53 protein-coding genes, 5 pseudogenes and 2 other annotated features (1 of these 60 cut by a window edge) are annotated in these 57,671 nt (G+C 38.7%); of the genes and pseudogenes, 49 read left to right on the top strand and 9 right to left on the bottom strand.

Annotated elements, in window-relative coordinates; translation table 11 throughout:
* Nucleotides 1-532: 532 nt before the first annotated feature.
* The 14 genes and pseudogenes from CYK55_RS10170 to nhaC all read left to right on the top strand — a co-directional run bounded on the left by CYK55_RS10170 (nucleotide 533) and on the right by nhaC (nucleotide 18,622).
* Nucleotides 533-5,375 (top strand): annotated as a pseudogene (locus CYK55_RS10170) (beta strand repeat-containing protein).
* Nucleotides 5,376-5,406: 31 nt separating this feature from the next.
* Nucleotides 5,407-5,790 carry an LPXTG cell wall anchor domain-containing protein gene (locus CYK55_RS10165; protein WP_034686737.1) on the top strand — a complete coding sequence of 128 codons (384 nt, stop codon included), beginning with the start codon at nucleotides 5,407-5,409 and terminating at the stop codon, nucleotides 5,788-5,790.
* A complete protein-coding gene (locus CYK55_RS10160) occupies nucleotides 5,787-6,512 on the top strand; it encodes a WxL domain-containing protein (protein WP_034686735.1) in 726 nt (241 codons plus the stop codon). Before CYK55_RS10165 ends, CYK55_RS10160 begins: the two co-directional genes overlap by 4 nt.
* A 38-nt stretch (nucleotides 6,513-6,550) precedes the next feature.
* Nucleotides 6,551-7,339, top strand: a complete 789-nt coding sequence (locus tag CYK55_RS10155) for a WxL domain-containing protein (protein ID WP_034686733.1) — start codon at nucleotides 6,551-6,553, stop codon at nucleotides 7,337-7,339.
* 17 nt (nucleotides 7,340-7,356) lie between these two features.
* Nucleotides 7,357-8,094: a WxL domain-containing protein gene (locus CYK55_RS10150; protein WP_034687207.1), complete on the top strand. Its 738-nt coding sequence runs from the start codon at nucleotides 7,357-7,359 to the stop codon at nucleotides 8,092-8,094.
* A gap of 155 nt (nucleotides 8,095-8,249) precedes the next feature.
* Nucleotides 8,250-9,341 carry a DUF916 and DUF3324 domain-containing protein gene (locus tag CYK55_RS10145; protein ID WP_034686731.1) on the top strand — a complete coding sequence of 364 codons (1,092 nt, stop codon included), beginning with the start codon at nucleotides 8,250-8,252 and terminating at the stop codon, nucleotides 9,339-9,341.
* A gap of 121 nt (nucleotides 9,342-9,462) precedes the next feature.
* Nucleotides 9,463-10,026, top strand: coding sequence for a hypothetical protein (locus CYK55_RS10140; protein WP_034686728.1), 564 nt, complete (start codon nucleotides 9,463-9,465; stop codon nucleotides 10,024-10,026).
* Nucleotides 10,004-11,476 (top strand): helix-turn-helix domain-containing protein, encoded by a 1,473-nt coding sequence (locus tag CYK55_RS10135; RefSeq protein WP_126134261.1) that lies wholly within the window; start codon nucleotides 10,004-10,006, stop codon nucleotides 11,474-11,476. Before CYK55_RS10140 ends, CYK55_RS10135 begins: the two co-directional genes overlap by 23 nt.
* Nucleotides 11,477-11,589: 113 nt before the next feature.
* Entirely contained in the window at nucleotides 11,590-12,264 is a 675-nt protein-coding gene (locus tag CYK55_RS10130; protein WP_126134260.1) for an HAD family hydrolase, read from the top strand.
* A gap of 123 nt (nucleotides 12,265-12,387) precedes the next feature.
* Nucleotides 12,388-12,622: a binding site (T-box leader), on the top strand.
* A 37-nt stretch (nucleotides 12,623-12,659) separates the two neighbouring features.
* Nucleotides 12,660-12,899: a binding site (T-box leader), on the top strand.
* 62 nt (nucleotides 12,900-12,961) lie between these two features.
* Nucleotides 12,962-14,035, top strand: a complete 1,074-nt coding sequence (locus tag CYK55_RS10120) for a methionine ABC transporter ATP-binding protein (RefSeq protein WP_034686722.1) — start codon at nucleotides 12,962-12,964, stop codon at nucleotides 14,033-14,035.
* Between the two features lies 1 nt (nucleotide 14,036).
* Nucleotides 14,037-14,717: a methionine ABC transporter permease gene (locus tag CYK55_RS10115; RefSeq protein WP_034686720.1), complete on the top strand. Its 681-nt coding sequence runs from the start codon at nucleotides 14,037-14,039 to the stop codon at nucleotides 14,715-14,717.
* Nucleotides 14,718-14,732: 15 nt separating this feature from the next.
* Nucleotides 14,733-15,572: a MetQ/NlpA family ABC transporter substrate-binding protein gene (locus tag CYK55_RS10110; protein ID WP_034686718.1), complete on the top strand. Its 840-nt coding sequence runs from the start codon at nucleotides 14,733-14,735 to the stop codon at nucleotides 15,570-15,572.
* A 23-nt stretch (nucleotides 15,573-15,595) separates the two neighbouring features.
* On the top strand, nucleotides 15,596-16,801 hold the full coding sequence (locus CYK55_RS10105; protein WP_034686716.1) for a M20 family metallopeptidase: 1,206 nt from the start codon (nucleotides 15,596-15,598) through the stop codon (nucleotides 16,799-16,801).
* Between the two features lie 407 nt (nucleotides 16,802-17,208).
* Nucleotides 17,209-18,622, top strand: a pseudogene (gene nhaC, locus CYK55_RS10100) (Na+/H+ antiporter NhaC).
* Nucleotides 18,623-18,693: 71 nt separating this feature from the next.
* Here the strand turns inward: nhaC and CYK55_RS10095 are convergent.
* Nucleotides 18,694-19,137 (bottom strand): DUF305 domain-containing protein, encoded by a 444-nt coding sequence (locus CYK55_RS10095; protein WP_034686711.1) that lies wholly within the window; start codon nucleotides 19,135-19,137, stop codon nucleotides 18,694-18,696.
* 200 nt (nucleotides 19,138-19,337) lie between these two features.
* Nucleotides 19,338-20,702 carry an amino acid permease gene (locus tag CYK55_RS10090; RefSeq protein ID WP_034686709.1) on the bottom strand — a complete coding sequence of 455 codons (1,365 nt, stop codon included), beginning with the start codon at nucleotides 20,700-20,702 and terminating at the stop codon, nucleotides 19,338-19,340.
* Nucleotides 20,703-20,997: 295 nt separating this feature from the next.
* On the opposite strand from CYK55_RS10090, the gene CYK55_RS10085 reads away from it, so the two are divergent.
* From CYK55_RS10085 to CYK55_RS10030, 12 genes and pseudogenes are all read left to right on the top strand, one after another.
* Complete coding sequence (locus CYK55_RS10085) at nucleotides 20,998-21,888, top strand: hypothetical protein (RefSeq protein WP_034686707.1); 891 nt, start codon at nucleotides 20,998-21,000, stop codon at nucleotides 21,886-21,888.
* 59 nt (nucleotides 21,889-21,947) lie between these two features.
* Nucleotides 21,948-23,048 (top strand): glycerate kinase, encoded by a 1,101-nt coding sequence (locus CYK55_RS10080; RefSeq protein ID WP_034686705.1) that lies wholly within the window; start codon nucleotides 21,948-21,950, stop codon nucleotides 23,046-23,048.
* Nucleotides 23,049-23,299: 251 nt separating this feature from the next.
* Nucleotides 23,300-24,814, top strand: coding sequence for an Lsa family ABC-F type ribosomal protection protein (locus tag CYK55_RS10075; RefSeq protein WP_034686703.1), 1,515 nt, complete (start codon nucleotides 23,300-23,302; stop codon nucleotides 24,812-24,814).
* Nucleotides 24,815-24,918: 104 nt separating this feature from the next.
* A complete protein-coding gene (locus tag CYK55_RS10070) occupies nucleotides 24,919-25,446 on the top strand; it encodes a histidine phosphatase family protein (protein WP_034686702.1) in 528 nt (175 codons plus the stop codon).
* Between the two features lie 157 nt (nucleotides 25,447-25,603).
* Entirely contained in the window at nucleotides 25,604-26,185 is a 582-nt protein-coding gene (locus tag CYK55_RS10065; RefSeq protein WP_019723609.1) for a polymer-forming cytoskeletal protein, read from the top strand.
* A 171-nt stretch (nucleotides 26,186-26,356) separates the two neighbouring features.
* Complete coding sequence (locus tag CYK55_RS10060) at nucleotides 26,357-26,920, top strand: hypothetical protein (RefSeq protein WP_080693127.1); 564 nt, start codon at nucleotides 26,357-26,359, stop codon at nucleotides 26,918-26,920.
* A gap of 29 nt (nucleotides 26,921-26,949) precedes the next feature.
* Nucleotides 26,950-28,275 (top strand): annotated as a pseudogene (locus CYK55_RS10055) (lipase family protein).
* Nucleotides 28,276-28,291: 16 nt separating this feature from the next.
* Nucleotides 28,292-28,480 (top strand): hypothetical protein, encoded by a 189-nt coding sequence (locus tag CYK55_RS10050; protein WP_034686697.1) that lies wholly within the window; start codon nucleotides 28,292-28,294, stop codon nucleotides 28,478-28,480.
* 135 nt (nucleotides 28,481-28,615) lie between these two features.
* Complete coding sequence (locus CYK55_RS10045) at nucleotides 28,616-28,888, top strand: hypothetical protein (protein WP_034686695.1); 273 nt, start codon at nucleotides 28,616-28,618, stop codon at nucleotides 28,886-28,888.
* A 269-nt stretch (nucleotides 28,889-29,157) separates the two neighbouring features.
* On the top strand, nucleotides 29,158-30,225 hold the full coding sequence (locus CYK55_RS10040) for a DUF871 domain-containing protein (protein WP_034686693.1): 1,068 nt from the start codon (nucleotides 29,158-29,160) through the stop codon (nucleotides 30,223-30,225).
* Nucleotides 30,222-31,115, top strand: coding sequence for an N-acetylmuramic acid 6-phosphate etherase (gene murQ, locus CYK55_RS10035; protein WP_126134259.1), 894 nt, complete (start codon nucleotides 30,222-30,224; stop codon nucleotides 31,113-31,115). The genes CYK55_RS10040 and murQ overlap by 4 nt, the downstream gene beginning before the upstream one ends.
* 13 nt (nucleotides 31,116-31,128) lie before the next feature.
* On the top strand, nucleotides 31,129-33,102 hold the full coding sequence (locus CYK55_RS10030; protein WP_126134258.1) for a glucose PTS transporter subunit IIA: 1,974 nt from the start codon (nucleotides 31,129-31,131) through the stop codon (nucleotides 33,100-33,102).
* A 36-nt stretch (nucleotides 33,103-33,138) separates the two neighbouring features.
* Here CYK55_RS10030 and nrdI read toward each other — a convergent pair whose 3' ends face one another.
* Nucleotides 33,139-33,588: a class Ib ribonucleoside-diphosphate reductase assembly flavoprotein NrdI gene (nrdI, locus tag CYK55_RS10025; RefSeq protein WP_034690749.1), complete on the bottom strand. Its 450-nt coding sequence runs from the start codon at nucleotides 33,586-33,588 to the stop codon at nucleotides 33,139-33,141.
* Nucleotides 33,589-33,796: 208 nt separating this feature from the next.
* Between nrdI and CYK55_RS10020 the strand changes: the two genes are divergently transcribed.
* From CYK55_RS10020 to CYK55_RS09995, 7 genes are all read left to right on the top strand, one after another.
* On the top strand, nucleotides 33,797-35,221 hold the full coding sequence (locus CYK55_RS10020; protein WP_034690746.1) for a basic amino acid/polyamine antiporter: 1,425 nt from the start codon (nucleotides 33,797-33,799) through the stop codon (nucleotides 35,219-35,221).
* Nucleotides 35,222-35,564: 343 nt separating this feature from the next.
* A complete protein-coding gene (locus CYK55_RS10015) occupies nucleotides 35,565-36,335 on the top strand; it encodes a TraX family protein (protein ID WP_126134257.1) in 771 nt (256 codons plus the stop codon).
* 408 nt (nucleotides 36,336-36,743) lie between these two features.
* Entirely contained in the window at nucleotides 36,744-37,430 is a 687-nt protein-coding gene (locus CYK55_RS10010; RefSeq protein ID WP_023520114.1) for a DUF969 domain-containing protein, read from the top strand.
* A 10-nt stretch (nucleotides 37,431-37,440) separates the two neighbouring features.
* Nucleotides 37,441-38,385 (top strand): DUF979 domain-containing protein, encoded by a 945-nt coding sequence (locus CYK55_RS10005; protein ID WP_034690753.1) that lies wholly within the window; start codon nucleotides 37,441-37,443, stop codon nucleotides 38,383-38,385.
* A 249-nt stretch (nucleotides 38,386-38,634) separates the two neighbouring features.
* Nucleotides 38,635-39,279 carry a pyroglutamyl-peptidase I gene (pcp, locus tag CYK55_RS10000; protein ID WP_010734749.1) on the top strand — a complete coding sequence of 215 codons (645 nt, stop codon included), beginning with the start codon at nucleotides 38,635-38,637 and terminating at the stop codon, nucleotides 39,277-39,279.
* A gap of 28 nt (nucleotides 39,280-39,307) precedes the next feature.
* Nucleotides 39,308-39,448, top strand: a complete 141-nt coding sequence (locus CYK55_RS13515) for a hypothetical protein (RefSeq protein WP_161633747.1) — start codon at nucleotides 39,308-39,310, stop codon at nucleotides 39,446-39,448.
* Nucleotides 39,449-39,529: 81 nt separating this feature from the next.
* Nucleotides 39,530-40,795 carry a hypothetical protein gene (locus tag CYK55_RS09995; RefSeq protein ID WP_034690739.1) on the top strand — a complete coding sequence of 422 codons (1,266 nt, stop codon included), beginning with the start codon at nucleotides 39,530-39,532 and terminating at the stop codon, nucleotides 40,793-40,795.
* Between the two features lie 147 nt (nucleotides 40,796-40,942).
* On the opposite strand, the gene pnuC is transcribed toward CYK55_RS09995, so the two are convergent.
* Nucleotides 40,943-41,689, bottom strand: coding sequence for a nicotinamide riboside transporter PnuC (gene pnuC, locus CYK55_RS09990; protein WP_010734751.1), 747 nt, complete (start codon nucleotides 41,687-41,689; stop codon nucleotides 40,943-40,945).
* Nucleotides 41,690-41,967: 278 nt separating this feature from the next.
* Between pnuC and CYK55_RS09985 the strand changes: the two genes are divergently transcribed.
* The 8 genes from CYK55_RS09985 to CYK55_RS13585 all read left to right on the top strand — a co-directional run bounded on the left by CYK55_RS09985 (nucleotide 41,968) and on the right by CYK55_RS13585 (nucleotide 45,894).
* Nucleotides 41,968-42,348, top strand: coding sequence for an SMU1112c/YaeR family gloxylase I-like metalloprotein (locus CYK55_RS09985; RefSeq protein WP_034690737.1), 381 nt, complete (start codon nucleotides 41,968-41,970; stop codon nucleotides 42,346-42,348).
* 91 nt (nucleotides 42,349-42,439) lie between these two features.
* Nucleotides 42,440-42,949, top strand: coding sequence for a hypothetical protein (locus CYK55_RS09980; protein WP_034690735.1), 510 nt, complete (start codon nucleotides 42,440-42,442; stop codon nucleotides 42,947-42,949).
* Nucleotides 42,950-43,028: 79 nt separating this feature from the next.
* Nucleotides 43,029-43,208, top strand: a complete 180-nt coding sequence (locus tag CYK55_RS09975; RefSeq protein ID WP_034690733.1) for a hypothetical protein — start codon at nucleotides 43,029-43,031, stop codon at nucleotides 43,206-43,208.
* 53 nt (nucleotides 43,209-43,261) lie between these two features.
* Nucleotides 43,262-43,828 (top strand): GNAT family N-acetyltransferase, encoded by a 567-nt coding sequence (locus CYK55_RS09970; RefSeq protein ID WP_034690731.1) that lies wholly within the window; start codon nucleotides 43,262-43,264, stop codon nucleotides 43,826-43,828.
* Nucleotides 43,829-44,112: 284 nt separating this feature from the next.
* A complete protein-coding gene (locus tag CYK55_RS09965; protein ID WP_206437481.1) occupies nucleotides 44,113-45,300 on the top strand; it encodes a hypothetical protein in 1,188 nt (395 codons plus the stop codon).
* Nucleotides 45,297-45,458 (top strand): hypothetical protein, encoded by a 162-nt coding sequence (locus CYK55_RS13595; protein ID WP_206437468.1) that lies wholly within the window; start codon nucleotides 45,297-45,299, stop codon nucleotides 45,456-45,458. Before CYK55_RS09965 ends, CYK55_RS13595 begins: the two co-directional genes overlap by 4 nt.
* Nucleotides 45,455-45,685 carry a hypothetical protein gene (locus CYK55_RS13590; RefSeq protein ID WP_206437467.1) on the top strand — a complete coding sequence of 77 codons (231 nt, stop codon included), beginning with the start codon at nucleotides 45,455-45,457 and terminating at the stop codon, nucleotides 45,683-45,685. The genes CYK55_RS13595 and CYK55_RS13590 overlap by 4 nt, the downstream gene beginning before the upstream one ends.
* A 5-nt stretch (nucleotides 45,686-45,690) precedes the next feature.
* A complete protein-coding gene (locus CYK55_RS13585) occupies nucleotides 45,691-45,894 on the top strand; it encodes an LPXTG cell wall anchor domain-containing protein (RefSeq protein ID WP_206437466.1) in 204 nt (67 codons plus the stop codon).
* Nucleotides 45,895-45,935: 41 nt separating this feature from the next.
* Here CYK55_RS13585 and CYK55_RS09960 read toward each other — a convergent pair whose 3' ends face one another.
* Both CYK55_RS09960 and CYK55_RS09955 read right to left on the bottom strand, forming a co-directional pair.
* Nucleotides 45,936-46,451 (bottom strand): LURP-one-related/scramblase family protein, encoded by a 516-nt coding sequence (locus tag CYK55_RS09960; RefSeq protein WP_034690260.1) that lies wholly within the window; start codon nucleotides 46,449-46,451, stop codon nucleotides 45,936-45,938.
* Nucleotides 46,452-46,477: 26 nt separating this feature from the next.
* Entirely contained in the window at nucleotides 46,478-47,347 is an 870-nt protein-coding gene (locus tag CYK55_RS09955; protein WP_034690263.1) for a Cof-type HAD-IIB family hydrolase, read from the bottom strand.
* Nucleotides 47,348-47,470: 123 nt separating this feature from the next.
* Between CYK55_RS09955 and CYK55_RS09950 the strand changes: the two genes are divergently transcribed.
* The 4 genes and pseudogenes from CYK55_RS09950 to CYK55_RS09935 form a co-directional block, all read left to right on the top strand.
* Nucleotides 47,471-48,151, top strand: a complete 681-nt coding sequence (locus CYK55_RS09950; protein WP_034690265.1) for a uracil-DNA glycosylase — start codon at nucleotides 47,471-47,473, stop codon at nucleotides 48,149-48,151.
* A 155-nt stretch (nucleotides 48,152-48,306) separates the two neighbouring features.
* Nucleotides 48,307-49,287: a phosphate acetyltransferase gene (pta, locus tag CYK55_RS09945; RefSeq protein ID WP_010734762.1), complete on the top strand. Its 981-nt coding sequence runs from the start codon at nucleotides 48,307-48,309 to the stop codon at nucleotides 49,285-49,287.
* 114 nt (nucleotides 49,288-49,401) lie between these two features.
* Nucleotides 49,402-49,875 (top strand): tRNA (adenosine(37)-N6)-threonylcarbamoyltransferase complex ATPase subunit type 1 TsaE, encoded by a 474-nt coding sequence (gene tsaE, locus CYK55_RS09940; RefSeq protein ID WP_034690267.1) that lies wholly within the window; start codon nucleotides 49,402-49,404, stop codon nucleotides 49,873-49,875.
* Nucleotides 49,876-49,987: 112 nt separating this feature from the next.
* A pseudogene (locus CYK55_RS09935) lies at nucleotides 49,988-50,395 on the top strand (GNAT family N-acetyltransferase); the annotation flags it as partial.
* 131 nt (nucleotides 50,396-50,526) lie between these two features.
* On the opposite strand, the gene CYK55_RS09930 reads toward CYK55_RS09935, so the two are convergent.
* Nucleotides 50,527-51,060 carry a 3'-5' exonuclease gene (locus tag CYK55_RS09930; RefSeq protein ID WP_034690269.1) on the bottom strand — a complete coding sequence of 178 codons (534 nt, stop codon included), beginning with the start codon at nucleotides 51,058-51,060 and terminating at the stop codon, nucleotides 50,527-50,529.
* Nucleotides 51,061-51,213: 153 nt separating this feature from the next.
* Complete coding sequence (locus CYK55_RS09925) at nucleotides 51,214-51,966, bottom strand: exodeoxyribonuclease III (protein WP_034690270.1); 753 nt, start codon at nucleotides 51,964-51,966, stop codon at nucleotides 51,214-51,216.
* Between the two features lie 105 nt (nucleotides 51,967-52,071).
* Here CYK55_RS09925 and CYK55_RS09920 point away from each other — a divergent pair, with 105 nt between their 5' ends.
* The 3 genes from CYK55_RS09920 (at nucleotide 52,072) to CYK55_RS09910 (ending at nucleotide 54,562) form a co-directional block, all read left to right on the top strand.
* Nucleotides 52,072-52,992, top strand: coding sequence for a Gfo/Idh/MocA family protein (locus CYK55_RS09920; RefSeq protein WP_034690271.1), 921 nt, complete (start codon nucleotides 52,072-52,074; stop codon nucleotides 52,990-52,992).
* A 70-nt stretch (nucleotides 52,993-53,062) separates the two neighbouring features.
* Nucleotides 53,063-53,968, top strand: a complete 906-nt coding sequence (gene murB / locus CYK55_RS09915) for a UDP-N-acetylmuramate dehydrogenase (protein WP_034690272.1) — start codon at nucleotides 53,063-53,065, stop codon at nucleotides 53,966-53,968.
* Between the two features lie 18 nt (nucleotides 53,969-53,986).
* Nucleotides 53,987-54,562, top strand: a complete 576-nt coding sequence (locus tag CYK55_RS09910; RefSeq protein ID WP_034690273.1) for a GNAT family N-acetyltransferase — start codon at nucleotides 53,987-53,989, stop codon at nucleotides 54,560-54,562.
* 821 nt (nucleotides 54,563-55,383) lie between these two features.
* Here CYK55_RS09910 and CYK55_RS09905 read toward each other — a convergent pair.
* Nucleotides 55,384-56,240: pseudogene (locus tag CYK55_RS09905) on the bottom strand (hypothetical protein).
* Nucleotides 56,241-56,520: 280 nt separating this feature from the next.
* Here CYK55_RS09905 and CYK55_RS09900 point away from each other — a divergent pair.
* Nucleotides 56,521-57,671 carry the 5' portion of a flavocytochrome c gene (locus tag CYK55_RS09900; protein WP_034690277.1) on the top strand. The gene runs 361 nt beyond the window's last position, so the window shows 1,151 of its 1,512 coding nt (coding positions 1-1,151); its start codon is at nucleotides 56,521-56,523; its stop codon lies beyond the right edge, outside the window.

Here is a 57,671-nt window from a genome sequence, read left to right as displayed (position 1 = left end):
TCATGAAAAATTGTATTTTACAAATTTTTATGAATGATGGTTTATTTATGATAAATGGTGTTTGGAAATAGGATGTATTCATTTTTGAAGGGATTACGCATGATCATTCGATGAGTATAAACAAAAAATAAGATTATAATGCAAAACTCGAAATAAAAAAACAACAAAACGCACTCGAAAAAATAGCCGTTAAAAAAAATGACAGGTTCTTTACTATATTATAATTCATGAAAATTTCATTTTTTTTCATGTTAGAAAATTAAATAAGCAGAAAATAGTCGATAAAGCGAATTAGTAACACATAATTAACGTTGATATACCAGCTCTTTTTTACTTTCAATTGAATTTTAAGAAATCACTTGTTATTTTTAAAAGTCAAATAATATGCTCTAATAAAAATTAAACGTTTTTCAGTAATAAAGAAATTTTTTTTAAAAATAACTGGATTTAACATTATACAATACAAAAAGAATCAAGCAATAATAATTATCAATAAGTTAATTTTGTTGTATGAAGCAGAAGGGAAGATAAGATGAAAAAAAAATTTGTTATGTGTGTTGTCGCAATGCTTCTTTTTTCAGGAATAACTTCTCCGTTGTCAACCGTCGTACAGGCAGTGGATACTGAAAATGACTCAGTCACTCAATCACCTACAACTCAAACAGAAGAGTCGAATGATCCATCCATGCAAAGTAAAGAGACAGTCACACAGACAACAGAATCAGTAAAAGAGGAGGTGAAACAGTCAGAGGCGCAGACACAAGAATCGACGACTGAAGAAAAACACTTTACTTTAACTTTTATGACAGATAGCACTCATTTATTCGAATCAGGAGCAGAAGTTAAAGAACTGAAAGTTAAAGAAAACGAAAAATTAGCAAGTAGTGATATCCCGAGTTTTGTGAACGAGCAATCATTGAACGGTTGGGAAGTTGAAGGCAAACTCTATACGAATGAAGAAATCAGCCAATTAACAGTGACGAAGGATCTACAACTAAAAGCAGTATTTAAACAACAGGCATTCCGCTCTTTGAGAAGTATAGATGCTTCGATCAAAGATACGATTGCTACAGCGGATAAGACGAAAGTACTTGTTGTACCAAATCCCACAGATAGCACGCAAGCTTACCAAACATATGCTGCATCAGATGCCGGAGTAAAAGCGGCATTAAATGATTTGTATCATACGGGCAATATGCAAGATTACGTCATGTATATTGGATCAAACGTCACATTAACAGCTGCAACAGTCGCTAACAATATTCCAAGTACGGTCGATGCAACTAACGCTACGTTTGCCTCATTAAAAGATAAAGTAAATAAACTAGTGATCACCGGCCATTCAGATGATCCAATCACACAAGATTTAACGGTACCATCTGGTGCAAAAACACTTGCTTTTACAGCGAATGCTTACTTTGGTTCAACGATTACTTTACGAAATATTAGCTATACCGGCTCTTATTTCTATATGAATGGGCACAGCTTGAATTTGAATGGGGGAGCAAACGGTAACGGTATTTCAATTTATGGTGGAACAAATTCAGGAGATGTCGTAGGGAATCCGGTAATCACCATCAATACGACAGGTTCTTATACATGGAATATCTTTGGTGGTAATCAAAATGGTGGCACGCTGAAAGGGAATACGAGTATCGTTATCAACAATACGAATAATGGGGGAATCAATACATTAGCAGGAGGAGCTAATATTGGTACCGTTGATGGAAACGTCTCTACGATTATCAATAATACGGGTGGACGAATCACGAATTTGTACGGTGGTGGAAATGGAACCAGTCCGACAAATACAGCAAATGTTACGGGAACTGTATCTACAACTATCGGGGTTACAAATAGTGCAACAGGGTTTCAATTAAGTACCTTTTATGGTGGTGTCATCTACGGGAATATTGGTGGAAAAGTAACCAATAATATTTCAGGTTATGGTCGGTGGTATGGCAATGGCGAACGATTTATCGGGGGTCATCTCGAGGAAATATCGGAACCAATCGTTCAACTGACGGAATCGAAACCAATTTGGATAGTAGTTTATACACTGCTGGACGGGCAGAATTTGAAGGCGGAAATCGTTATACTGGTACGGTTACTGGGAATATCACGAATACGATCAAAGCTGGAACCCAATCTGCTGGTGGAATCAATGATTTCAATGGCGGAGCTGGCAATAACGTTGTTAAATTCAATAAAAGTGGGATTGGGGCATCAAATGAAACAACCTATGATGCGTATACACCACAACAAAGAGCTGACTTAGCTAAAGCTGCGGCAGAGTTCAAAGTCTTCGGCAATATCACCTCAAGATTAGTCAGTGGTTCGTTTAATAATTCTTCTAACTATTCAACAGCAGCAGGTCGCGGTGGCTACATCGAAGGCAACACAACGATTGAAGTTGGAACGGCTAATGCAGATGGTTCAATCGGCGGAGCTGGCTTTGCCTATTCCGGATCAATGCCAACCGATTTAGCCTATTCGACCACGAAGAAGAATCGTGGGGAAGCTTCTGGTTGGGACGTTGTAGGTGGAGGTGGTTATCCTGCTTCAAATGATACATGGGATATCTACATTAAAGGAGATACCAAAACAGTTTTGAATAATACGATTGCACGTTGGACGTATGGTGGTTCTTATTCAGGGTTATTGAAGGAAATAGTTCTAACACGCTGAATGGCGGGATCGCAGATACATTGGAAGGTACTGGCTATAATGGAGCACGCGTATATGGCAACGGACAAACGACTGTCTATAATGGGCAAGTAGACTGGTTTTTATCTGGTGGCGGTTGGAATGATGCTAAAGATGTAGGCAATGTTGGCGTCACAGTCCATGAAGGAGTCATCAATGCTTCTATGGGTGCATCCTATGGCGCAAGTGCTGGACATACTGTCACTGGAAATTCAGATAATCGCATCTATGGTGGGAACTTCTCTGGGACTCCACGAACTGGTTCTAATGGCTTTTCTGGTGGTATCACAAACTATGGGTCACTACTTGGAAATGCTAGTTTACTCATTGATTTGCGAAACTATGACGGTGAATTCAAGTTACCAGGTAACACGTATATCACAGGTGGACGACCGTATGGACAAAATACGAATTTGGGCACATCTACAGACAATACGATTACGTTGAATATCTTTACCAAACCAGGTGTGGATTCATTAAATGGTGCGAGCATTTATGGGGATGGTGGTAGTAATGCTGCGTACACCAAAAATGGCTCGATCCAGATGAATATCCAAGCGGAGGGTTCTAGTATTGGTAATCTGTATGCTACACAGTATTCCAATATCAGCAGTGGGAAAATTTTGCGTAATGTTACTGCTAATGTTCAAGGAGCTGTCAGCATCAACGGTTTATCCGGTGGTGCAGCCAGTGATAACTTTACGAATGCGATTGCTAATGCCAGTATCAACAAAGTCGTGTTCAATTTTGGTGAAAATGTCGATGGCACGAACAAGTATCAAACAGATCCACTCAACCTTACTGGCTTAGGAATCGTCAATTTTACTGAATTAAATGTCACGAACGGATTAAAGTTGATGGCAAATGGCGGAAATATCAAAAATGGTTTATCTGCGACTGCTGCCAATCATGCAACAACCTATCATTCATTTGGGAGCATCCATCTGTCAAAAAATGCTGGGATCGGCGTTTCAACTTCTAGTAACTTAATTTCAGCAGCGAAGTTAACTATTGAGGATGAAGCCACTTTAGAAACGCTTCCTGGAACAGGAAAAGTCAATATTTCAGATGTCGAGTTTCCTGATCCTGCAAAAGATGAATTAGTCTGGATCAAGTCAACTACTGGAGATTCAGCAACGCAAGTAGACAGTACCGGTACATGGTTCGGTGCAAATAAAGCCTATCAAGTTTTAACAATCAATCCAACGATTGCCAATGCAACAAAGCTAACACCTTTGAATTTCAGAGGAACTGAAAAATCAACTGGTAAAAGCTTCATCGGGGATAACGATGTCTCAAAATCCGGTAGTGGTTATGGTATCGCCATACCTGGTTCAGTTATCGATTATGAAGTAGAAAATCCTGGGATCGCTCAAGGCGAAGGAAGTATTTTTCATAACGTCAGTGAAGTGAAAGAAGGAAATGCACCATTAGTATTGAATGCTTGGGGAACAGAAACTGCAGGTACAAAAGTTCAAAAAGGACGCTTGGTAATTCCATCAGGAAAAGGTATCACACCAAAATTGAGCTTTGAGCCCGAAACACAAGCAACTGGTTCATGGTTGTACCAAGCAGAAATCATCAGTTCTAAAAAAGGAGATACTCCGATAACAATTGCTGAACAAAAGGATTCTTCAACGATCAATTGGCAATCACCAGATAGCGAATACAGTTATGAAGTCAAAGTAAAGTATTCGAATGCAGCTGAGCTTTCTGCTAAAAATGTGATCATTTCTGAAAAAGAAGCACAAGATTTACTAGATAAACAAGCGATTTTATCATTGATGGAGGCGAAGGGACGTCCATTCTTTACGGATTCGATCACCGCTGATGTGATGGACGGGATCAAGCAACCACTAGCAGCAGATGAAGTTTCCAGAAAACATGTCATTGATTACAAAGTCGGTACGACTGGGAATGAAAAGGAACAACAAGTAAACTTGATTGTTGTAAAAAATGAAGCAACGATTTCGACGGATCGCAGTTTTGCAGTCTATGCAAAAGATGTTCGGATGAGTTTAGCTGATGCCAATGCGTTGACGTCTCAACGAGAGTTGAATCAACGAACACTGGCACAAGTGATCTTAGCCGATGGCAGTGCGAATCAAGAACCAACGTTGGCAGACGCAACGTTTTCAGCAATCAAGGATACGACAGAAGCGGAAGTTTTAAAAAATGTTTCAACAACGTATAGCTATCAACTAAATGGAGTAACAACTGAAAAAACAATCAATGTAGCAATTACAGGTACATTAGAGCTTAAAGAAGTACCAAATGCGATGAATTTCGAGACGCAAAAAGTTAAGACAACGACTCAAACGTATTGGCCATTGATCGAAGGTAATTTGATCGTGAAAGATACAAGAGGTTCCGAACGAAATAGCTGGCAATTGACAGTCACTGAAAGACAACCTTTGACTTCGGGGACAACCCAACTTTCTAATACACTTTCGTTTACAGATGGTACAAAGAATACAGTACTCGGCCCCAATGCAGTGATCGTGGAAGAGAAGACCCTAACGACAAATGGTGAATATCTTGTCAATCAAGAGTGGGGACAAACGAACAACAAAGGAATCAAGTTAACTGTTCCTCCGGAAAAACAAAAAGTCGGAAGTTATCAAGGGACATTATCATGGTCATTGGTTGCAGCCCCTGGTAATCCATAGAAAACACGACGATAGAGAATAGGTGGGAAAGATGAAGAAAAAAAGGTGGAAGATCCTTGTGTTGTTAGGACTTCTTTTAACTCAAACGCCAATTGCTTTAGCCGATGAAGAGCAATCGTTCAAAAGTGAGGGTGTCACAGGATTTTATGGCACCTATGAATATCCTGAAGCAGGAAGTAGCAGTTCCGAAGAAGGAGTGGATGAGCCAACTTCCCCCAGCTTTACTAAAGAGGATCAAATGTCCTCTAAAAAAAATGGAGCAACTGTGGAACAGCAAGAGGCGATACAAGGGGATAGCAAACAGTTACCAAAAACTGGAGAATACAGGAGTAAACAATTTACGATTATTGGAAGTTTCCTTCTTTTGATCGTGTTGATAATTATTGTTATAAAAAGGAGAAGAAAAGAAAAATGAAAAAGACAACGTTGTTAACAACTGGAATTATTTTATTTAGTACACTAATGGGAACAAGCACAGTATTTGCTGCGGATGAAACTGCAAGCTATGAGACAAATGGTGTGATCGCTTTTGAAGCAGATACCGATCCAACAAACCCGGTTGATCCAACTGATCCAACAAGTCCAGTAGAACCAGTGGATCCAACTGATCCAAATGGACCAAATCCAGGGACGAACGGACCGTTATCAATTGATTTTGCTTCAAGCTTCCAATTTGGGAAACAAAAAATTACTACAGTTACAAAAGATTACTATGCGCAAGTCCAAACATTTGCAAATGGTACAGATGGACCAAACTACGTACAAGTAACAGACAAACGTGGAACACAAGAAGGATGGAGCTTATCTGTCAAGCAAGATACGCAATTCAAAACTGCCGCAGCTGAAGAGTTATCAGGTGCAGTACTATCCTTAAGTAACGGTGCAAGTGCATCGATTATGGATGATCAATACAAACCAGATCTAGTAGCACAAAACACATTGACTCCTGGAAGCGAATCAGTCTTGATGACTGCTGATGCGGGTAAAGGTATGGGAACTTGGATCTACAAATTTGGTACGGATGCCACACAAGGCGCAACTGCTGTAAAACTTAACGTGCCAGGTAAAACGGTCAAATTAGCGAAAGAGTATAGCACTACATTGACATGGAGCCTTAAATCTACGCCAGCACCATAAAAGAAAAAGATAGAAAATGAATCACTTTGGGGGATCATATGAAAAAAACAGTAAGTGGTTTAATGATCATTAGTCTTTTGACAGGAGTGACGGTTACCGTTCAAGCAGTCGATCAAGCAAAGTATGCAAGTAACGGTACGGTCAATTTTATACCTGATACGGAACCAATCGATCCAGTCAATCCAATCGACCCTGATCCAGACAAACCGGTTCATCCAACTAATCCAGATGGAACAGACCCAGAGCCAGGTACAAAAGGGCCATTATCGATCGACTTTGCTTCAAGCTTTGATTTCGGTATGAATAAGATATCGAATAAAACAGAAACCTATTATGCCAAAGCACAGACTTATGTAAATGACGATGGCACATTTTCGGATCTAGTCACACCCGATTATGTCCAAGTGTCTGATCACCGAGGAAATAATGCTGGTTGGACATTGAAAGTATGTCAAAACGGTCAATTTAAGAACGATGACACATTAAACAAAACGTTGACTGGCGCGGTAATCGAATTGCAAGATCCGGTAGTGAAATCAAATGCAGAGGGTGTAGCTGCACCGACTGCGATCACTGAAATCACCTTAGATCCAAACGGTGCAGAATCGATTGTACTAAGTGCAGGACAAGATGCAGGTTCTGGCACGTGGATCGAAGCATGGGGGGATAAAGTGGAGACAATCACAATGAAAGATCAAAAAAATAAAGACGTATCCTCAATGGTTACAAAAAGTGTTTCATTGACCATCCCAGGTAAAACGCCGAAAGATGCAGTCACGTACTCAACAACATTAACTTGGAATCTATCTGATACACCAGGAAATTAAGAATGGAGAAAATAAAAATGAAAAAATCACAAATGATCTTATTATCAACAATGTTATTAGGTGGAGTATTCAGCACAGTTAGCGTAGCAGCAGCTGATGGTGGAGAGTATACTTCAAACGGAGTCATCAATTATGTGCCAAATACAGAGACGACTGATCCAGTTGATCCACTTGATCCAGAACAACCAGTGACGCCAGTTGATCCAACAAATCCTGATGGTAAGCCAAATCCAGGTACAAATGGACCATTGTCGATCGACTTTGCTTCAAGTCTAGTTTTCGGTGAACAAAAAATCACGTCTAAAACGCAAACTTACTATGCTGCAGCGCAAAAATATAAGAATGCAAGTGATGTTGAAAAAGAAGGACCAAACTTTGTTCAAGTATCTGACAATCGTGGAACTGAAACAGGTTGGACATTGAAAGTAAAACAAAATGCACAATTCAAAACAGCGGAAGACCAAGAATTGACAGGTGCAAAAATCACATTATCAAATGGTAATGTCGTGACTGGTTCACAATCAGCAAAACCAACTGGCGTTGCAACTTTCAGCTTAGATCCAAGTGGTAGTGAATCATTGGTGATGAGTGCGAAAAATGGTGAAGGTGCTGGAACGTATTTGATGGATTGGGGAAATTCAGTGGATACTGCGAAAAATAGTATTGCACTAGAAGTACCAGGTTCAACGACAAAATACGCAAAAGCTTACCAAACAACGTTCACTTGGACGTTAACAGATGCACCAGGAAACTAATCGAATACAATCTGGTCAAGGCAAGAGTGAAAGAACTTTTTGTCTTGACTTAAAAAAAATTGGTGCAACGCAGTGATATTAGTTACCTTTGAAGGGATAGAACACTTCTGTCATAGCCTCGCCAACATCTAATTTATCAGGGAGTTAAAAATATTATGAAAAAAAGATTTATTCTTATTGTCAGCCTCATGGTTGCCATACTAAGTATGGTCCCAGTCCAATCAACTTTTGCATCAGAATTTAATTTTGCGGTTACCCCAGTGATTCCCGAAAATCAAATTGATAAAGAAAAAACATATTTCGATCTATTGATGGAACCTGACAAACAACAAACAATCGAAGTCCAATTACGCAATGACACAGACAACGACATCACGATTGAAACCACGATTAACAGTGCAACAACTAATTTGAATGGTGTGGTGGAGTATGGTGAAAATAAAATTGAACCCGATAATAGTTTAGTTTACAATTTAAAAGATTATGCGAAAGCAGAGCCAGAAGTGACGTTGCCAAAACATGCGGAAGTGACAGTGCCAATCACAGTCACTATGCCAGCAGAAAAATTTGATGGTGTCATGGCAGGTGGAATCACTTTTAAAGAAAAAACGGCTGACACACAGGACTCTTCTTCCGAAGATAAAGGATTAGCCATCAAAAATGAGTACTCTTACGTAGTGGCATTATTGATTCGTCAAAATATGACAGCGATCAAACCTGATCTCAAAGCAACGAAAGTGGAACCCGCACAAGTCAATGCGAGAAATGTGATCAATGTTCATTTGCAAAATCCTCAAGCGGTTTACTTGAATCAATTGGATGTAGCAACAACGATCACGAAAAAAGGATCAGCTGAAGTGCTGTACGAAAGCCAAGCCGAAAGTATGCAAATGGCGCCAAATTCTCACTTTGCCTACCCTATTTCTTTAAATGGTGAAAAGTTGGAAGCAGGCAAGTATACGATGAAGATGACTGCTTACGGCGAAAAAGCTGAAGATGGGGAATACAAGGTCAAAACTTCTAATGGCTCTGACGAGACCTATAAATATAAATGGGAATTTGAAAAAGACTTTGAAATCAAAGGCGAAGTTGCTAGGGAATTAAACGATAAAGATGTGACGATTGAACAAGACAATACTTGGATCTATCTATTATTCGGTGTCCTATTATTATTGCTTCTTTTACTTCTATTTATTTTTTGGAAAAGAAAAAAACAAAAAGATGAAGATGAATCTGAAGATAAATAATATCAATCCCTGATAAAAAAACGTCTGACTGATCAAATAAATAAGATCAGTCAGACAATTTTTGCTTGGAAACGTATGGTTTCACTTACTTAAAATGTCTAATCAAAAAAGGGTGAGAAAAGTGAAAAGACAAAAAATCGCTATATTAGGAACACTTTTGTTTGCGGCAGTCTATTTTGAATCTTCCATCTATATATATGCAGAAACAATCATTTATGATCCGTTGAATCCAACAGAAGAAATCCAAATTCAACCAGTTACTCCCCAACGTCCTGTACCGGATGGGAAAGAAGCAGAGGGGGAACACACCGAACAATCACAAGATCCTGCAATTATAAATAACGAAAAGCAGAAAGTTGAAGAACAACCACAAGCCGAATTACCGTATCAAGATTCTTCAATTCCTAAAAAAAAGCGGCCAAACAAAACAAGATTATTAGATCACCAGGGCGATATTATTAGCCAAATTGCTAGTACATCACGTAAAATAACCCTAGATGATGATTTTTTTTCTGATGATCACTTTCATAACCAAGTGATGTTGCCACAGTCGAGTGGTTCTGGCTCTGCTAGTTCAGATAATAGTCAGATGGCAGCAATGAGCTACTTATTTTCAGGTACGATACTCTATGGAGAAAAACCAGAAGGTAGAGGAAATCAAAATGTTCAAACTATTTTTAGATAAGCCAGCACAACGAAAGTTAGAGTTGCTACGTTATTTAGAAACAAAGCCACTTTTAATTGAAAATCATGAAAAAGTGCTAGAAGAATTGGATATCTCTTATTTTTTGCTGAATAAGTCAATGGAAGAATTGTCACATGATTTTTTGGAATATGGGCTAACGGATGAATTTCAACTATTTTTCGAAGGAAATAACGTTCGACTGATTGAGAGTGGTCGAGGGAATTCGACAATTTTAGGTGAAATGTATGTCCGTCATTCCTTTGGTTTTTTGATGCTACAAGAAATATTTTTTGAAACGTTCGAATCTGTCAATGACTATGCGATCAAGAATTATATCAGTCATCCCCTCGTCTACCAAAAGCTAAAAGACATGCGTACGAGATTAGCAGATAAAGAACTTACAGTCACAAAAAAATTCTTACTAAGTGGGGAAGAAGGCTCTGTACGTGGATTGGTGACGTTTTATTTCACCAAATTATACGGACGGGCTTATTCGGTTTATCCAACAGAGATCACAAAGCAAGTAGAAGAATTGATTCGATTCCTTGAACCGAAATTCGCTGCTTCTTTTACAGGTTTTAGTGAAACAAAACTCCAACATTTTCTTTCAGTCAGCTTGATTCGAATAAAGCAAGGTTGGCGAATGTCTGAGAATAAAAAAAGTCAATTGACATTCAATAAAAAAATGTTAGAAACAAATGATTTCTTTCGAAGCATACTTTCTTGGCTTGAAAAAGAGTCAAAGATTGCTACGGAAAAAGAGCTATTTAGCGAAGCGCAACAGATTTTTGCTTATCTTGTTGTCGAAGGAGCAATCAATGAGCCGGAACTTATTGAGGGAGTGAAACTAAAGGAAATACTTGTCTTGAATGACTTATTTCTTGAAGAACTTGGGCAAGCATTTATTCTTTCAGAAAATCAACTAAAAGAAATCAGAAGACAGCTGACGGTCTTGCATTTGAAGATCAAATATTTCAAAGAAGAAAATATTGATGACAATAACAACCTGGATGTCACTTATTTTTATGAAATGTATCCAGAATATTTTTTGTTTTGCAGAGATTACATTAAAAAACAAAAAAAGAACAAGCAAATTTGGCTCGCAAAAGAATTTTTATTTTTTAATTATGTGTTAGTGATGATGGATATATTACCCATCGATCAACAATTGAAACCGCTGCGTATTTGCATTGATTTTTCCTTTGGGCCACAATTTAATGCGTTGATCAAAAATAATATCCAAAAAATCTCTGACTTGAATATCATTTACCAAACGAAGGCCGATGATGAAACAGATCTACTCTTGACAGATAAAGAAATTTGTTCTTTTGGAGAAATGTTCCAAATCATTTGGTTAGTTCCTCCAAGGGCGGTCGATTGGGCTAATTTTACAAATCAATTATTAAAGATTCGTAGAAATAAAATAACTAAAATGAATCCGAATAATTGAGTACGGAGGGTGAGTGTGATTACCACTCATAACAAAAATGCTTGAGATCCCATTGGTTTGAATGAAAAAACATGATACACTACAGATATTGTTTTTTGAAAGGATCAGTGGATATGAAGGGTGCAATATTTGACTTAGATGGACTATTAGTTGATACAGAAAGAACTTATCGTGACGGTTGGCTATGGGGATTCAAGCAATTCGACATCGAAATACCTCAAGAAATCGTTGATACATGGGGTGGGAAAAATTGGAAACAAAGCTATGATTTGTTGATCAAAATGGCGGGAACACCGGAGATGGTACAAAAGGTTCGCGAAAAACGAGAAGAATATTTTTATCAACAACTGCATAGTGGCGCTATCCAATTAAAACCTCATGCAAAAGAAGTATTGAAAGAATTGAATGACCAAAAACTCATTCTTGGCCTAGCAACGACGACGGTAACAAAACGAGCAAGCAATATTTTGGATCAATTTTCTTTGAAGCCTTATTTTCATACATATACCTTTGGGGATGAAGTGTCTGAAAATAAACCTTCACCAATTCCTTATCTAACTGCGCTAGAGCGGTCGGGATTGACAGCGTCAGAAGCCTTTGCAGTGGAAGATTCTTTGGTTGGTGCGACCTCCGCATCACGAGCAGGAATGGGTGTTGTTCTGATTCCAGATTCAAGCTTTGATCGGGCTTATACCGAAAGAGAAAAAGCAGATTTATCGATCTTAGCAGAAGGTACCGATCTTTTGATCGTGTTGGAGATGTTAGAAAAACAAAAAGGAAAAAAATAAGCGGCTGGAAATCCAGTGCCACCAACGATTTTTTTATTTATCAACCGACTGAGTGCTTATTTTTTTAAATTTCTTGCTTGACTTTTTGTTTTCACTTAGATAAAGTGTTCTCAACAACAAAATATGGATTCGTTGATAAGGAAAGTAAACTTGGAAACTTCAAAGAGAGGCTCTGGTTGGTGGAAAGAGTCAAGTAAGAAAAGTTGAAAAATGGCCTTGGAGAATAACTTGTCGATAAGTAGGCAAGTTCGGAAATGTCTGACCGTTAAAACAGACAACCAATTTCTCGTCAAGAGATGTTGGATCAAGGGAAGGAAACTTCCGAATAAAGGTGGTACCACGATACGTCGTCCTTTTATCAGTAGATTTATGCTGATAAAAGGATTTTTTTTATATTTTTTGCGTTGAAATAGTAAGTACAAATACAAAAACCTTTAACAGAGAGCTTCGGTAGCTGAGAAGAAGCAAGGCGGCATGTTTGGAAAATGGCTATTGAGCAATTCACCCCGAGCAATATTGTGAGACGGTGACGGTCGCAACCGTTAACTTGCTAGAGTATGTTTGTACTCGAAGAGGAGTTACATGTAAGTGTAACTTGAACATGAGGTGGTAACACGCAAAAAGGCGTCCTCAAGAAAGTGATGAGTCATTTTCTTGAGGATGCCTTTTTTATCGTCAAACTGAAGGAGGAGTAAAAATGATTGAATTACAAGCAATAAATGTTTCTTTCCAACAAAAAGAAAAGACGATCCAGGCAGTGAAACAGGTGGATCTATCGATTGCTAAAGGGGATGTTTACGGGATCGTAGGTTATTCAGGTGCTGGGAAAAGTACGCTGGTTCGTGTCATGAACCTGTTACAAAAACCAACAAGTGGCAAAGTCATCATCAATGGAACAGAGCTAGGAAAACTATCCCCGAAAGAATTACGAAAAGAACGAAAATCGATCGGGATGATTTTTCAACATTTCCACCTAATGGAAAGTCGCACGATTTTTGACAACGTCGATTTCTCGTTGAAATATACGAAAAAATCGAAACAGGAGCGTCGTCAAAAAGTTAATGAGCTTCTAACATTAGTCGGGTTAGAAGAAAAAGCTACTGCTTATCCAAAACAACTTTCAGGAGGACAAAAGCAAAGAGTTGCTATCGCTCGTGCACTAGCCAGTGATCCGCAAGTATTACTTTGTGATGAGGCAACGAGTGCCTTAGATCCAAAAACGACCCATCAGATTTTAGCTTTATTGAAAAAACTGAACCAGCAATTAGGATTGACGATCGTTTTGATCACACATGAGATGCAAGTCGTTAAAGAAATTTGCAACAAAGTAGCTGTGATGGAAAACGGGGAAGTGATCGAACAGGGAAGTAGTGTTCAGATTTTCAGTGCACCAAAAGAAGTTTTGACACAAGATTTTATCCGAACAGCCACCCACGTTGACCAAGCATTAGAAACGATTCGCTCGCATCGTGCTTTTGCAGATCAGTTGACCAATAAATGGTTAGTGGAATTGAGTTATGTGGGCACACAAACGAATGAACCGTTGATCGCACAACTTTATAGCAAATACCAAGTCAGTGCGAATATTTTATACGGCAATGTAGAACTATTACAAGAAACCCCATTAGGACGATTGATCGTTACTTTATCAGGAGAGATCCATCAACGAGAAAAAGCCCTGGCTTACCTTATTGAATCCGGTGTACAAGCAACGATTTTACAAAAAAATGGCGCAAGTAAGGAAATGAAAGTGATTCAAGGAGGACGCTGATATGACCCATTTCTTAGAAACCTACTTACCCAATGTCTATTTGATACCCGATGAATTTATTGAAGCGACGAAACAAACGTTGTATATGTCTTTTTGGACCGCGTTGATCGGAGGCGCGATCGGTCTTGGTTTTGGGATCGTATTGGTTGTGACACGGCCCCAAGGATTGCTTGAAAATCGCTTGCTTTATGAGGTGCTAGACAAAGTCATCAATGTTGTCCGCTCGATTCCCTTTATCATTTTACTTTCTTTACTGGCATTGACAACTCGCTTTTTAGTCGGTACTACGATCGGTGCGAAAGCTGCTTTAGTCCCTTTGATCTTTGGTGTTGTGCCATTTTTCGCTCGACAAGTGGAAAATGCGTTGTTAGAAGTAGATCCTGGAGTAATTGAAGCGGCCGAATCAATGGGAACCAGTCCATTAGGGATCGTTTTTAGAGTCTATTTGATCGAAGGCTTGCCAGGAATCATTCGTGTCTCTGCATTGACGATCATCAATGTCATTGGTTTGACTGCCATGGCAGGAGCGGTTGGGGCAGGAGGATTAGGGAACCTAGCTATTTCTCGTGGCTACAATCGTTTTCAAACAGACGTGACCATCGTTGCGACATTGTTGATCTTGATTCTTGTTTTTTTAAGTCAATGGATCAGCAACTTATTGATCAAAAAAATATCACATTAAACTGGAGGAATCATCATGAAAAAATTCATTCGTTATACAGTACTCGCTTTTGTTGCACTTATTTGGTTGGCTGGCTGTAGCCAAGGAAATGCCGAAACAGACACAAACAAACAAACGACAGTAAAACTTGGGATCATTGGAGAGGACACTGACGTTTGGGATGATGTCAAAGCACGTTTAGCAAAAGAAGACATTGACTTAGAATACGTGAAATTTACCGACTATAATCAACCGAATGCTGCATTAGCGGATGGCTCGATCGACCTCAATGCTTTTCAACATCAATTCTTTTTAGACAATTACAATACGGAACACGGAACGGATCTAGTCTCGATCGGAAACACAGTGAATGCCCCCTTAGGGATCTATTCCAATACGATCCAATCCATTGATGATATCAAGGATGGCGCAAAAGTAGCTATTCCTAATGACGTCACAAATGGTGGACGGGCGTTGCTATTGCTACAAACAGCTGGTTTGATCAAAGTTGATTCAGCGAAAGGCCAAACGCCGACTACTTCAGATATCACTGAAAATACAAAAAACCTAGACATCTCTGAACTGGATGCCTCACAAACAGCTCGTGCATTGAATGACGTTGATCTTTCAGTGATCAATAGTGGTGTGGCAGTCGATGCAGGATTGAACCCAACGAGTGATGCCATCTTTTTAGAACCTGTCGATGACAGCGCGAGACCATATGTCAACATCATTGTAGCAAGAAAAGAAGATGAAAATAACGAAATCTATCAAAAAATCGTTGACACCTATCAAACGGAAGAAACAGCAAAAGTGATTGAAGAAACATCAAAAGGATCAAGCGTACCTGCCTGGGAAACATTTGGTAAAAAATAAAAAGCAAACTGGAGGAAGCCAATATGACAACATCTACTTTAACAACACATTCTTTTAAGGAAGCAATCCAGCAACGATTAGCTGAATATCAAGCATTAGCACTAGATATCCATGACCATCCTGAGGTAAGTAATTATGAGTTTTATTCCTCAGATACCTTGATCAAACAATTAGAAAAAGAAGGATTTTCTGTCACAAAAGATGTTGCTGGTCATCGAACAGGATTTGATGCTCGTTACGCTTCAGGAAAACCAGGACCAACGATTGCTTTTTTAGCAGAATTTGACGCTTTACCAGGTATTGGTCACGCTTGTGGTCATAACTTGTTTGGCACCTATTCTATATTAGCCGCAAGTGTTTTACGTGAGCGCATCACTGAGATTGGTGGAGAGATTCGTGTCTATGGTACTCCTGGAGAAGAGGGAGGCGAAAACGGTTCGGCAAAAGGAAGTTTTGTCCGAGAAGGTTTTTTTGAAGATGTAGACGCTGCACTATGTGTCCATCCCGCATATCGTTACGGCAAAACGACAGAATCATTAGCGAATGATCCGGTGGATATCAAATTTCATGGTGTTGCTTCCCATGCAGCTGCCGCACCAGATAAAGGAGTGAATGCCTTAGAAGCGTTGATTCAAGTGTTTAATGGAATCAATGCGTTGCGCCTGCAATTGCCAAAAGACGTCAATATCCATGGCATCGTTACGGATGGTGGAGTTGCTGCGAATGTGATTCCTGAATATGCAGCGGGTCGCTTTTACTTACGAGCAAAAAATCGTCAGACATTGAATGAAGTGTATCAAAAAGTCGAAAATATTGTGAAAGGTGCGGCTTTGAGTACGGGAACAAGTTATGAATTTGGGTTGTTCCAAAATTCTGTCGATGACGTGATCGTGACACCTTCATTTGATGCGCTGTTCTTCAGCCATGCGAATGCAGCAGGTGTACCTGATGAAGAAATTGAAACAAAAGAACAGACAAGTCTAGGTTCTTCTGATGTTGGTAACGTGAGTCATGTGATTCCGACGATTCAACCAACTGTCTCGATTTCTGATGAATATATCGCCGGTCATTCTGAAGAATTTAAAGCAGCTGCTCGCAGTGAAAAAGGACTAGCTTCGATTGCAATTGCTGCTGAACTATTGGCAAATACTGCGTTAGATCTATTTGAAAAGCCAGAACTTCTAGATAAAATAAAGCAGGAGCATCAAGCAATCCTTGCAAAAAAATAACGGTAAATGATGGATGGGTGAAAGGTCTAAATCGTGATGAATCAAAACATTTTTTTTCAGAAAAAATACATTTAGATTGACAAAATGGATAGATGCAGGTAAACTTCATGAAAGTTCACTTTTCACCCAGTAGTAGTTTTGGTGTTCTGTTCAGAAAGTCGGTGGTTGCTGCGAACCGACCAAGCCAATTCTATGAATTACAGGAAAAGTTTTAACAATTAAATCATTCAAATCAAAGTGAAAAACAGATCTGTTTTTAATTAAGGTGGTACCGCGGAGAAATTCGTCCTTAGTTGAAAACAGATCTTTTTGTCTTTTTTAGGGAGGAAACGCAGATGAATTGTGGCGGAGTCATTCGATATCGAAGCTTTTTTAAGACGTAACAAACTTAAAAAAGGAGAATGGATATGGAAAAAATAAAAAAACCTAGTTTTATAGAAGCAGTGAGTGTGTTAATAATTATTGTTGCAACGATAGCAGCCGGAGTAGTTGGCTTTAAGATTTCACCGAATATTGCAATTTTGATTGCTATTGGTATGGTCATGGTCTACGCAGTAGTGAAGAAACAGCCAACCGATCGATTACATGAAGGAATCATCAATGGACTCAAACCGGGGATCATCCCGATCTTTATCTTTATTTTAGTCGGCGCATTGATTGCGGTCTGGATCCAAGCTGGCATCATTCCAACGTTGATGGTCTATGGCTTTAAAATCATTAGTGTTCCCTGGTTTGTGCCTTCAGTTTTTGTTGTATGTGCCATTGTCGGCAGTGCAGTCGGTAGTGCCTTTACCGTCATGTCAACCATCGGTATCGCCTTTTTCGGTATCGGCACAACGTTGGGATTGAACCCCGCATTAGTTGTCGGTGCCATTGTTTCTGGAGCCGTTTTTGGAGATAAGATGTCGCCATTATCTGAATCGACAAATCTGGCAGCAGCAATTGTTGATGCGGATCTATTTAAACATATCAAACATATGATGTGGTCAACACTTCCGGCATTTATTGTTTCTTTGATTTTGTTTGCATTTTTAGGACATACAGATAAAGGTGCTAGCTTGACAGAAATCCAAAATGTAACAACTATTTTAGAAAACAACTTTACGATTTCAATCTGGTCTCTAATCCCTTTATTCTTGATGCTAGTTTGTGCTTGGAAAAAAGTTCCAGCAATCTTAACGATCCTGTTGAATATTGCCGTAGCAGTTGGAATGATTTTTATCCAAGATCCAAGCACTTCCTTCTCAGAACTAGCGACAGTCCTTGAATCTGGTTTTCTATCTGAAACAGGAAACGCGCAAATCGATGCGTTACTTAGCCGCGGTGGGATCGAAAGTATGATGCCTACAGTTTCCTTGATTATTCTGACGCTTTCATTAGGCGGGTTATTGATCGAATTTGGCTTGATCTCTACAGTCATGGAAGTGGTATCGAAGAAAATGACGACGACACCTAAACTGATTTTTACGACATTAATGACAAGTATTGGTGTCAATCTGTTTATCGGTGAACAGTTCTTATCTGTGATCTTACCTGGAAATGCGTTCAAAGAAACATACAAAAAAAGCAGGACTTGATTCAACTGTTTTGAGTCGTACCTTAGAAGATGGAGGGACAGTCATCAATTACCTTATTCCTTGGGGGATTGCCGGTAGTTTTGTTGCCAGCACGTTTGGAATACCAACGATGACCTACTTACCATTTGTATTTTTCAGTTTACTTTCTCCCGTTTTTTCGATGGTCAGTGCGATTACTGGTTTAGGTATTGCAAAAGATCAAGAAAAAAATGAAACATTGAACGTTGTGAAAGATACGCTATAAAAAAATCAAAAAAAACAGTCACCAGTATAATCAGGCGGCTGTTTTTTTTGACAGGAATCATTATTTATACATCAATCCAATCGATCAATCAATTCCTTCATTTCATCGATTTCTTTTTCTTGTGCTTCAATGATTTTTTCTGCTAATTTTTTGACCTCAGGATCTTCTATATCGGCACGTTTACTCGTTAAAATAGCAATCGAATGATGAGGGATCATTGCTTTCATCCATGCCACATCACCAACTGTTTTCTGGCTACGGACCATGAACAATGAACCGCCAAACACCAATAAGCTGATCGTCAAGATTGCGATATTCAGCTTTTTATGTTCATACATCTTCCACATGAAAAGTAACATGATGATTGCCATCACAGCACCCATCATCAAGGCCATAAAGACCCGTGTACGACTAAAAAAGACATGTTCAATCGAATAAACATTCAGATACATCATTCCAAACATTATAATCGTTGAAACAATAATCATTAATAAAAATTTCCCATACTTTTTCATAAATATAACCCCTTTATACTTTGTTACAAGACTATCATCTCAGCAAAAAATACATAAAGCAAATGAAGTGCATAGCAAAATGATCGAGCAAATTTTTTAGCTGCGATGCTTATAAAAAGCCAGGAATATTAAAAATCAAGTGAATGACTTTCAATATTCTTGGCTCGTTTATGGGGAAGGTTTAATCATGAGTTAGATGTTCAAATAGAAGAGAAGGGTTCATTATCTATGACAAAGACATCCTTTTTCTTTTGATAGCTAAAGAAAATACCAGCATATAGTAGAGCCGTTAGTAGGGTCACCCCTATTGAATTTGTCATAAGGATCCCAATCAAAATCAAGGTCAATGCAACTAAAGCAAATAGATTGAAGCTTTTTGCTTTCCAAGTGCCTTTCTTTAATGCCAAACGAAAGGCAGCAGCACTGATCATCAACCAGATCACAAGTACCGTATAGGAAAGGGAACCAGCTAAATAACTAAAGAGTTTATCACCAACGAAATAGGAAAGAATGACACCTAGATATAGCACGCTAGTACAAAATAATACAGCACGTTGTGGCACATAGTGCTTGTTCAACTTTGCCAGTTTCTTGGCGGTGCCTTTTTTGTCTTTCAAACGGAAAAACAATAGACGAGAAGAAGCATAAACGCCAGAATTGATCGATGAAAAGAGTGCCAAGACAATGACGAAGTTCACGATATCACTAGCAAAAGGGATATTCATCTGTTCAAAAACTAAGACAAAAGGACTGACCGATGAGCCGGCTAAAGTATTCCAGGGGAAAAGAATCAGTAACAAGAAAAGTGGGATAATATAGAAGGAAACGATTCGTCCCATGACTCCTTTAATGGCTTTTGGTATAGCTTTTTTTGGATCATCTGCTTCACTAACGGTAATGGCAATCAGTTCCGAACCACCATATGAATAGATAACGACAAGTAATGAACTAACGACCCCTTTTAATCCATGTGGGGTAAAGCCACCGTGATCAGTCAATTGACTTAATGTAGGAAAAATACCAGTTCCTAACATTTGTTGTCCGACGAGATATAACCCGAAAAGAATCATCAAGATAATGACACTGATCTTCGCAAAAGCCAACCAATATTCGGTTTCAGCAAACAAGCGGACAGAATAAAGATTGATCAGAGTCGTTAAAATAGCTAAAAGTAAGATGAAACACCATGCAGGTACATGCGGAAACCATAATTGTAAGAAGGAAGCTGCTGCTACAGCCTCAGCGATGATATTGATCATCCACATGGAATAATAGACCCAGTCGACGAAGTCCGCAGAATGATTACCTAAATAAGGGCGAATCAAGCCAGATAATCCATGTTGGGTATCCCCACCATCTAAAACTAACTTACCTAGACCACTCATAACAATAAATAAAATACCACCACCAATCAAGAAGGCAATAAGGACCGCTGGACCGGCGATGCCAATGGCTTCGCCACTTCCTTTGAATAAACCAGCACCAATTGCACCACCCAAAGCAAGCATCGTGATGTGTCTGGAGCTTAGCTGTTTTTTTAATTTTGTTTGTTCTGTACTTTCCATCAAAAACCCTCTTTTCTAAAAACATGAATGAAAACACAAATAGGTTATAAAATAATATTCTCTATAATAACAAATTGTCTGATAATTACAACTATTCTGAAATCTTTTTTGTAATTTTTAATGAAACAATCATAGAACTCTTATCAGTTTCGATAATTGTTGTTATATTTCTATCAAAAATAACTTGAAACGAAAGCGTTTCATTCGCTTTTTCCTTTCATACAGGGCTATTATTAGAGGAAACCCACAATTAATCGGTTTGATTTGAGTAAGAAAAAATAAGGAGTTGATAAATATGAGCCAACACGAACGATTGCTTATAGCGAAAAATAAGGCGTTATATTTTTTCCCATACGTGCAAACAATGGACGTCATTTCAGCAAAAGATTTGATGGATGATTCCTTTATGTCAGCGTTCCAACAGCAACTCGATCAATATAAACTAATTATTTTTTTAGATTATGGTTTTGATGTGGCATTTGCTTCTCGTATTCGACCGTACACAAATGCGAAGATCATTCTCTTCTTTTGGAACCATTTTAAAGAAGAACACCTTCAATTATTGAAGAAAGCAGAAGCAGAACCAGCAATTGATGACATTTACCATTTTGATATTTTAGAAGCAAAAGAGTTAGGGATTAAACACAATAGTTCTTTTTATTCAAAAGAGATGGAATTACCAAAAGCTGAAGTCACGACTGATCTGTTCTTTGGAGCAACTGATAACGGCAGAAAACAACGAGCAGATGATTATCAAGCCGCATTTGAACAGTTAGGTATTTCAACAAACTTTTATATTTTACCAAGTCGTGGAAATGATCAAGAAGGGTATCTGACCTATACAGAATATTTGCAAAAGACGAATGGTTCGACAGGCATTTTGGAATTATTGCGAGAAGGTCAAAGTGGTGTGACTTTACGAACATTTGAATCTATTTTCTTCCAAAAAAAATTAGTCACTGATAATAAAGCGATTTCTGGATATCGTTTCTACAATCCACAAAATATTTTCTTGTTGGAAGAAAGGAATTTGGTTGAACTTCCTGCCTTCTTAAATAGCCCTTATCAAACCGTCGATCGTGAGATCATCGAATTTTTTGATGTAGAAAATTGGTCACAGCGGTTTATCGATTATGATCCTGAAGTATTTTCTATCTATGAATATAGCGGTATTGAAGCACGTTAGATATAATGTAGTGAAAGAAAAACACGTTGTTCAATCATCACAAAAAAAGGAGTCTCAGAATGAAATTACTTGCAGCAATCGATTCGTTTAAAGGTAGCGCATCGTCTATTGAACTCAACCAAGCAGCATTGCAAGGCTGGGGGGAGGCGGAACAAACAGTCAATCAACCCATCGCTGATGGTGGCGAAGGAACTGCTGAAGTAATTTACGCTACTTTAGGCGGTGAATGGCGAACACTTTTTTGTCCGGATTTGCTCTTTCGGAAAAAAGCATGTCGTTATTTACTGACACAAAAAAAGAACCGTAAGTTAGCCATCATTGAATCGACGGAAGTCATTGGTTTGGACTTGTTGACCGAACCGACAGATCAAACGATCCGGTTAGCTTCAAGTTTTGGTTTAGGAGAGTTGATCAAAGATGCTTTGAATCAGCAGGTAGACGAAGTTATCGTAACATTAGGTGGTAGCGGTTGTTCTGATGGAGGCTTGGGTTTATTGCAGTCATTAGGGGCGAAACTAAATGGCGTTACAGAAGGGAATCCATTGTTATCCATCGAGACAATCGACGTCTCTCAATTAGAGCGTATCGAGCAACGATTGACGATCGCAGCGGACGTTACGAGTCCTTACATTGGCAAACAAGGTGCGACTCAATTGTTTGGGAAACAAAAAGGCGGTTCACCAGAGACACTAGCATTTTTGGAAGCCCAAGCAGAAAAGGTCGTTGAACAAATCAAAGAAAGCACAGCAATTGATTTGAATAAACTCGCTGGCAGTGGCGCAGCTGGTGGAATCGGAGGCGCTCTAGCCATTGTCGGGGCTACGATGAAAGCAGGTTTTATGACTGTCTCTGAGTTAGTAGACTTAGAGGATAAAATCAAATCATCTGAGCTCGTGATCACAGGAGAAGGCCGGATCGATCAACAGACAATTCATGGGAAAGTGCCTTATGGTGTGGCTTCTTTGGCAAAAAAACACAACAAAAAAGTTGTAGCGATCTGTGGGGGTCGGGAAAAAGATTTAGGTGAATTAATGACGATTCTTCCTAGTGTATTTAGTATCCAAACTGGCCCAACTTCTCTTGATAAGGCATTGGATCATCAAGAAACACTAGAGAACGTCAGACTACTTTCACAGGCAATCAGTGGCTTGTTTCGATAATTTATTGGTTGACAGTCTTAAAACACCTATGGTAACCTAGTGGCAAATAAAGACAAAGTGAGGGATCCGCGCATTGAAAAAGTAAGTCAATTTGTTGAAGCTGCATTTTAGCTATACCTTGTTCGTTCAAGGGGATAGTATGCAGATTTTCAGAATTGGCTGCTTTCAATGAGTGGGTCTCTTTTTGTACTCATCTTCTTTGACCAGTTCTGAAAATAGGACTGGTCTTTTTTATAACGAGGTGAAGATAAATGTCTAAAATCGAAATCAAACAATTGACGTTTGGCTATGACAGCCAAGACAATCTGTTATTCGATCAAGCAAACCTAAATATTGATTCCACATGGAAATTAGGACTGATTGGTCGAAATGGTCGTGGCAAAACGACGTTATTAACTATTTTGCAAAACAAACTACCTTATCAAGGACAAGTGACCCATCAACAAGAATTTGTCTATTTTCCACAACAGGTCAGGGAAACGAATCGACTGACCTATGATATGTTGTTAGAAGTTTCAGATTGTGAGTTATGGGAGATCGAGCGTGAGCTGATGTTGATGCAGGCAGATCCGGAAATTCTCTGGCGCCCTTACGATTCCCTTTCCGGCGGAGAAAAAACAAAAGTATTGCTGGCTCTCTTATTTACCGATGAGCAGCATTTCCCACTGATTGACGAACCAACAAATCACTTAGATGTGATTGGGCGTCAGCAAGTAGCTGAATACCTGAATAAGAAAAAACAAGGGTTTATTGTTGTCAGTCATGATCGTCAGTTTATTGATGAAGTCGTTGACCATCTTTTGGTCATCGAAAAAAGTCAATTAGTGATCTATCAAGGAAATTATTCCGTCTACGAAGAACAAAAGCGTAGAAAAGATGAATTTGAGTTAGCACAAAACCAAAAAATCAAAAAAGAAGTCGGACGTTTGAAAAAAACCGCAGCTGAAAAAGCGGAGTGGGCTAACTCTCGAGAAGGAGACAAAACAAAAAAACGTGTTGGCTTTATTGATACCGAAGCACGGCGTGTCAATCGTGGCGCAATTGGAGCGGATGCTGCTCGTACAATGAAACGTTCAAAAGCGATCGTCAATCGGATGGAAACTCAAATTAGTGAGAAAGAGAAATTACTGAAAGATCTAGAGTCGATCGATTCACTGAAAATGTGCCCAAATCAGTCGCATCATAAACGCTTATTGACAGTAGAAAATCTACAATTAGGCTATGAAGAGATGTTATTCGATCCTATCAGCTTTAGCATCGAGCAACAAGAGTGTGTGGCAATAACTGGACCTAATGGCAGTGGTAAATCATCGATCATCCAGTATTTACTTGGGGGATTTACTGGTCAATCCAAGGGGGCTGTCACACGTTCGGCAACAATCAGTATTAGTTATGTTCGCCAAAACTATGAAGATAACACCGGAACCTTAACAGATTTTGCGCAAAAGAATCAGCTAGACTTGGAACTCTTTTTAAATAATCTTCGTAAATTAGGAATGGAAAGAAACGTGTTTCATACCTCCATTGAAAACATGAGTATGGGGCAAAGAAAAAAAGTGGAATTAGCCAAATCATTTGCACAATCCGCAGATCTTTATATCTGGGATGAGCCATTGAATTATCTGGACGTGTTCAATCAAGAACAAATCGAGCAGCTTTTAGTACAAGTCAAACCAGCGATGTTGATCGTCGACCATGACCAGCGGTTCTTAGAAAAAGTCGCAACGAAAAGAATCGACTTGAGAAGAAGAGAAACACACATTTGAATCACTAAGGCTAATCGAACGTCGTCGACTCCAAGCAGATGATCCATTTGGACTGAAGTTGTATGATAAAATTGAAAGAGCATAAAATAAAGGAGAGTTATCTAATGTTATATATTACTAGACATGGCGAAACGACTTGGAATGCTCAAGGCTTAGTTTGTGGCCATGCAGACATCGAATTAACAGAAAAAGGTAAACAACAAGCAGAAAAACTCGCTGAAAAAGTTGCAAACTTGGAAATACCGATCACCAAGATCATCCATTCCCCTTTGCAACGCGCAAGAGATACGGCACAAGCGGTAGCCAAAAAAGTCAATCTACCTATGACAGTGGATGAACGACTGATCGAGATGGATTTTGGGGATTATGATGGGCGTCCTAGCGAAGACGAAAACTTTCAACGTGTACGCCAAAATTTTGCGGTACGTTTTCCAAATGGGGAATCGGTTTTAGATGTGTATGCACGGATCACCCCTTTATTGAAAGAGTGCTTAGAAGATGAAGACAATGTCTACTTGCTTGTTTGCCATAATGCACTGATCCGAATCATCAATGCCTATTTTCATCCGATGCCAAACGACACATTCTTTGACTTTTTTGTTGAAAATACGGAATTAGTTACCTTTGATTAGCTGTTTTTATTCTTGGCGTAAAAAGAATAACTGTAGAGGATGTTATCATAAATTTTCTACTATATAAAATATTTTTTCTTTTCATGAAGATTATTTCACATAAGTACGCTTTCATGGTATAATTTCATAGGAATACAAAAAGAGAGGAAGAAATTTAATGTTATCAAAAAAATTATCTTTATTAGGTTTAACAGCAACAGCACTTTTGGCTTTAGGAGCTTGTGGTGCTGACAACAATGATTCATCTAATTCTAGTTCAGCTTCATCAACAACAGAAGTAAGTACAACAGAAAGTTCGGCAGATGTTGTATCAACAGCTTCAATCAGTGATGATCCAGCTGTTTTAGAAAAAGCAATGTCAGCTGACGGTAACTGGATCGTTGCAGCAACAGGTGATGTGACATTCTCAAATGATGTAACTATCGCAGGCGAATTCCATGACAAAGATGATGCAAGTGCAGACATCTACCGCAAAATTGCTTTGTACTCACAAGACGATGACCGTAACGTAACTGCTGAATACACAATCACTGTTCCAACATTGATCGTTGAATCAGAAAACACAAATATCGTTCACGGAACAATCAAAGGTGACGTACTTGTAAAAGCGAACGGCTTTGTATTAGACGGAGCAAAAGTAGAGGGTAACGTAACATTTGAAAAACAAGAATACCAAGATTCAGCAAAACTTGACGAAAACGACGCATCAGTAACAGGCGACGTAACAGTTAGCGAATAATCTTATAGTCATAAAGACATCTAAAGCAGAAATCCTTCTGTTTTAGATGTTTTTTTTCATTAAAAAACATCAGATATCAATCCTTAGTGATACGACCATAGGCATAGTGAGAAGTTTTACATAAAAACAATTGAGTGAAAAAACGTATATAACAAAAAAGAGAGTAACCCTATGATAGAAAATAATATGGGGGAACAGATATTCATAGATAAAGGAGGGTATATGAAAAAACGGCTTTTGCTAGGTGTATTAGTAGTAATTATTTTAGGAGGAATTGGAGGAAAAATGTATATGGATAAAAGAGAAGGAGATCGTCAAGAATTGTTGGAAATACAGAAAGATTTGGCGAATTATGTATACAATAACTATCGGTTATATACAACCAATGTTGAGGAAACTGATAGGTTTACACAAGAATATAGTAATGGGGATTTGACAACAGAAGAATATGTAGAAAAAGTTGTAAGTGTTAGGAAATATATAAATATAAACAAAATAGAATTTACTGGATATTCGATTAGTCCGATGAATTCATTAGTCATCTATTTCACAGTTAATGATGTTTATCAAGAAGAAGTAGGGCTAAACACAAGATCTGCTGAAACAGATAAGTTTATTTATAGAATAGCTAGTGGCAGAGATAATGGGCCTTATTTTATAGATGAAAAAAACGAAAAACAGGAAATCGGTATCTCAGAGGATCAAATAATCTATTATACCGGGGGAATAAATTAATGGATTAAAATAGATACTTATCTGAATTTATTTATAAATTAGAGAGTGGCGAAGTTAAATATGGTAATAGACCTCTTGGAACAGATCATATCATTATAGGTACTGTGAATACCAATAAAGACAAAATCGCTAATGAATCCCAGCCAAAGAAAAACAGTATGCAGGCAATGGTAGTAGCAGAAATTAAAGATGAATTCAAAAAACTTAATGATAATGATTTAAGAAAAGTTCCCGGCTTCCCCGATTCCGTCATCACCAAAAACCTTACGATTGCCTATGCTGGCACGAATTCGCTCAAAGATTGGCATACTAACCTTGAGGAAATTGGTCGAAGTAATAAACACTCAAATGGTGCATTTGCTTCTGCCTTGAACTATGCCCGTGAAATTGAAAAGCAGTATCCCAAATCAGATGGCTATACGATCTCAACGACTGGGCACTCGTTAGGTGGCGCTAAAGCACTTTTTGTCGCAGCAATCAATGGTTATGATAGTGTGACGTACGGCGCGGCAGGACCAGGGCTTGCACAAGCCTTATTCGATAATCACAACGGTACCCTGATCAATATCTACGACACTTCGGATGTCGTCACGAGTGGGCTTGTGACCGGTGGAAAAGGAATGTTGCCAATCCATAGTTTTGGGATTGATAACCTAGGGTGGCAAACAGTAGGGCATTCATTGGATCAATTCAGGGTTGATAAAGAAGGAAATTATATCGATAAGCATGGACAGATCATCGTATACGTCGATGGCAATGGGGGGATCTTGTTAGCCCCAACTTTGTGGCAACAAACACTTTTGGAAAACGAAGCAATGATCAAACTACTAGCAGTCAGTGGCGAGCATACGCTAGATGAAATCAAGCGTTTGAAAGAAGAAAATGAGTGGCTCAAGGTTCAAGTCAAAGAATTCTTGACATTAAAAGAGTTACGTAAGAAGCTGACTGCAAGTGGTGGCGGACTTTCTCGGTCAGAAAGAATTTATTTAGAAGATAGCCAAGCATTAGCTGTCGTACAGATCGCAGCAAGTAAATTTGATGAGGCGATGAGCAATGTTCGCGTGATTTACCAAAGCGGGATCACGGAGTTGGAAGAGTTATGGAATGACTGGTTGGGAAGAATACGCAATTATACGCCACATTTGACGTACAACGAGGTAATTGAAACATTAGCCGAAGTTAATTGTACAAAATGAGAGATTGTCGATGAGCCAACACAGGAATTTAGAGATAAGATCTGCCAGATCGATCAGATGTCGGAACAGTTTCAAACGCTCGCCGCTGAAATCACCCGAAAAATCAATGAAATGGTGGCACGTGACAAAGAATTAGCGAATCAATTGTTTGGGGTATAAAAGGAGGAGAGGAAAATTGAGTCAGGAAATACAGCTTTATGAAACATATCAAGCAACGAAACGAAGGTTATCAGAGCAAGAAGAAGCATTGCTTGCAACAGAAAGAAAAGTCCATGAGCTAGCGGAAGCAACTTACAAAGATCTCCGATTGATTTTGCGCTCTTTTTCTGAACCCAAGTGGACTTTGACTATGGACGTATCATGATTTCTCGTTTAGAAGAGGATCTGTCGACGGAATTGCGCCATCAACGAAAGAAAATCCAGCTTGACCTAGAAGATAACGAGCAGGTCTATCGTAAGAAACTGGCACAATTGGATTAAAAAGAATGGAGGTTTTGAGATGTTTGAAATGATTGAAACGATTGATCAATGGTGGGAGAAATATCAGAAAGATATGGAGAAATGCTTCACTCGTTCACTTGGAATCGCGCTGAAAAGTGAGAAGGGATTGAAAATAAGAACGACAAATCAATCTGTGAAGAATGAGACAAATAGAGCAAAACGCACGATTTCTTCAGCAGGTACAGGATTGAAGGAGGCGCTTAAAGGTCAATTCGGCAATAAAGTTTCATTAGCATTAGTTGAACAAGAAAAAGTCTTAGAAAAAGGTTAGTCAAAGAAACACAAAAAACTTATTCTTACATAAATTGATGAAAGGATGCTGTCAGAACTGATCAACTGAATAATCTACAAAAGCCGAAAATAGGTTGGACTATTTTTGGTTTTTTTTGTATTGACTACTTAGATGAATTCATGGATTAGGTTTTTTACACCTCCAAGAAATGAAATTTAATATATTTAATATTTATGTTGAAAAATTATTTCATAAGAAGTATAATCAATTTATGAATGAATGCGGATACATGGTAAGGGGGACAGTACATGTTTGGTTTTTCTGTATTTATGAATCAAGAGTTGTCTGAAGAAACAAAAACGTATATCCATGAAATGGCGGAGAAGGGATTTATTGGCATCTTTACATCCATGCATATTCCAGAAGATGATCCTTCAGCTTATAAAAGGCGTTTGACGGAACTTGGCCAAGAAGCAAAAGCAACCGGATTAGAGTTGATGGTAGATATATCGGGTAAGGCATTAGAGTTGGCAGGGTTCTCCTTAGAAAATCTTGAGCCATTAAAAGAGATTGGTGTGACAGGTCTGCGGATGGATTATCACCTGTCGAACCAACAGATTGCGAAGTGGTCTCATCAATTGAAAATCAGTTTGAATGCAAGCACGATCACTGAACAAGATGTACAAGAATTAAAAGAAGCAGGTGCTGATTTTACTCAGATGGAAGCTTGGCACAATTATTATCCGCGCCCAGAAACAGGGTTAGACAAATCGTGGTACCAAAGAAAAAATCAATGGTTAGCAGAACAAGGATTTACGATTCAAGGATTTGTACCAGGAGATGAAGTGTTGAGAGGGCCTTTATACAAAGGACTTCCAACATTGGAGGAACATCGTTACCAACATCCTTTGGCAGCAGCGCTAGACTTAGCTTCATGTGGAACTGATCTGATCTATATTGGTGACGGTGGGCTATCGCTGACCACGCAGGAACAATTTTCGTATTATAAAGAAACGGGTGGTATCTTATTGCATGTGACATTGTTGGACCCAACATTTGGACCAATCATTTTAGGTACACATACGAATCGACAAGATGAAGCTAAAGCTGTGGTACGTAGTGCAGACGCACGATTTAGAGAAATCCCTCCTATTCCTGCTCGACTAACAGATGAACGGAAAACAGGTACGGTCACGTTAGATAATGAAGCGTATCTTCGCTATATGGGTGAAATCCAACTAATGAAAGAAGATTTACCAGCAGATGAAAAAGTCAATTGTGTGGCACGAGTAATCTCGGTTGATTTGCCATTGATCCAACAAATCCATGCAGGAATGATTTATAAATTTAAATGTAAAGAAGGAATTGAGAAATGACGATTGATTTAGATAAATTAACAACGGAACGTAGAAATCAAAAGACATTTGGTTTGGATGAGATGAGTGTTTCTGAAGCCGCTCGCTTGATGAACCAAGAAGATCATGAAGTGGCAGCAGCTGTCGCAAAAGAACTATCAAGTATTGAACCAGTGATTGAAGCCGCGATTGTTTCTTTCAAAAAAAATGGACGCTTGATCTACATGGGCGCTGGCACAAGTGGACGATTGGGTGTGCTGGATGCAGCCGAGTGTGTTCCTACATTTGGTGTAGAGCCTGAAATGGTCGTTGGTTTGATTGCAGGTGGTGAAGCGGCTATGACTGTCGCAGTTGAAGGTGCAGAGGATTCACTTGAGTTAGGGAAAGAAGATTTGATCCAGTTGGATTTGACGGAAAATGATTTGGTTGTAGGTATCGCTGCTAGCGGTCGCACACCTTATGTGATTGGTGGCTTAGACTATGCTCGTTCAATCGGCGCAAAGACAGCAACGATTTCTTGTAACAAAGAGGCTGAGATCAGTCAACATGCTGATTTTCCTATTGAGGTAGATGCCGGACCAGAATTTTTAACAGGTTCGACACGTTTAAAATCTGGAACTGCACAGAAATTGATTTTAAATATGATTTCTACAATCAGTATGATCGGTATCGGAAAAGTATTCAATAATCTAATGGTCGATGTCAAGCCAACAAATGACAAATTAGTCGAACGTTCAAAGCGAATCATCATGGAAGCAACAGAAGTGGATTATGAAACAGCAGAAAAATACTTTTATGAAGCGGAACAAAATGTTAAACTAGCGATCGTTATGTTATTGACGAATAGTGACAAAGAGACAGCAAAAAGAAAACTAGCTGAGGCAGACGGCTTTGTAAAACGAACGTTGTAAGGGGGAAAAGAAAATGGCAAAAAATGAATTGACTTTGACAGAACTGGCAAAACAAATTTATGCTGGGGCTGGTGGCATGGGCAACGTAGACAGCGTTGTCCATTGCATGACACGGGTTCGAATGAAGGTCATTGATGAATCGTTGGTCGACGTAGCGAAATTGAAAGCGATACCGGGCGTGTTAGGGGTAGTTGAGGATGAACAGTTACAAGTAATCATCGGACCAGGGAAAGTAAACAAAGTCGCACAAGAAATGGTTGACCAAGCAGGAGTCAAACTAGGTGAAAAAATTCCTGGAACCCCTAATGCTACAACTGGTTTATCAGGGAAAGACAAGGTCAACGAACGTGCCCAAGAGATGAAGAACGCACAAAAATCAAAACAAAAACCCTCAAAAATCAAATCGATTTTAAAAGATATCTCGAATATATTTGTCCCAATGATACCAGCTTTTGTTGGTACAGGGATCGTTGCAGGAATCGCTGCGGTATTGACAAACCTTGTCACTGCGGGAACTATTGACGGGGCGTCATGGCAACAGTACATCGATATCATGAACATTCTTAAAAATGGGATGTTTAGTTATCTTGTCATCTATACTGGGATCAATGCCGCTCAAGTATTTGGTGCAACGCCAACACTGGGTGGAGTGATCGGTGCGGTTGTCATGTTGACGGGGATGAATCTGGAAGCTCCTTTGACAAACCTGTTTACTGGGACACCACTTGCTGCCGGACAAGGTGGGATCATCGGTGTGATTTTTGCGGTCTGGTTGCTTTCGATCGTTGAAAAGAAATTACACAAAATCGTTCCTGATGCAGTAGACATCATTGTGACACCAACACTTTCATTGATTGCCATCGGGTTGATCGAGATTTTCTTGATCATGCCATTAGCTGGTTTTATCTCGGATGGTATGGTAGGAGGGATCAATTGGGTACTTAGTGTGGGTGGCGCCTTCTCAGGATTTGTATTAGGTACATTATTCTTACCGATGGTCATGTTTGGTCTGCATCAAATATTGACTCCGATCCATGTGCAAATGATCGATGAAACAGGACGTACATTATTATTGCCTATTTTAGCAATGGCAGGAGCTGGACAAGTTGGTGCTGCGCTTGCTTTATGGGTACGTTGTAAGAAAGACAAAGAACTGACTGAAATGATCAAAGGTGCGCTACCTGTAGGGATTTTAGGGATTGGTGAACCATTGATCTATGGTGTAACATTGCCTTTAGGTCGTCCATTCATTACTGCTTGTATTGGAGGCGGTATCGGTGGTGCGGTGATCGGCTTGATCGGGAATATTGGGGCCATTGCTATTGGACCTTCTGGCGCAGCGTTGATTCCTTTGATTTCAGATGGCAAATGGTTTGGCTACGTCCTTGGATTATTAGCTGCTTATGCGGGCGGATTTTTAGCTACTTTCTTTTTCGGAATTCCTAAAGAACAATTAGCGAAAGAAGAATTAGCAGAAGAAGCACCTGTTTATACAGTATCAAGTACTGGTTCAACAAATCAAACACAAGCCGTGCAATTATGTGCAGTAGCAGATGGTACAGTGCAATCAATCGAACAAGCGAGTGATCCTGTATTTGCTCAAAAGATGATGGGCGAAGGGTATTTTGTTGAACCAACGAATGGTCATATCTATGCGCCAACTTCTGGGATCATCAGCTCTATTTTCCCAACGAAACATGCCATCGGATTAACAACAGCTGATGGGTTAGAGATATTAATCCACATGGGAGTCAATACTGTGGAACTAGGTGGAACACCATTTGATATAAAAGTGAGTGAAGGACAAGTTGTCACAAAAGATACGATGATAGCGGACGTAGATCTAGCTGCAATCAAAGAGGCAGGAAAAGAAACTGCTATGATGGTACTCCTGACAAATATGGAACATGTCTTAACGTTTGTTTTAACACATACAGGTGAAGCAACAGCAAAAACACCCGTGATGGATGTTGAAAGTGTAAAATAATAAAAAGCGCAAAATCCTTTGATTTTGCGCTTTTTATTAAGCTCTATATCGTTGAACTAAGGCATGGTAGATTCTTTCAACATCTATTGGTGTGCCACGTAATTCATAATCTTCTATCATAGGAAAGCCGAATTGTTCAGCATATTGTTTCGCTGTCAAACAATATTGATAGTTAAAGTTTTTATTTCCGCTACCGACAACACCAAGACAAAGCGCATGATTTTCTTGATATTCCAAGTATTCTCGCATGGTTTCTGTCAAAATCTCTTGGTCACCACTGTCAATGCCATTGCCTCCTTCTAGATAGGTTGGCACAAACACAAAGAAAGATGTGGTTTCTTTTTCAAAATCGCTATTCTCATGGATCTCTTTCAGGTGGACTAAGGGAAGTGAAGCATCTTTTTCATGTTGTTCCACAGCAAATGCTGCTAATTTTTTGACGAATCCTCGGGTATTACCAGAAATTGAGATATATAAGATATTCATGATATCGTCCTCCAATCATTCTTATCCAGTATAGCATTTTTTTGTTTTTTGGGTAGAGAAGAAGAGGAAGAGAAGCGGTCGCTTTCCTTGTATAATTAGAAAAAAATAGTTACAATTAAATTTCAATTAGAATTTTTTAGAAAAAAATAAATGAAACGAAGTTTTGCTATACTTTGCATAAAAGCGGTTTATTTTGGAGGATGCGTACATGGACACAGAGCAACAGAAAAAAGGTATTGGATTGATCCCACTAGCGGCCTTAGTGATTGGATCAGCGATTGGAGGTGGCGTTTTCGGTATTATGACCGACATCTCAGGATCGGCTGGTGGCCCAGCACTGTTCAGCTGGGTATTAGTTGGGACGTCCATGATGATGCTCTCTTTGTCAATCAATAATATCAATAAGAAACGTCCAGAATTAGAAGGTGGTATTTTTAGTTATGCCGAAGCTGGCTTTGGTCGATTTTCGGGATTCATCAGTGGGTGGGGCTATTGGCTGACCTGCTGGTTAGGAAACGTGGCATTTGCTACGCTATTGATGAGTGCGTTGGGCTATTTCTTTCCAGTATTCGATGGGGGACAAAATGTCGCCTCGGTCATCGTCAGTACTATATTTTTATGGGGATATGCTTGGCTCGTCAATCGAGGAGTTGAAAATGCCAGTTACGTCAATGCAATCGTGACAATTTGTAAATTAGTTCCGCTATTTTTATTTATTATTGTTGCTATCAGCACGTTCTCATTGCAACAATTCATCAATAATTTTTCAAGTGATATCATCTTGAATGCCAATGGCCAGCCGATTCCTTTCTCAAGTCAAATCCTAAGTTGTATCATGGTGATGCTTTGGGTATTTGTTGGAATTGAAGGTGCATCTGTGGTTGGTTCACGAGCAAAGAAAAAATCAGATGTCGGAAAAGCCACGATCTTAGGAATTTTTGGATTGATCGTGATCTATGTTTTAGTTTCGATGTTGCCTTACGGTACAATGACGATGGAAGAGCTCCAAACTATCCAAACGCAGCCAGCAATGGGCTATGTGTTTGAGATGATGGTTGGTAAATGGGGAGCTGTCGTGATCAATGGTGGACTGATCATTTCCTTGGTCGGTGTATGGTTATCTTGGACGATTTTACCCATTGAAACGATGCGCAATATGGCAGATGACGGCTTATTGCCAGCGCGTTGGGGGAAAGTCAATAAAAAGGGCGCACCGACATATGCAATCGTATTAACGACTTTATGTACAAATATCTTTTTGCTTTCGCTACTGTTTACAGATAGTGCCTATAACTTTGCTTATACCCTTGGAACAGCAGCGATTTTCTTTACGTGGTTGTTCTTAGGATTATATCAAATGAAACTATCTTATCAAAGAAAAGAATGGGTCCAATTCTTGGTTGGCTCATTAGCAAGTGCTTTTCAAATCTGGGCAATGCTATTTGTTGCTTTCAATGAAGTGATGCTCGTTCTTGTATTATTTTTACCAGGTATCTTATTTTACCTCAAAGCAAGAAAAGAAAAACAGCAAGCTGTTCCACAGACAAAACTTGATTATTTATTGCTTTCGTTAGTCTCGATTTTTGGAGTAGCGGCATTGGCATTATTTACAACTGGGGTATTGCATTTATAAAACTCATAAAAGTTGAAAACCATTCTTTTGTATCACCCTAAAGCATCTAAGAGATCGACCCGATTCAGGTCATTTCTTAGGTGTTTTTTCATATTGCCTGTTCGCCGTTTCTTCGATGAAAACGATACGTGACTTTCTCGCAACGTTTTTCCGCGATTGTTCGTTTCATTTCAGTGAAAAGGAATGTTTACGTTGTCACATTTTGACACATTGAGGCAGATATTGTTTTAATGATGATCCAAACAAACAATTTTGTAAGAGAAAAGGTTGAGAGAAAGATGGTCGAAATAGGTGGCGATTGGCTATACTTATTTCTTGAGGCATAAAAAAATGGAGGGAATATATGAGAGTGAAAGGGTTGACGAGCTATCAATTAAAATGGATAGCAATTGTTTTTATGGTCGTTGATCATATCAACAGTTATTTCGGGATGCAATTGGGGTTGCCAAGTTGGGTCTCGTGGTTGGGACGTTTTGTTGCGCCATTATTTGTATTTTTATTAGTTGAAGGTTTCAAGTATACGCATAGTAAATATCAGTATGCGAAACGATTAGGAATAGCTGCATTCGTAGTAGCGATTGGAAATATCATCTATCATTTATTAACAGGAAATTACATCAATGAATATAATCATCAGCCAAACTATTATTTATTTTTAGGTCCACATAATATCTTTTTGACATTATTTTTGCTGTTTTGTTTGATGTGGCTTCTTTCTACAATAAAAGGAATGCTCGTAGCAGTAGCACTTTTATTGGTCATGATCACGATTGCTTTTTCAGAAGGTGGTCTGTATTTAGTTCCAATGTTGTTGCTGATGTATTTCTTCCGCGAGAAAAAAGAACGAGGGAAATTGATTCTAGGTATTTTTGTTTATACGCTGATTTTATTTTGTCTAGCAATTTTAACCTACACACAAATGCCTGATTATCAATCATTGTATCAATTTTTAACGTTTGATAATGAATTTATGATGGTCACCGTCATCCCATTTATCATACTTTATAATGGAAAACTAGGTGGAACCGGACGCGCATTCGACAAATACTTTTTTTACTTGTTTTATCCGTTACATCTGTGGATCATTTATTTGATTCTTTCTTTTATTCATTAAGAAACAAATGAGGCGAGATCTGGACAGAAGTGTTCAGCCTCAAGAAATAAGGCACCAACCACAAAAATTATTCTTCAAATTCTTGTGGATGGTGCCTTGTTTTTTGAAGAGATTCCTTCAGTTCCTGTCGTTTATTCGATTTTAGGGGAGAGGACTAATGTCCCAAACATGTCTCATTTGTTTTTAGGTTTTGTTTCAAACATTACAGTTTTGATCCCTTAGCTAGAGGCAAAGAAGGTTATGTAGTTCAAGAAAATTGGCAGTATAAATAAGAATTCAAGTCATTTGTTGTTATAGAATTGACAGAATTTTTGAAATATATTATTTTTTTTGTAAGAATTCTCTATATTTTCAATCAATTTTATTTTATAATGAAAAAATATCATGTAATTTTTAGGAGGAAAACAGATGGAAAATTATCTTAGCCTTTTAGGCGTACTGATTGTTATTCTTGGTTTTGCTTTCAAGTTAGATTCGATCTTGATCGTTATGGTTGCGTTAGTCGTGACCGCATTTACTGGTGGATTAGGACTTGAAGGTATGCTGGAAACTTTAGGTACAAGTTTTGTAAATAACCGAGGAATGGCAATTTTTATTATTATTATGTTAGCAACTGGTACGTTAGAACGCAATGGTCTGAAGGAATCTGCTGCAACGTTGATCAAACGTTTCAAGAAGGTATCCGCTGGAATGATCATCGATATTTATGGTGTTTTCCGAATGATCTTTGCAGCTTTCAATGTCAGCTTTGGTGGGGTGGCCGGCTTTGTACGTCCAATCATCATGCCAATGGCGTTAGGTACCGTTGAATCAAAAGGATTAACCGTCAATCCGGAACATGAAGAGGAATTAAAAGGAATGTCTTCAGCAATGGAAAATATTTGTTGGTTCTTTGGTCAAGTACTATTTATCGGTGGAGCCGGTGCTTTATTAGTACAATCCACATTAAAAGACTTAGGCTACGAGGTAACTCTTGGTCAGTTGGCATTGGTGCAAATACCAGTCGCAATCACAGCTCTAGTCGTGGCGAGTGTCTATTTTTATCTAAAAGAAAAGAAATTAGCGAAGAAATACTATTCAGGAAAGGAGAAATAAGATGGATTTTTTGAACTTTTTTACAAATTCTGAAATATTGTTAAGTGAAAAATTATTGGAAATCTTATATATCTTGATGGGATTAGTCTTGATTTATACGGGCCTTCGTAATGCCTTTGATAAGAGTAACCCTCATCGATTTGGTTCTGCCTTTTTCTGGACAGTTTTAGGAGTCGTGATTTCTGCTGGACGTTGGATATCTCCAACTTACAACGGAATCTTGATTTTCGCGATGACGATCCCAGCAATCACAAAAAGGGTAAGTAAAGGTGCAAGTCGTTTGCCATCAAAAGAATACATGGAAAAAATGTCAGATAAATTAGGGATGAAAATCTTTATTCCGGCATTGAGTATTGGGATCTTTGCCATTTTATTCGCACTATTCACTGATTTAGGTGCTTTAGTCGGTGTAGGTGTTGGGGTATTTGTAGCAATGTTGATCTTGATGTTCTTTTCAAGAGATAATCGCCCAACGACTTTCTTGGATGATGCTTCAGACATGTTAGGTACAGTCGGTCCTTTAAGTATGTTACCGATGCTCTTAGCTTCGTTAGGTGCGGTCTTCACGAGTGCAGGTGTTGGTACCGTGATTTCTAGTGCTGTCGGTACGATCGTTCCAGAAGGAAATGTCAATATTGGTATCATCATCTATGCGCTAGGCATGGTTCTATTTACAGTGATCATGGGGAATGCTTTTGCGGCAATCACCGTCATGACAGTCGGAATCGGTGCGCCTTTTGTCTTTAGTCAAGGGGCTAATCCAGCATTGATCGGTATGGTCGCGTTGACATGCGGTTTCTGTGGGACGTTGTTGACACCGATGGCTGCTAACTTTAACGTAGTACCAGTGGCGATGTTAGAAATGAAAGATAAATACGGCGTGATCAAGAATCAACTATTTGTTGCTGTATTCATGCTGGTTTTCCAAATCGTCTATATGATTTTATTTAAATAGTATCTTGAGCGAAAAAGAATCAATGATTTCCATAAAATATGGAGAAGATTGATTCTTTTTCTGAACAGCTAAGCATTTCATTATTGACTATTTTTTGTTAAAATAGATAGACACTGAGTCCTTCTAATAAGAATGACTCACTGAAAGTACTAAATACACGCGTGAGAAACAATCAAATTTTAATGTTTAGATAGATCTTTGAAGGATGAATGGGACGCATCATTTTATAGAATAATGGAGGAATGAAAAATGAAAGTACTCGTAACTGGTTTTGATCCATTTGGTGGAGATAAAGTAAATCCTGCCTATGAAGCAGTCAAAAAAATGCCGTCTGAGATTGCCGGTGCAGAAATCATCAAATTAGAAGTTCCCACTGTTTTTGGTAAAAGTGGTCAAGTCGTAAAAGAAGCAATCCAAGAACATCAACCTGAAATCGTGATTTGTGTTGGTCAAGCAGGTGGACGTTCAGCGATTTCTTTTGAACGTGTAGCAATCAATCTAGCTGAAGCACGTATTGCAGATAATGAAGGCAACCAGCCCTTTGATACGCCGTTAGAAGCAGACGGCCCAGCTGCTTACTTTACTTCATTACCAATCAAAGCAATGACAAAAAATGTACACGAACATGGTTTACCAGCCTATATTTCTTATACAGCTGGTACGTTTGTATGCAACGACATCATGTATCGATTATTACACTTGATTGAAACAGAGTTCCCAACGATTCGTGGAGGCTTTATCCATGTGCCATTCTCACCAGATCAAGTCATCGATCGCCCTGTAGGGACACCGGCAATGTCACTTGATGATATTGCGGCTTCATTGACTTATGCGGTAGAAGCAGCAGTAAACAACAAAGAAGATATTTCAGGTAACGCAGGAACAACTCACTGAGAGTTTGCTGAAGCGAAGCAAGTGGTAGATGAGATCTAGGACAATCGTTATCTTGTGCCCCTACAACCAGATAAATGGTGTTCCAGAAGCTGACCTCCAACAGCAAGTGCAAGACCCTGCTGTCACACCCGCAGCTTCACGTATGAAAAAAGCGAAAAGCCGAAAATAGCTCACATTATTTTCGGCTTTTTTGTTGCTCTTTGAACGTATTTATTTTTACTCTCTTAATTTAGAAAGGCAGGTGAAAGGTATGAATGAAAGTTGGCAAGCAATTTTTGACGAATGGTTCCCAAAAGAAATCAAGCAACACTACCCAATAAAAATCTCCAAACAATATACAAGTAGCCAACGATGGGAAATCTATGAACGATTGACGAAACAACAACGAGTTGTCATGGATCAACATCGTCGTTATTTGATCCACTCGCAGTTTTTGGAAGAAAACTATTTAGCAGCAACGGATTGGATTTTTTCCGACTTTAAGATCAATCCATTTTATCGCACATCACGCAGACAACAAAAACTTTATTGTGAATGTGGCCGTGAACTGAAAGTCCAATATATCGTTCGTTCCCCTAAAACGGGGAAGGAATTAAAACTAGGGATCAATCATTTTGCAGAACACTTGCACGTTAGTCCAACAGTTGCAGCGTCGATCAATCAGGGAATGACTAAAGTGGATCTAGCGCTGGATGAGATCCTCTGGCTGAAACAACAAAATATTGCCTTTCCTGAACGACTATGGCAAGAATATTGTCTAATGTTGTATCATAATCGCCGACTGAAACAACCGATTTTACCAGATAAAAAGCGAACTACACGAATCGCCGAATTTCGTCATGCCCAGTTACCGATTTATCTGGCAGACTATCAAGCAATGGAAAAGTACATCCAACAAGTTAGCTATCAGGCAAAAGAAAAGCCGAAAAAAATCCTTGAGAAAAAATCATTATTTGAGGATTTTTCAGAAGATTTGACTAAAGACGTTGAAGCGTTCTTGACTAATTATCAACTATTTCTCCAAAAAGATTGGTCGTCTGTTTCAATGGTTGAGACAAGCCAACCATCTGTCGCTTTTTTTGCAGAGTTTATCGCTAGTCTGCGAGAAGGATCGAAGAATGAAGCTGTAGACGTCGATCAATTAGCAAAAGAACAGCGTTTTATCCAACCGCAAATTTATCATTTTGTTTGGCAACAATATCAGCGTTATGGATTTACAACTGGCTTTTTCGACAGTATCCCTCGGGTGATGAGAAATGGTTTTTTAAAGATTTTACGTAAAGAACGCGAAGAAAAACAGCAAGCTACAACAAAAACTGTGACAGAAACTGAATGGCAAGAACTTGCAAAGAAAATCAAAAAACAATCCGTCGCCTCTTTGCTCCAAGAATATGAACAAGCAGACTATGTATTTACTTCAGAACAACAGCTTGCATTAAAAAAGTTCCAAGAATTGGAATCAGTGATACAAACGCTGGATGAAGACATTAGAATGTTGCTCAAGGATTTGATTTAGGTGACTCGAATCGCTGAGAGAATCTTGGTATGATGATACCTAGAAATAAGTGAGGAAAGTCCCAGCCTATTTTGGGTGACTTTCTCGCTTTAGTAAGAGGTTTGAAAACAAACCAATTTCTAGTACAAGGTTATTTAGTGTTTTCCATCAAGAAACATGGTGCGAAAAATATTCTGCTTCCATACGCTGCATTCGCGCTCTTTCTTTTTTGTTGTACCAAGGAGAGACAGTAAAGGCTAATAAATCATTGATCAAGTAAACAGAGCTATTGATAAACATCGCTAAACTAGCAGACCCATGGGTATAGGAAACATACCATAAGACCATTTGTGCAAGACCAGAAGCAAGCCACCAATAATACTGATTGTTGTAGCGAAGGAAGCTAATGATTCCGGCAGAAAGACTGATCGAAAAAGCAATGGCATCGATCCAAGGACGAGGGTCGTCTGTATACGTACCAATCAAATAACCTGAAATCAAGTAAACGAAAACAGTCCCGGTTAATGCAATCAACCAACTTTTCCCACTAAATTCTCGAATTTTAGAAGCCATATTATGATTCCATTCTTTACTTAATAAAACTGGGATATCCAATGTGACCATATAAGCAATTTGTTCGCCGATACTTAAATAGTTTTTGGCAGAAAAGCCAACAACGATAAAACAAATAGCAGAGAGAATTCCTAGAATACCGTTGACTGATTTAGCGGCATTGATTGATAAAATACATAACACCCCTAGATTTGTCCCGATAAAAGTAATGATCGACAACCAAGTGATTGGCTGATTCACAAGTGTCATGACTTGGCAACCTAGGCTAAAATAGAATAGATAATAATTTTGTTGTGGCCAGCCTTTCAATTGATGAATCAAAAATCTGAAATAATTACTCATAATAAAAAACCCCTTAAAACACAATATATAGTGCTTTCTTATTTTTAGAGACACAAATTATTGTATTCCTTTTAAAATTTATTTCTAGTCTTTCATTTAAAAAAAATATATGTTATTATTCGATTTTATTGTTTTCTGAGAAACATTTACTTTCAAATGATGAAAAGTAAGAGGCCATTTGATGTGGTCTCTCTTTTTTTGTGCAGCGGGAGAAAAATCTTTGCTATGTTTAAAAGTACTGATAAGATAAAGGAAACAAAAAGATTGGAAGTGTGAGAATGAATTTAACAACCGTTCACCATGTTGCGATCATTGTGTCGGATTATCAAAAGTCACGTGCTTTTTATGTTGATTTGCTAGGTTTTGAAGTTATTCGTGAAAATTATCGAGAAGACCGTGGCGATTATAAGTTAGATTTAAAACTAGGAGATATGGAGCTTGAGATTTTCGGCATCAAAGATGCACCTAAAAGACCGAGCTATCCAGAAGCTTGTGGTTTGAGGCACTTAGCATTCAAAGTGGAACATATCGAAGAAACAGTCGCGGAATTACAAGAATTGGGGATTGAAACTGAACCAGTCCGTATCGATACCTTTACAGGCGAAAAAATGACTTTCTTTTTTGATCCAGACGGATTGCCGTTGGAGTTACACGAATAAAGGTAACAAATTTGTCACTTTTTCTTTCGTTCATTCGATTTTTTTCTTTCCTATTTCTTGTTATTCTAGTAAAAAACGGGGAGAGAATGGAATGAAAAAAATAATCATTGCAGCATCGATTGCTATCATTGTTAGCTTAGCGGCTTCGTTAGGACTATTGGATGCAAACTTTTCTTTTGATGACATCAGTGACCAAGAATATCAAATCTCATTGCAAAAGGCAGTGTCTATTTTGCGAGATGAGTACCATGAAGAGAAAGTCAGTCGTATCCAGTTCAACCAATTAGACGAAGACCAAAGTAATAAAAAGATGTATGAATATATTTTTTATACTCCCAATCGAGTGATCACAGTGAATCCAATCTCAGGAAAGACGATGGTTGTTGATAAAAGCCGAAACGAACCAGGGCAATTCTTTCACTTGAAAACGATCCATCAAGTAAAACATCCACAGGCAGCAATGAAAGAAGCAGTCCATAAAGTCGGGAAGCATCACGGGAAAGCAAAAAGTTGGGAAATCACGACAAAAAGTGGTCAATTGTATTATTGTGTAGCCGTTGATGGACCGAAACGTTTAGAAGATGTACTGATCAGTGCTTGAAAGAGAAGTGGTTTCACTTCTCTTTTTTCTAGATAAGAGTAAGCTAAAAGTGTAAAACAAAGAAGGGATTGAGGGAATCATGCAAAAAATGGTTTGTCCAAACTGTGGGAAAAAATTCACTTATGAAGAAGTAAATCATATCGTTGAACACGTAAAAAAAGAGATGCCGATCGTTTGCCCCTACTGTCGTTTTGAAGCAAAAGCAATCGTTTCAAATGGTTATTTCGTGACACAAAAAATTGAAGATTATTTGAATTAGCTGTTTTGCTCTGAGATTTCATTATGGTAAAATGAAAAAAAGGAGTGTCAGAAATGATTCGTAATGCAAAAAAAGAAGATGCGGCAGCTATCGCTCCGCTTATTTTAGTTATATTGAAAGATATGGATCTACCGTTTCTTTTAAAGTACGGTGAAGAAAAAACATTAGAAGTCTTGGAAGAAGCTATTACAGACCCAGACTATCGTTACAGCTATACAAGAGGGATCGTTGATGAGCGAGAAGGCAAGGTAGCAGGAATCGTTTACGGTTATACAGATGAAGAAGAACCAATCATCGACCAACCGTTAGAAAAAATCTTACAAAAGCATGGCATTTATGAGCAAGTAAAAATGTTTACGGATAGAGAAACATTCCCTGATGAATGGTATTTAGATTCTATCTGTGTTTCAGAAGAATTTAGAGGACAAGGAATCGGTTCCTCTTTGTTAGAAGCCTTGCCACCAATCGTCAAAAAACAAAACCGCGATGTCATTGGACTAAGTTGCGATAAGCAAAACCCGCAAGCTAGAAAATTGTACGAGCGCCATGGGTTCACAGTAATTGGGGAACGAACGATCAGTGGACATCTGTATGATCATATGCAAAAGAAAATCATCTAGTGAGTTTTTATTGCTCAATCAAGCTTACCAGATTAACAAAATGCAGGCATACCTGAAAAGGTGTGTCTTTTTTTATTAATAAAAAAGTGAGGAATATCACATAATCCAAAAATAATTGTGAAAGAACATAAATACTATGCGTTATGGTAAATGAGGAATGTATGAATTAATGTAATTTTTCTATATAATTTCAGAAAAATGTGTATTTTATCGATTTTCAGGTATATACTTACGAGTGTTTTTATGTTATTAAATTTCATATATCGAAGAAAAGAGATGAAAAAATGTTCAAAAACAAAATTATGAATCTTTCTCTAATATCTGTTTTGTTTCTCCATTTGTTTTTTCCACTCCAAGCAATGGCTGAGACATTTCTTCCACAAGATCCAGGAAGTGTTTATGATGATTTGACGGGTGATTATGGAGTTTTAGGGATTGCTTCTCAGTTCCACGTGTTCGCAAAAGAAAAAACGACCATCAATGCGCATACAGAGGGGAATGTAGCAACGGGTGTCCTATCAGCAACGAATAACTTCGGTACATCGATCAGTACAGGGGATTTAAATAAAGAGATCAATTATGCACAATCCGTTAAGACAATTATTAGCTCAGCAGAAACCGCGGCTTCAGATAAACGATCGAATAAATTTATTGTGGGATCAAACAATGTGATCACGACGGAAAATGATAAGATAGTGGTCAATGGAACAAAGTTGGATCACTTGTCAGTGGATGAGTTCTATCAAGATCGAGAAGATGCTCAATATATTGATTTCAACAAAGAGTTTGAAAATTTAATGCTGACATCCAATATGTTGATGTCGTTAGATCCATTAAAAACATATACGCCAGATGATTTCCCTGATATGAATAATCGTGTGATTGACTGTACAAATCTGGTTGGGGATCAGCCCTATGTCATCAATGTTACTGCTTCTGTTCTGGCAAAGAATACCCCTTTACGAATCAACAATCCTCAGGAAAAAGTACTTGTAATCAATGTTGTAGATGCACCGACTAATTTTTCGGTACAATCCCAAATCCAATATAATAAACGTTCCAATCATCAAACAGAAGATTTTTCTGATGCCAATATTTCTTGGAATTTTGGTAATCTAACAGAAAATCTAGAAATCAATGCGCCTTTCCAAGGGACGATTATTGCACCTTGTACGGATATTACAGTCAATCAAAGTCAAGATGGAACGATCATAGGGAAAAATGTGATCTTGAATGCTACAACAAATCGTTGGGACCCAAATGAATTTTTTACTGAAACCAATACGCATGATGACACGACGGATACAATAAGTAGCAGTACAGCACCAAGCACGAGCGAAAGCAGTACAGCACCAAGCACAAGTGAAAGCAGTACAGCACCAAGCACAAGTGAAAGCAGTACAGCACCAAGCACAAGTGAAAGCAGTACAGCACAAGCACAAGTGAAAGCAGTACAGCCCAAGCACAAGTGAAAGCAGTACAGCACCAAGCACAAGTGAAAGCAGTACAGCACCAACAAATGAAAGCAGTACAGCACCAAGCACAAGTGAAAGCAGTACAGAAGCAAGCACAAATGAAAGCAGTACAGCACCAAGCACAAGTGAAAGCAGTACAGCACAAGCACAAATGAAAGCAGTACAGAAGCAAGCACAAATGAAAGCAGTACAGCACCAAGCACAAGTGAAAGGATTGCAGAAGCAAGCACGAGTGAAAGCAGTACCTATCCAGGTGAAAATGGAAAGCAATCAGATACAAGTACCACAACAAGTAGTTCTAGTAGTATTTCATCAACAAACGAGTCTGACAAGCCTATTATCACTGGAGATGGGACAGTTGAAAGCGATGGATCAGGTATGATGCAAATGAACGATAGACGTGAAAATAAAGTAGCGCTAGCCGTTGAATCAAACACCAATAATGATGATCCGTCCATCAAGAATGAACAATCACAGAATCAACAGCTTTTCCCTCAAACAAATGGGGAAAGAAATAATTGGTGGATCATGGTAGGTGCAGTACTTATCTATGTAGTGACACTTCTTTTCTATAGAAGAAAACAAGTGTAAAAGAAAAAACGAGCGCAAGTTGATTTCTTGCGTTCGTTATTTTAGTTGACATCAAAGCGATAAGAAAGAGGTGTTTCTTTGTCTTTGTTTTTTCGATAGAGCCAGTAATCAAGGACAGCAGCGATACAGATACAGATAGGTGCATTTTCTTCACAAGGGATATCAAGAACATAATAATCACCGGTAAAGAGGGTTGCTTTGTCCATTTCCATGATTGGTTCATTGAAATGATGGATCTGATAACGATGGTTATAGATATCTCCTTGAACAGTCCAATGTAATCGCCGAATATAATAAAAATCTCCTGGCCAATTGAAAATCTTTTGCATCGTACCGACTTTTTCGAAATCTTTGTAAAGTTCAAAGCGTGTCCCAAATGTCAGACTGATTTGTTTGATATGAGCGACTAGATCTCCATTCATGGCATAAAGAGATAAAGCATCGCCTTTCGTTCCCCAGCGGCCGACCATCAAAAAAAGTGATTGGCCTTTTTCGTCTTTGACGATCGTCCGGGTTGCACGACTCAGCTGTTTTTCCTGAATGAAAAATTCTGACATATTTGTTCCCTTCTTTCTTCAAACAACTATAAATTTTCGTTGATTGCGCGTAAGATGGCTTTGCCAACACCCGATTCAAGATTCGTGTCTGTTAAGTATTTAGCGTAATCTTTGACTTCGATCTCTGCATTTCCCATAGCGAAACTAACGCCGGCGGTTTGCAACATGCTGACATCATTGAAATTATCACCGATCGTCATGACTTCATCTAAAGTGATCCCTCGTTCATGAGCGACATGAGCAACTGCGATTCCTTTTTGAGCATTTTTATGGTTGACTTCAAGATTATTTTGACCAGAAGAGGTCACTGCCAGTTCGCCTAAATTACTGATTTCTTTCCCTACAGGGCCTAGAATCCGAGGACCTTCAGTATGGAAACAGATGATTTTTAGGACTTCAAGTTTATCATCAAGTAGTAATTCGCGAATGCTATCAACATAAGTGATGTGTAAGAGTTCAAGATTGGCTGACGCCATGGCGATCGCCATTTTATAAGTCAAATGGGGCATATGGGTCGCAATGGAAGAAGCAAAGCTTTCGATTCTTTTTGGTTGGCTTTCCGAATACAATCCTTGGTTTGTCGCTACCTCGTAATAAATACCATTTGCATCTAAAATATCCATGACTGTCATGGCTTGGGGACTTGGAATTGGCACTGTAAAAAGCGACTTACCGGACCTGTCAAAAACTTGCGCGCCATTCAAAGTGATCATCGCACAATCGATTCCTGCTTCATCTAAGGCTGCTCGTGCTTCTTGTGCGTTACGTCCAGTAGCGACCATAAATTCAATACCCAACTCATTTGCCATGCGGATTGCTTCAGTATTTTCTGATGAGATACTCATATGTGCATCGAGTAAAGTGCCGTCCATATCAGAGGCAATTAATTTGATCATGTGATTACCGTTCCTTTCCTTTTCTCCCTCCTAGTTTAACATACTAATGCGAGATAAGATGGAAGATTTTAACTTGTTAACAAATTATTTGTGAGTTATTCTGGAAAATAGGAGGTGGGAAATTTGAAGAAAATCATCCACAATAGTTGGCAAGAATTACTAGCTGATGAATTTGAAAAAGATTATTATCAGCAATTGAGAATATTTTTAAAAAATGAGTATGCAACTCAAAAAATCCATCCTGATATGTATCATGTTTATGAAGCATTAGAGCTGACTCCCTATGAAGAAGTCAAAGTCGTGATTCTAGGACAAGACCCTTATCATGGAGCAAATCAAGCGCATGGCCTTTCTTTTTCCGTACAACCAGGAGTGAAAACACCACCGTCTCTAGTCAATATCTACAAAGAATTGAAGAATGACTTAGGGATCGAACCAGTTTCTCATGGGAATTTAGTGACTTGGGCCGAACAAGGTGTGCTGCTGTTGAATACGGTACTAACTGTCAGAGAAGGGCAAGCTTATTCTCATCGCGGAAAAGGCTGGGAACAATTGACGGATGCGATCATAGAGAAGCTGAATGAACGAGAAAAACCGATCGTATTTATTCTTTGGGGCAAACCTGCACAAGAAAAGATGAAAATGATCGATAAAAGTCGACACATTATAATAACAGCTCCACATCCAAGCCCATTATCGGCACATCGTGGTTTTTTTGGCTCAAAACCATTTTCCAAAACGAATGATGCATTGCTTGCTCTGGGTGAAACACCAATTGATTGGCAACTACCTAAAACAGTGTAGTGTTACAGCGCTTTCCTGTTATAGTGCAGTTTTTCCAGGCTATGTGAAAAACTTAATTATTATCCATTATTTGACTGATACAGAAATTTAAAACTGTTCTTTTTTTTGATAATAGTGTATCATGGTAGTTAATAATAATAACTGGGGGTCATTTTGTGGAATTGTTTGATAGTTTAAGATTTAAAATTGTACGTCGCGGCATCAAAATCGTGTTTCCAGAAGCAACGGATGCAAGAATTTTAGGAGCAGCAGCACGTTTAAAAGCAGAAGAATTAGTTGAACCGATTTTGATCGGTAGCAAAGAAGAAATTGAAGCAGCAGCAAATGCACGTGGTATCCAAACCTCTAACTTCACGATCATCAATCCAAATGATTATGAAAAATGGGATGAAATGGTCGAAGCTTTTGTTGAACGCCGTAATGGAAAAGCAACAAAAGAACAAGCAGAAAAAATCTTAAAAGATGTCAATTACTTTGGAACAATGCTTACATATATGGGCATTGCTGATGGTATGGTTTCTGGAGCGATCCATTCAACCGGAGATACAGTACGTCCAGCACTACAAATCATCAAAACAAAACCAGGTGTAAGTCGTACAAGTGGTGCTATGATCATGGTTCGCGGTAGAGATCAAGAAAAATATGTCTTTTCTGACTGTGCGATCAACGTGAATCCAAACGCACAAGAATTAGCTGAAATTGCTGTGGAATCAGCAAAAACAGCTGAACTATTCGATATCGATCCAAAAATCGCATTGATGAGCTTTTCAACAAAAGGTTCTGCAGCAGCTCCTGAAGTAGATAAAGTGGTTGAAGCAACAAGAATCGCGAAAGAATTAGCACCTCAATATACGATCGATGGCGAATTACAATTTGATGCTTCTTACGTTCCAGCAGTCGCACAATTGAAAGCCCCAGATTCTAAAGTGGCAGGTCAAGCAACAGTCTTTGTCTTCCCTGAATTACAATCAGGGAACATTGGCTACAAGATCGCTCAACGTTTTGGTAACTTTGAAGCAATCGGACCAATCTTACAAGGATTGAACAAACCAGTAAGTGACCTTTCTCGTGGTGCTAATGAAGAAGATGTCTACAAATTAGCAATCATTACAGGTGCACAAACATTGTTAGATTAATCGAACAGTAGATCTAAAAAGAAAAGGGCTAGGGAGCTGAGGATTCCTGACTCTTTTCTTTTTTTTTGTTGGATTACACGTTATACTGACAAAAAAGAATGAGGAGAAATGATGATGATTGAATTAACAAGTGTGGCGATGACTGACCAATTAGCAGAAATCATTGGAAAAGTCGCTCATCCGGGAGATAATCTAGTGTTGACTGGCGATCTAGGCGCTGGTAAAACGACTTTGACAAAAGGCATCGCAAAAGGATTAGGCATCGTTCAAATGATCAAGAGTCCGACCTATACGATCATTCGGGAATATACACAAGGAAAAATGCCTTTGTACCATATGGATATCTATCGTGTCGCTGCTAGTGGAGCTGATTTGGGATTAGATGAATATTTTGAAGGTGATGGACTTTCGGTCATTGAGTGGGGAAATCTATTAGAAGATGCTTTACCTGAAGATTATTTGGAACTGATAATTGAGAAAAGTGATACAGAATCAGAAAAAAGGTATGTGAAATTCCAATCATACGGGCCGAATAGTCAAGAGTTTGAAAAACGTATTTATGAAGCATGGGCGGATTCTCATGGCTAATGATGTTGAACTTACGTTAAGAGAAGCGGAGAAATCAGATGCTCAAGGATTGTTAGTGATGCTACGCTAAGCGAGACAAGAAACGGATTATTTTGTTGTTGAGGAGCGTTCACTTAATAAAAGTCAAGAGGTACTTTCAACTGAATTGTCTCGAATAAAAGAAAGTGCAGAACACTTATTATTTTTAGCCTGTGAAAAAAAACAGGTGGTAGGTGTTGTTTCTGTTGCGCCCAAACCTGGCTTGCCCCGACATGGCGAAATAGGGGTCAGTATCTTGAAAGAATATTGGGGAATGGGGTTAGGTACGATTCTTTTAGATGAGGCAATCATTTGGGCTACAGAAAATGTGCGATTTAATACGTTGGTTCTTGATGGATTGGCGGTCAATCAACGAGCCATCCATCTTTATCAAAAAATGGGGTTTCAAGAGGAAACCCAAAGTGTTGACTCTTCGAGAAGACAGGGTCAATCATTGGCGATAATCAAGATGAAACGAACGATTGAGCATGAAATAAACTGATTTCAAAAATAAAGAACCTGAAAAGTAGTTGTCCACTTTTCAGGTTCTTTACTTATCGTCATCGTTGATTCTTTCGTACAAGGGAATCAACAAATAGAAATGAAAAAATTAGCTTATTTTAGCTAATTGAACTATTTCACTGTGACTAATTTTTTCAATGGGTCTGTTCCAAAATATTTTTCTTGATATAACAAGATTTCCGCACATGCTCGACTATCTTCTAACGCATCATGGTGATTTTTCAACGTGATATCCAAATTTTCACAAACTGTATTCAAGCGATGATTTGGCATCTCCGGAAACAAGCGGCGGCTTGTTTTGACGGTACACAATGAGAGATAGTTCGGTTGAGGCAACTGATAATAATCTAAACAACCAGCCAATACTTTTGTATCAAATGCGGCGTTATGCGCAACGACTAAACGGTTTTTTTGGAAATACTTTTCGATTTTCTGCCAAACATCTGGAAATTTAGGTGCCAAGCGGACATCTTCAGGATGGATCCCATGGATTTGGATATTGCGCCAGAAAAATGGCGTTTCTGGTTGGATCAAAGTATAAAATTCATCGACAATCTGACTGTTCTCCACTTTGACAAGGGCTAAGGAACACGCGCTATGAGATTGGTGGTTGGCAGTTTCAAAGTCCATCGCGATAAAATTCATTTTCAAATAAGCCTCCTTTAAAAAATAAACCATAACATAGATTCGTAAGAAAAGAAATAGCTTTTTCAGACTATGTATCAAGTAAACATGGTGCCAGTTAAGGATCAAGGGAAGAAAATCGGGACAACCCAATTTCTTCCCTTGCTATCCTTACTATTCGATAATTAATTCGACAGGGCAGTGGTCACTACCTAGAATCGATGTATGGATTTTTGCATCAACCAAACGAGGTATCAAATCTTCACTCGTCAAGAAATAATCGATACGCCAACCTGCATTGTTTTTTCGAGCATTGAAACGATAACTCCACCAAGAGTAGACATCTTCTAACTCTGGATAGAAGTAACGGAAAGTATCCACAAAACCATTATCAAGTAAATGAGACAATGCGTTTCGTTCTTCGATCGAGAAACCGGCACTTTTTTGATTCGTTTTCCAATTCTTCAAATCGATGTTTTCATGGGCGACGTTTAGATCCCCACAAACGATCACCGATTTTTGTTTTTTCAACTCTTCTAAATAATCATAAAAAGCAGATTCCCATTCTAAACGGTAATCGAGACGTTTCAATTCATTTTGTGAATTTGGTGTATAGCAAGTGACTAAGTAAAATTCAGGGTATTCTAATGTGATCAAACGTCCTTCTTGATCATGAACATCTATACCCATTCCGTATGAAACGTTCAATGCGGGTTCTTTGGCGAAGATCGCTGTACCTGAATAGCCTTTTTTGACCGCATAATTCCAATATTGATGGTAACCTGGTAAATCCAATTCGATTTGACCTTCTTGTAGCTTTGTTTCTTGCAGACAGAAAAAATCTGCATCAAATGCCTTAAATGTTTCTAGAAAATTTTTGTTGACAATGGCTCTTAACCCGTTCACATTCCACGAAATCAGTTTCAAAAAAACACGCTCCTTTTTCTATCAAGTCTGTGCGATTATATTGTACCTCATTTTTATTAAAAATAGTGTAAGATAAGAGTAATAACAGATAACAGGAGGGAAACCATGAAAATTGGCGTAGTAGGAGTAGGTAACATTGCCGAAAAAGCATATTTACCTACATATGCAGAGAAACAAGGAATGGTTGATTTTTATTTTGCGACACGTAATCAGGTAACGAAAGATCGTTTGAAGAAAACCTATGGATTTGCTCATTTGTATGAGTCGATTGATGACTTAATTGAAGAGGAAATCGAAGCATGTATGATCCATGCGGCAACAAGCGTTCATTTTCAATTAGCTAAAAAATGTTTGGAACATAATATCCATGTTTATATCGACAAGCCTTTAAGTGTCGACCTAAAAGAAATCCAAGAGTTACAAGAATTGGCAGAACAACATCAAGCGATTTTAATGGTGGGCTTCAACCGACGATTCGCCCCAATGGTCGAAGAATTAAAAGCGATTCCAGAAAAACGGTTGATCCAGTTACAAAAAAATCGCATTGCGGCAAAAGAAACGACTGCTTTTGTCATTTACGATCTATTCCTACATTTGGTGGACACGGCTGTTTATTTATTAGACGAACCAGTAATCAAAACAACTTCTCATATCCGAGAAAAGGAAGGATTTATGGAAGTAGCGATGTTGCAACTTGAAACTGCGAACCAAATGGCGATTGTGACGATGGATCTTGGAAGTGGTGCGAATACTGAAACCTATCAAGTGACGAGCAAACAAGGAACCTATGAATTGAGTGATCTGACAGAATTAGTCATCCGTAAACCAGATACGGTGGAAATAAAGAAATTTGGTGATTGGGAAACAACGCTGAGCAAACGTGGTTTTGTGCCAATGGTTGAACGATTTTTTGAAGAAATCCAACAACCGACGCTAAATAATGAAAAGTTAAAACAAACCAATATTTATGAGAGCCATGCACTTTGTGAGGAGATGCTGAATAATCTTTATCGTCATCAGATTTGAGCAAAACTGGCAAGATTGTTTTAAGCGTGATAGAATGATGGGGACGTTTGAAAAGAAAGGAAAGTCCTCAGTGAATAAAGAAGATATCGTTAAAGAAAATCCAGAGTTGAATCTGTTGCTTGATGAACCGCTATGTCATTATACATTTACCAAAACCGGTGGACCGGTAGATGTTTTAGCTTTTCCCAAAACCAAATCAGAAGTCAAACAGTTAGTTGATTATTGTCGAGAAAACCAAGTGCCATGGTTGGTATTAGGAAATGCAAGTAACTTGATCGTCCAAGATGGTGGAATACGCGGCGTGGTCATCATGTTGACAGAGATGAACCAGATCAGCGTTGAAGGCACGATGGTGATTGCAGAAGCAGGTGCGAAACTGATCGATACGACGTATGCAGCCTTAGCAGAATCTTTGACAGGATTCGAATTTGCCTGTGGGATTCCTGGAAGTATCGGCGGTGCCGTCTACATGAATGCAGGAGCTTATGGTGGGGAGATCAAAGACGTGTTTGCAGAAGTCGACTTATTATTAAGTGATGGGACGATCCAAACTCTGTCAAATGAAGAAATGGCCTTTTCTTATCGCCATAGTGAATTACAGAAGATGGATGCCATCGTCTTAGAAGCTCGTTTCCAATTAACACCTGGTGATCATGAGATGATCAAAGGTCGGATGGACGAATTGACGGAATTGCGTGAAGCAAAACAACCATTGGAATACCCTTCATGCGGTAGTGTCTTCAAACGACCTGAAGGACACTTCACAGGACAACTGATCCAAGAAGCAGGCTTACAAGGTTTGAAATGGGGCGGCGCACAGATTTCGGAAAAACATGCCGGCTTCATCGTCAATATCGATCATGCAACAGCAACTGATTATACAGAGTTGATTGCTCATATCCAAGAGGTGATCAAAGAGAAGTTTGATGTCACATTAGAAACAGAAGTACGGATCATTGGTGAAAAAAGAAGTTAAAGGAAAGTAGGTGGCGTGATGTTAGATAAGCAATTGCCCTATGCAGAGATTTGGATGACACGCCCACTCAATGAAGAATTGCCTTCTTATCCCTTGAATCAGCAGTATCGCTTTGAAAAGTATCAACCAGGAGCAGAGCAGGATTGGGCAATCATTGAAACAGCAGTCGATGAATTTGACTCTGTGGAGGAAGCACTGGCTTACTTTGACCAAGCTTTTGCCCCATATCCAGAAGAGCTGGTAAAGCGCATGTATTTTGTGGTCAACGAACAAGCTGAACGCATTGCCACATGCACTGCCTGGTGGAAGCTGCGTGAGAAAGAATATCCGCTTTTTCATTGGTTAGCGGTCAAGCCAGAACATCAAGGAAAAGGGATCGCCAGAAGTTTGACGATTGAAGTGCTCCGTTGTTTTCAGCAAATAACGACACAAAGCCCAATCTATTTACACACACAGACATGGAGTCACCCAGCGATCAAACTTTATCAAAGTTTAGGTTTCACATTCATCCCTGAGAAATTTGATGGTAGTGAAAATCCTGATTATAAAATGGTGATGGATGTTTTATCATCGAAAATTAAAAAAGACACCTAAAAATAGGTGGTGACAGAAGTATTCAGCTCCGAGAAATAAGCCGTGAAAACCGAAAATTGTTTTTCAAATTTTTGGGTTTCACGGCTTATTTCTGACGGATCTGGCTTGCGAATACCGTATACACGATATTAAGGATAGAAACAAAAAGAAATTTTATTTTTGTTCCAAACGCTTCAAATTGCTTCAATGTTAGAGAATTATTAGGTTGATCACTAAGCGAGAAATCCTTCAATAAGATATTAAAGGTATTAATTCATATACCAACGTTATTTAAATATCAAGAAATAATAGGCCAACTTAGAAAGAGGTTTGTGTGTATAATCCTGTTAATAAAAAAACAACAAATCGTCCAGATGATTTAGTTATAAGAGTCAATTAGATACTCGAGATAGTTGAATCACCAAAAAATGCAAGGTGTTTTGCTAAAATACTACAAAAATTTCGCATGGAAAAGAACCTCACGTTCATTACTTGTCCATTTCCAGCGTAAAATAGCTTATTAGGATTCCAAGCAGGTATTTCTGCCAAATCTAGCAATTTATCCTAATCGTTCGAATGATTTAGGCCATTCATTAGATAAATATGTCAATCATTGTTTTTGTGACTGGTTTACAACAGACAAAAAAACAGAACTTCAAAAGATTATGGCTATTGATCCTACAAAACAAAAAAAGGTGGGACAGAAGTGTTTGGTCACGAGAAATAAGGTGTAATCCCAAAAATTACTCTTTGAATTTCTGGGGATTACACCTTATTTCTGACTATTATTGCTTATGGTCCAGCCGTTTATTTGGGCTTGAGGTCAAAAACAAAAATCAATTTTACTTTTTCTCTAGATACTCTTTTTTGTTTCCAGCAGTATCCATCCTTGTGGTCACACCTTTTTTTCTAGGAATGAAGTTCCGGATGAACGTAAATTTCCGATAATCGTTTCGTGTATAAAGATAGCCGAAAACGCTGAAGACGAGGGCTCCGATAAAATTGACGAATAAATCTTTCATCGTATCTAAAATTCCGATGTCCAAGTACCCATCTGTCATGACATACTCTTTGGTTTTGCCATGCTCGTCTTTATATGTGACGGTTGTTTGTTGGATATCTTTGATCTTATATACGGTGTTGCCATCCTCACTTAATTTGACACTGTTGATCTGATCAACATAGTTATCTTTTTGCATGTCCATCTGCAAGACTTGATCCGCAGAGAATTCGATAAATTCCCAAAAAACTCCCACGGTCATGGAAAAACAAAAAGAGACTAGAGCGACTAGTAATGGTGTCAGATTCATTGTTTTCGTGTTTTTGTTCAAGAGATAGACAAGAGAAAAACCGACACCACCTGCTAGAAAGCCGCTTAGTGCGTGTAACGCTGTGTCCCATAGTGAAAAGTAGCCATAAAAGTCACTTAATTCACCCAAGACAGTGGCACTGAAAATAAAGGATAAGATGATGATTTCCAGTGTGTTAGGGATTTGGATCTTTAGTAATTTTTCTAGTAAATAGGGGATTTCAAACAATAATAAAGTTAATAATAAGAGCATGATATTCCCATGTTCCGGTCGATCAATTGATCGACGAGCATGACCACCACAATGATACGTAAAATGATGTAAATTGCATGAGTGACCTTCCCAGCAGACTTACTCCCTTTTGAAAAAAAATGTTTGATAAATTTCATAAATGAGCTCCTTCGTGTTTCATATCGATTATACTTGTCTCAAGAAAAAACCCCAAATCTTCTGTTTGGATCAAAAAAAAATTTTTTTTTGCCTGACTATTTATTCAAGAAACTCGACTATTTTTCGATAGTTACTAACGAAAACTTGAAAAATTTGGAATATTTATGGTTATTTATAAAAGAGGGGGATAACAGTAGTACGGAAAATGTAAATTGTTGGTTGAATTTGTGAATGCTATCACTTATGATGGGGTAAGTGTTAAATTTTAGGAGGACAACTATGAAGAAAACAATTAAAGGGTTACTGACAGTTACAGCAATTTTTGCCTTAGGTGCCTGTACGCCTGATGAAAAAGAATCTGCATCCAGTAGCTCTTCCACAAAAGAATCAACAGAAGTATCATCCGGAGCATCTGCTCAAACTTACACAAATCCAGCTGAGATGAAAGAAGAATATGATTTGATCATCGTTGGCGGAGGAGGAGCTGGTATGGCAGCTGCAATCGAAGCAAAAGATGCAGGCTTGAATCCAGTCATTTTTGAAAAAATGCCAGTTGCTGGTGGAAATACATTAAAATCTTCAAGTGGAATGAACGCATCTGAAACAAAATTCCAAGAAGAAGAAGGTATCACTGATTCGAATGACGCCTTTTATGAAGAAACATTAGCAGGTGCGAATGGCACAAATGATAAAGAAATGTTACGCTATTTTGTCGATCATTCGGCTGCTGCAATCGAGTGGTTAGATGAAAATGGCATTAAATTAGATAACTTGACGATCACTGGTGGAATGAGCGAAAGACGAACACATCGCCCTTCTGATGGTTCTGCTATTGGTGGCTATTTAGTCGATGGGTTATTACGAAATGTCCACGAACGCCAAATCCCGATTTTTGTAAATACTGAAGTGACAGATATTCAAAAAACGGGAGATACAGTCAACCAAGTAACAGTCCAAGTACAAGGAGAAGAACCAAAAGAAATCACTGGTAAGGCTGTAGTTGTTACAACTGGTGGATTCGGTGCGAGTGAGGAATACATCCAAACTTACCGTCCAGATCTGGAAGGATATGTAACGACGAATCAAGTGGGATCAACAGGCGATGGTATCAAGATGATTGAAAAATTAGGCGGTCAAACGGTCGATATGGATAAGATCCAGATCCATCCAACGGTTCAACAAGACGAAGGATTCTTGATCGGGGAAGTGGTTCGTGGTGAAGGAGCGATCTTAGTCGATCAAGATGGCGAGCGTTTCGTCAACGAAATGAATACACGAGACAAAGTATCAGCTGCAATCACTGCATTGCCAGAAAAATCTGCTTATTTGATTTTTGACCAAGGGGTACGCGATCGCGCAACAGCCATTGAGTTTTATGATGAAAAAGGTTATGTCACTGCAGGTGAGACGATTGAAGAATTGGCAGAGAA

The sequence above is a fragment of the Enterococcus mundtii genome, from assembly GCF_003957375.1.
In the GTDB taxonomy this organism is placed as follows: Bacteria; Bacillota; Bacilli; order Lactobacillales; family Enterococcaceae; genus Enterococcus_B; species Enterococcus_B spodopteracolus.
The sequence above is the reverse complement of the archived record's forward strand: the minus strand, read 5'-3'. Positions and strand labels throughout refer to the sequence as shown.

What these genes read in the sequence shown, in the direction of transcription:
- CYK55_RS10065 (WP_019723609.1), top strand. Translation starts at nt 25,604, where the DNA reads ATGTTATCAAAAAAATTATCTTTATTAGGTTTAACAGCAACAGCACTT.
- CYK55_RS10150 (WP_034687207.1), top strand. Translation starts at nt 7,357, where the DNA reads ATGAAAAAATCACAAATGATCTTATTATCAACAATGTTATTAGGTGGA.
- CYK55_RS10135 (WP_126134261.1), top strand. Translation starts at nt 10,004, where the DNA reads ATGTTCAAACTATTTTTAGATAAGCCAGCACAACGAAAGTTAGAGTTG.
- CYK55_RS10040 (WP_034686693.1), top strand. Translation starts at nt 29,158, where the DNA reads ATGTTTGGTTTTTCTGTATTTATGAATCAAGAGTTGTCTGAAGAAACA.
- CYK55_RS10020 (WP_034690746.1), top strand. Translation starts at nt 33,797, where the DNA reads ATGGACACAGAGCAACAGAAAAAAGGTATTGGATTGATCCCACTAGCG.
- CYK55_RS10070 (WP_034686702.1), top strand. Translation starts at nt 24,919, where the DNA reads ATGTTATATATTACTAGACATGGCGAAACGACTTGGAATGCTCAAGGC.
- CYK55_RS09965 (WP_206437481.1), top strand. Translation starts at nt 44,113, where the DNA reads ATGTTCAAAAACAAAATTATGAATCTTTCTCTAATATCTGTTTTGTTT.
- CYK55_RS10075 (WP_034686703.1), top strand. Translation starts at nt 23,300, where the DNA reads ATGTCTAAAATCGAAATCAAACAATTGACGTTTGGCTATGACAGCCAA.
- CYK55_RS09995 (WP_034690739.1), top strand. Translation starts at nt 39,530, where the DNA reads ATGAATGAAAGTTGGCAAGCAATTTTTGACGAATGGTTCCCAAAAGAA.
- CYK55_RS09980 (WP_034690735.1), top strand. Translation starts at nt 42,440, where the DNA reads ATGAAAAAAATAATCATTGCAGCATCGATTGCTATCATTGTTAGCTTA.
- CYK55_RS10120 (WP_034686722.1), top strand. Translation starts at nt 12,962, where the DNA reads ATGATTGAATTACAAGCAATAAATGTTTCTTTCCAACAAAAAGAAAAG.
- CYK55_RS13515 (WP_161633747.1), top strand. Translation starts at nt 39,308, where the DNA reads ATGAGATCTAGGACAATCGTTATCTTGTGCCCCTACAACCAGATAAAT.
- CYK55_RS09920 (WP_034690271.1), top strand. Translation starts at nt 52,072, where the DNA reads ATGAAAATTGGCGTAGTAGGAGTAGGTAACATTGCCGAAAAAGCATAT.
- CYK55_RS13585 (WP_206437466.1), top strand. Translation starts at nt 45,691, where the DNA reads ATGAACGATAGACGTGAAAATAAAGTAGCGCTAGCCGTTGAATCAAAC.
- CYK55_RS10060 (WP_080693127.1), top strand. Translation starts at nt 26,357, where the DNA reads ATGATAGAAAATAATATGGGGGAACAGATATTCATAGATAAAGGAGGG.
- CYK55_RS10145 (WP_034686731.1), top strand. Translation starts at nt 8,250, where the DNA reads ATGAAAAAAAGATTTATTCTTATTGTCAGCCTCATGGTTGCCATACTA.
- CYK55_RS10155 (WP_034686733.1), top strand. Translation starts at nt 6,551, where the DNA reads ATGAAAAAAACAGTAAGTGGTTTAATGATCATTAGTCTTTTGACAGGA.
- murQ (WP_126134259.1), top strand. Translation starts at nt 30,222, where the DNA reads ATGACGATTGATTTAGATAAATTAACAACGGAACGTAGAAATCAAAAG.
- CYK55_RS10165 (WP_034686737.1), top strand. Translation starts at nt 5,407, where the DNA reads ATGAAGAAAAAAAGGTGGAAGATCCTTGTGTTGTTAGGACTTCTTTTA.
- CYK55_RS10085 (WP_034686707.1), top strand. Translation starts at nt 20,998, where the DNA reads ATGAGCCAACACGAACGATTGCTTATAGCGAAAAATAAGGCGTTATAT.
- tsaE (WP_034690267.1), top strand. Translation starts at nt 49,402, where the DNA reads ATGATTGAATTAACAAGTGTGGCGATGACTGACCAATTAGCAGAAATC.
- CYK55_RS10090 (WP_034686709.1), bottom strand. Translation starts at nt 20,702, where the DNA reads ATGGAAAGTACAGAACAAACAAAATTAAAAAAACAGCTAAGCTCCAGA.
- CYK55_RS09960 (WP_034690260.1), bottom strand. Translation starts at nt 46,451, where the DNA reads ATGTCAGAATTTTTCATTCAGGAAAAACAGCTGAGTCGTGCAACCCGG.
- CYK55_RS10110 (WP_034686718.1), top strand. Translation starts at nt 14,733, where the DNA reads ATGAAAAAATTCATTCGTTATACAGTACTCGCTTTTGTTGCACTTATT.
- CYK55_RS10080 (WP_034686705.1), top strand. Translation starts at nt 21,948, where the DNA reads ATGAAATTACTTGCAGCAATCGATTCGTTTAAAGGTAGCGCATCGTCT.
- CYK55_RS10115 (WP_034686720.1), top strand. Translation starts at nt 14,037, where the DNA reads ATGACCCATTTCTTAGAAACCTACTTACCCAATGTCTATTTGATACCC.
- nrdI (WP_034690749.1), bottom strand. Translation starts at nt 33,588, where the DNA reads ATGAATATCTTATATATCTCAATTTCTGGTAATACCCGAGGATTCGTC.
- CYK55_RS09985 (WP_034690737.1), top strand. Translation starts at nt 41,968, where the DNA reads ATGAATTTAACAACCGTTCACCATGTTGCGATCATTGTGTCGGATTAT.
- CYK55_RS10095 (WP_034686711.1), bottom strand. Translation starts at nt 19,137, where the DNA reads ATGAAAAAGTATGGGAAATTTTTATTAATGATTATTGTTTCAACGATT.
- CYK55_RS10010 (WP_023520114.1), top strand. Translation starts at nt 36,744, where the DNA reads ATGGAAAATTATCTTAGCCTTTTAGGCGTACTGATTGTTATTCTTGGT.
- CYK55_RS10030 (WP_126134258.1), top strand. Translation starts at nt 31,129, where the DNA reads ATGGCAAAAAATGAATTGACTTTGACAGAACTGGCAAAACAAATTTAT.
- CYK55_RS13590 (WP_206437467.1), top strand. Translation starts at nt 45,455, where the DNA reads ATGAAAGCAGTACAGAAGCAAGCACAAATGAAAGCAGTACAGCACCAA.
- CYK55_RS09970 (WP_034690731.1), top strand. Translation starts at nt 43,262, where the DNA reads ATGATTCGTAATGCAAAAAAAGAAGATGCGGCAGCTATCGCTCCGCTT.
- CYK55_RS09930 (WP_034690269.1), bottom strand. Translation starts at nt 51,060, where the DNA reads ATGAATTTTATCGCGATGGACTTTGAAACTGCCAACCACCAATCTCAT.
- CYK55_RS10130 (WP_126134260.1), top strand. Translation starts at nt 11,590, where the DNA reads ATGAAGGGTGCAATATTTGACTTAGATGGACTATTAGTTGATACAGAA.
- pnuC (WP_010734751.1), bottom strand. Translation starts at nt 41,689, where the DNA reads ATGAGTAATTATTTCAGATTTTTGATTCATCAATTGAAAGGCTGGCCA.
- CYK55_RS10160 (WP_034686735.1), top strand. Translation starts at nt 5,787, where the DNA reads ATGAAAAAGACAACGTTGTTAACAACTGGAATTATTTTATTTAGTACA.
- CYK55_RS10015 (WP_126134257.1), top strand. Translation starts at nt 35,565, where the DNA reads ATGAGAGTGAAAGGGTTGACGAGCTATCAATTAAAATGGATAGCAATT.
- pcp (WP_010734749.1), top strand. Translation starts at nt 38,635, where the DNA reads ATGAAAGTACTCGTAACTGGTTTTGATCCATTTGGTGGAGATAAAGTA.
- CYK55_RS09975 (WP_034690733.1), top strand. Translation starts at nt 43,029, where the DNA reads ATGCAAAAAATGGTTTGTCCAAACTGTGGGAAAAAATTCACTTATGAA.
- CYK55_RS09910 (WP_034690273.1), top strand. Translation starts at nt 53,987, where the DNA reads ATGTTAGATAAGCAATTGCCCTATGCAGAGATTTGGATGACACGCCCA.
- CYK55_RS10045 (WP_034686695.1), top strand. Translation starts at nt 28,616, where the DNA reads ATGTTTGAAATGATTGAAACGATTGATCAATGGTGGGAGAAATATCAG.
- CYK55_RS09955 (WP_034690263.1), bottom strand. Translation starts at nt 47,347, where the DNA reads ATGATCAAATTAATTGCCTCTGATATGGACGGCACTTTACTCGATGCA.
- CYK55_RS10105 (WP_034686716.1), top strand. Translation starts at nt 15,596, where the DNA reads ATGACAACATCTACTTTAACAACACATTCTTTTAAGGAAGCAATCCAG.